Genomic DNA, 40,497 nt, shown 5'->3' with positions numbered 1-40,497 from the left:
CCTATCCCCCTTGGGGCGGCCCGCGTTTGTATGGCGGCCACACCGGGGCCCCCCCTTCCGCGTTTCCGCGGGTGGGGCGCGGGCGGGTTGACCGGCCCACCACCGAAAGGGGTGAACCGTCGTAACTTTCCCGACCTGGCAGCGTTCTGTCGCGCTATGAGAGGGGATGGTCACACAGGGTCAAGCGGCGGCCAGCTCCTTGCGCGCCGCGCGGCGCACCACCGCGAGCGCCGGATCGAGCGCGGGCACGGCCGCCAGGAGCTGCTTGGTGTACGGGTCCCGGGGGTTCCCGTACACCTCGTCCACCTCGCCCTCCTCGACGATCCGGCCCCGGCGCATCACGGCGACCCGGTCGCTGACCTGCCGTACGACGGCAAGGTCGTGCGCGATGAAGACCAGGGCGAGCCCCAGTTCCCGCTGGAGCTCCGCCAGCAGGGCGGTGACCTGGGCCTGGGTCGTCACGTCGAGTGCGGAGACCGCCTCGTCGCAGACGATCAGCTCCGGCTCGGCGGCCAGCGCGCGGGCGATCCCGACGCGTTGGCGCTGTCCCCCGCTGAACTCGTGCGGATAGCGGTCGTAGCTCTCCGGGTCGAGCCCGACCCGGGTCAGCAACTCCCGTACCCGGGCCCGGATCTGGGTCTCGTCGTGTTCCCCGGAGGCCCGCAGCGGGTCGGCGACCGACTCCCCGATCGAACGGCGCGGGTTGAGGGAGGAGACGGGGTCCTGGAAGACCATCTGCACCCGGGCCCCGCGGGTGAGCCGGCCCGAGGTGGGTTCCAGCAGCCCGACGAGCATCCGCCCGAGGGTGGTCTTGCCGCTGCCGCTCTCCCCGACGACGCCGAGGGTCTCGCCGCGCCGCACGGAGAGGGAGACCCCGTCGACGGCGGCGAGCGCGTTCCTCCCCCGGCCGAACACCTGCCGGACGTCGACGGCCTCGACGAGCGTCTCCCCGTCGTCGGCCGGTTTCGCCCCCGGGGAGGTCCGCGGCTCCGTCACCCGCGGGACCGCCGCCAGCAGCGCCCGCGTGTAGGACTCGCGCGGTGCCACCAGCACCTCGCCCACCGGCCCCCGTTCCACCGCCCGCCCCGACCGCATGACCAGCACCTCGTCGACCGACTCGGCCGCCACGCCCACGTCGTGCGTGACCAGCAGCAGCCCCATGCCCGTCTCGCGGCGCAGATCGTGCAGCAGGTCCAGGATCTGGGCCTGGACGGTGACGTCCAGGGCGGTCGTCGGCTCGTCGGCGATGAGCAGCTGGGGTTCGCAGGCCAGGGCCATCGCGATCAGCGCCCGCTGCCGCATCCCGCCGGAGAACTCGTGCGGCCTGGACCGTGAACGCCGTACCGCGTCGGGGATCCCGACCCGGTCCAGCACCTCCACCGCCCGTGCCCGCGCCGCCCGCCGGGAGGCCCGGTGGTGGACCCGGTACACCTCGGCGATCTGGTCGCCCACCGCGTAGTACGGGTCCAGCGAGGACAGCGGGTCCTGGAAGACCATCGCGGCCTTCGCGCCGCGCAGGGCCCTCAGCTCCGCGTCGTCCGCGGTGGTGACGTCGACCCCGGCGACCCGGACCGAGCCGCTCACCTTCGCGCCGGTCCCCCGGTGCAGGCCGAGCAGGGCGTACGCCGAGGCGCTCTTGCCGGAGCCGGACTCGCCGACCACGCCGAGCGCGCCGCCCGCCTCCAGCGAGAACGACAGCCCGTCCACCGCCCGCACCTCGCCGAACGAGATGGAGAGATCGGAGACTTCGACCAGGCTCATGCCAGTACCACCCGTCGGTCGGCCATCGCCTGGAGTATGTCCGCGACGGCATTGGCGAGGACCACGAAGAACCCGGTGACGAGCACCAGGCCGACGACCACCGGAAGGTCCACGTGCTTCACGGCGTCGACGAGTTCACGGCCGACCCCCGGGATCCCGAAGAGCGATTCGGTGAGGACGGCGCCGCCGAACATCGAGCCGATGTCCAGTGCGCCGAGCGCGATCACCGGCGCCAGCGCGCCGCGCAGCGCGTGCCGCCCCACGAGCGCCCGTTCGCCGACCCCGTACGCCCGGAAGGTGCGCACATGGTCCTCGGCCAGGGTCTCCAGCATCGAGGCCCGGGTCATCCGGGCGTACGGCGCGGCGGACACCAGGGCCAGCGAGATCCAGGGCAGCAGCAGGTTCCAGGCCCACTGCTCCGGGTCCTCGGTGAGCGGTACGTAGTCCGGGAACGGCAGGATCCGGAGCGCCGTCACCAGGATGATGATCAGCAGCAGTCCGATCACGAAGACCGGGGTCGCCATGCCGGCCAGGGTGATCCAGGTGAGGACGCGCTCGGTGAGCCGGCCGCGCCGCTGGACGGAGAGCAGCCCGGTGCCGACGCCGAGCAGCATCCACAGCACGAAGGCGCCGACCGCGAGCGAGGCGGTGGCCGGGAGCTTGGCCAGGATCAGCTCGGTGACCTGCTGGTCGCTCTGGTACGAGAGTCCCAGGCAGGGCGCCTGGCAGTGCAGCACCCCGGTGCCGGTCGAGTAGTCGCGGCCGGTGAAGAGCCCCTGGAGGAAGTGCCCGTACTGCGCGTACAGCGGGTCGCCCAGGTGCAGTTGTTCGCTGACCTGCGCCACCTGCGCGGGCGAGCAGCGCGGACCGCAGGCGATCTGCGCGACGTTGCCGGGCGCGACGTAGAAGGCCGCGTAGACGATGACGCTGAGGGCGAGCAGCACGAAGACCGCTCCGCCGAGGCGCCTGAGCAGGAACCACTTCACGCGGCGGCCTCCTTCTTCCGTCCGGTGCCGATCCGCAGCCGGGATTCGGCGCGCGGGTCGAGCGCGGTGCGTACGCCCTCGCCGAGGACGGTCAGCGCCAGCACGGTGACGAAGAGCAGCAGGGCGGGGATCAGCAGATAGGTGGGCGCGGCCTGGTACCAGGTGTCGGCGTCGCTGAGCATCTGTCCCCAGGAGGGCGTGGGCGGCTTGATGCCGACGCCGAGGAAGGACAGGGCCGCCTCGACGACGATGTTGGCCGGGAAGAGCAGCACCGCGTAGGTGATGACGGGGGCGGCCAGGGCGGGCAGCAGTTCGCGCCGGGCGATCTGCCAGGGGCCCCAGCCGCTGAGCCGGGCGGCCGCCACGTGGTCGCGCGATTTCAGCGAGAGGGTCTGGGCCCGCACGATCTTGGACGTTCCGGACCAGCCGACCAGGCCGATGATCACGGCGATCAGGACCGGGCGGGGGAAGCCGGTGGGGACGACGGCGAGCGCGCCGAGCGCGGTCACCATGACGGGCAGCGCGACCACGACGTCGGTGACCCGGCTGAGTGCCTGGTCGACGAAGCGGTTGCCGAGCCCGGCCGCGAGCCCGACGCCGACGCCGATGACCACCTGGAGCAGGGTGGCGGCGAGTGCGACGCCGAGCGAGACCCGGGCGCCGTACACGATGCGGGCGAACAGGTCGCGTCCGGTGAGCGGTTCGACGCCGAGCCAGTGCTCGGCGCTGATCCCGCCGAAGGAGCCGATGGGCACCCCGCCGGTGGCGGAGTCGACGAGTTCGGGGTGGTACGTGGTGGGGTCCTGGCCCTCGATGCCCGCGAGCAGCGGTGCGGCGAGTGCGGCCAGGACCAGCAGGGCGACGATCGCGGCCGCCACGAGGGCCGCGCGCCGGGCGCGCAGCCGCCGCCAGAAGGGACGGCCCCCGGAGGCGGGGGCCGCGAGGGCCCCCGCCTCCTCGGCCGGAGTTGCGAGTGCCATGGTTACTTGACCGCGACCTGCGAGATGTCGAGCACGCCGGTCCAGTCGCTGATCACGACGTTCTTGACGGCCTCGCCGTACAGGCGCTTGTAGACCGGGTGGAACAGCGGCACGGTCAGCGCCTGCTCACCGACCTTCTTGTCGAGCGCGCCCCAGCGCTTGGCAGCGGCCTCCAGATCGGTCAGCTTGTTGATCTCGTCGATCTCCTTGTTGACCGAGGGGTCGTTCAGCTGGCCGGAGTTGAAGTTGTAGCCGGACCTGACGATCTGGCGTCCGTCGAAGACCGGTGCGAAGAACGGGCCGCCGGACGGCCAGTCGGCGCCCCAGCCGCCGAGGAAGAAGCCGGGCTCGCTCTTCACGTTGTAGACCGTGTCGGAGTAGTCGTTGGACTCCAGGCCCCGCAGCTCGACGGTGATTCCGGCCTTCTTCAGCGCTTCCTGGAGCGCGGTGGCGATCTCCGGGCTGGTGGCGAAGTCCTTGTCGTTGGAGTGCGTGAGGGTGACGGTCAGCCCCTTGGGGTAACCGGCCTCCTTCAGCAGCTCCTTGGCCTTGGCGGGGTCGCCGCTCTTCCCGGCCGGGAAGTGGTCGTACGGCGTGTGGCCGAAGGCCGCCTGGTCGGGCAGGAAGGTGGTGGCGGGCTCGGCCAGCGAGGAGCCGCCGGCGGCGTTGACCACGGAGGAGCGGTCGACGGCGTACGCGATCGCCTGGCGCACCTTCGGGTTGTCGAAGGGCTTCACCTTAGGGTTGAAGGCGATGTAGTTGGTGTAGCCGAAGTGGCCGGTGCCGACGCGGGCGGCGAGCTTCTTGTCGCCGCTGACCTTGGCGAGCTCGGCCGGGCCCAGGTTGGTGTCGGTGGTGACGGCGGCGGCGTCGGCGCCCCGGGACGCGGACAGGCGCTGGTTGATGACGGCGGAGTCGAGGCCGGAGCGCACGTCGATCCGGTCGGGGTAGGCCTTGCGCTCCTCGTCGGTCTTCTCCGACCAGTGCGGATTGCGCTCCAGGATCAGCCGCTCGCCGTCGCCCTCGTTCTTGACGACCTTGTACGGGCCGGAGGAGACCGGGTGCTCCTCGTACTTGGTGCCGGTGTCCTTCGCCCTGGGCACCGGGGTGGTCTGGGTCTGCGTGGCCAGGAAGGGGAATTCGCCCTCCGGCTTGTTCAGGTGGAAGACGATCGTCCGGGCGTCGGGCGTCTCGATCGAGTCGAGGCCCTTCTTGTCCTTGTACGGGCCCTGGTAGTCGGCGCCGCCGATCAGCCAGTCGCGCAGATAGGGCGCACCGCCGGAGAGCTCGGCGGCGAAGGAACGCTCGATGCCGTACTTGATGTCGGCACTGGTGATGGCGGTGCCGTCCTCGTACTTCAGGCCCTCCTTGAGGGTGTACGTCCACACGGTGGCGTTCTTGCTCGGCGTGCCCAGGTCGGTCGCGAGGTCGGGGACGACCTTCGCACCGGCCGCGCCGTCCTCCCGGTTGCGGGTGGTGAGCGTGCGGAAGACCAGGGAGGGGACGTTGCCGCCGCCGGAGGTGTAGAGGCGCGCGGGGTCGAAGTCCTCCTGCGGCTTGCTGTTGAGGACGGTGAGGGTGCCGCCCTTCGCGGGCTTGCCCGCCGCGCCGGAGCCGCTGTCGCCGCCCTTGTTGTCCTCGGGCCCGCAGGCCGCGGCGCCCGCGGCCACGACGAGTACTGCGGTGGCCGCTGCCACGCGGCGCGATATGACGGACGGTTGACGCATCGGAAGATGACCTCTCGGATGTACTGCCTGAAAAAACGGACGGAAGGATTCCGCGCAGGCGACGACGAGAGCGGGTGCACAGGGCGGTCGGCGGGTGGGAAGGCCGACGGGACACACCGAACTGCCGCGTCTGCGGGCGAAGTGCGCCCGGCGCGGCGGTCATGCGTGGCGGACCCGGCCCCTCAGGGACCGGACCGCGGGCGGACGCGCGCTCGGGCAGGCGTCAGCAACAGTGGATGTCGGCGACACTGTGCCCGGTCACACCGATGAGCGCCAGCTCTATGACTGCGCGATCGGGGAGGACGGGGCCGTGTGACATGTCGAGAAATATGGATCACCGCCCAGGGGATGTCAACGCGAATTGAGACAGCGATCTCACCATGCGGACGACTTCTGGATACGGGTCCACCCGGCACGGGTACGTGCGGGAGGCGCGGCGCGCCCGGGAGGCGGCCCGCTCCCTCCGCGGGCCCGCCCCGTACTCCATCAACTCGGCGGGTACACCCAGGCGTTGGGCCGGCACTTGATCCCGTCGATGTTCAGCGACTTGGTCTGCTGCTGCATCACCGGGGCGAGCGTGCCGGGCGTGCGGCAACTCACATGGTTGTGCCCCAGCCGGTGACCGACCTCATGGTTGATCAGCATCTGGCGGTAGGCGAAGAGTTTGTCCGGTCCGAAGGTCGACGACCCCTGGGCCCAGCGGTAGGCGTTGATCATGACGCGCTCGGTCGCCGCGGAGTCGCAGCTGACGTTGTCCACCGTGGTGTCCAGACCCGACTTCTCGCACCACACTCCGGTGGTTCCCGGGCTGGCCAGGGTGATCACGAAGTCGGGGTCGTCGGTGGAGACCCGCTCGAACGTCATCGCCCCGTCGTGCGCCCAGCTGCGGTCGTCGTTGAGCGTCTCCTGGACGGCCCTGGCGAAGAGCGCGGCGTCGAGGCCGAGCCCCTTCTCGACGTCGATCCGGTAGCGGTACTTGTGTCCCCGGCCCGGGGCCTTCGCCGTGCCCGGAACCGGCTCGAACTTCCCGGACGCCTTCAGGTCCGCGGCGAGCGGATAGGGCTTGGCCATCTTCTGGGCGTACGAGAGCGGCTTGACCCGCACCGGCTGCGGGGTCGGCCGGTCGTCGGAGCGGGAGGCGCCGTCCGGGCCGCGTCCGTCGACGCCCGCGCCCTGCGCGGCGGTGCTGCCGCCGCCGTTGTCCTGGGTGACCTGCCCGGCCACGACCACCGCGAGCACGGTGGTCACCGCGGCGGCTGCGATCCCGGTGAAGGTACGCCCCCGGAACCCCTTGCCGTCCCGGCCGTCCTTCTCCTCCTCGGCCGCGGGGCCGTCGGCGTCACGGGGCGGGGCCTCCTCCCCGTCGGCGACGGGGGTGCGCGGACCGGCCGGGCGGGCGGGCGGTACGGAGGGCCCGCGCGGGGCGGAGGGAGCGTCGAAGGCTTCGACGAACTCGCGCCGCGGTCCCGGTATCAGCGGCCGGGTGCCGGTCTGCTCCCGCGGTCCGGGCGGTGTCTGCCGCGCCCCGGGCCCGCGGTCCTCGGCGCGCGGCTGGGGGCCGGTGCCCCAGCCGCCGCCGGGTTCACGCTGTTCGGGATGGCCGCCGCGGACGTGTCCGGCCTGCTGGAACGGGGCGTGCCCCTCGGGTCCGTCCGGTCCGCCGGGCGCGTCCGCCGCTCTCCGGCGCCGACCGGTGCCGGGGCCGGGCGACCGGGCTCCCTCGCGGTCGCCGCCCGCGGCGTCGGGCGTCTCGATGTCGGGCCCCGAAGGTTTGGGCCCCTTTCGGCTGTGTCGTCCCACGCCCCGGATCAGCTCCCGCCGCGTTCGTCGAGCAGTTCCCGGAAGGCCTGGGCGACCGCCTCCGGATACTCCATCATCGCCACGTGCCCCGCGTCGGGCAGGGTCAGCAGCCGCGCGTCGCGGAAGGCGGCGGACGCCTTGCGCGCCATACGGTACGAGACGAGCTGGTCCCGTCCCCCGTACACGAGCTGGGTCGGAGCGAGCACCCGCTCGGCCTGGCGCCACAGTCCGTGCTGACCGCCGAGCGTGTACGCATCGACAATGCCACGTGCCGAGCGCGCCATCGCATCCCAGAAGTACGGCAGCTCCATCCGGCGTTCCATTTCGGCCACCGCCGCGCGGAAGCCCGATTCGGAGACGCGCGCGGGGTCGCCGTAACAGAGCGCCATCACTCCGCGGGTGCGGTCCTCCGCCGACCAGTCCCTGGTCATCCGGGCGAACAGGCCCGCGATACCGGGCACGGCGAGCAGCCCGGTCGGCACGGCGGAGCGCTGCACCCGGATCTCGGGGAGCGCGGGCGAGACGAGGGTGAGGGTGCGCACCAGGTCGGGACGGACCGCGGCGACCCGGGTGGCGACGGCACCACCGAGCGAATTGCCGAACAGGTGTACCGGCCCCCGCTCCTCCGCGTCGAGGAACCGGATCACCGCGCGGGCGTGCCCGGTGACCGAATAGTTTCCGTCGTCCGGCGGGGGCGAGTCGCCGAAACCGGGGAGGTCGACCGCTTCGCCGTCCACCACGTCCTGGAGCAGCGGCATCAGCGCCGACCAGTTCTGCGAGGAGCCGCCGAGCCCGTGCACATAGAGGGCGGGCGGCAGCCCGGTCCGCTCCGGCGGCCGGGAGCGGACGGTCAGCGTCAGTCCGGGCAGCGCGACGGAGCGCAGCTCCTCCCCCTCCGCGGCCCCGACGGCGCTCACCGCCGGGGACACCGCGGCGGCGACGGCACGGACTCCCGGCAGTTCGGTCGAAGACATGCGGCAATGTTACGAGACGATCACACCCCGGCTCATGTGTTCGCCGTCACAGACCGCGTAGCGGCCCGCGGGCACAGCTCCTACGCTCGAAGCAAGGAAGGGAGTCACCATGACGGTCGACCCCAGTGACCCGGAGACCTTCGAGGACATCCAGCCGGACGAGCCGGACGAGGAGACGCCCCGGGCGGACGCCGCCGAGCAGCGGGCCGATCTCCAGCAGCGGCGCGACGAGCCGCTCACGGACCGCGACCAGGACAGCGCCGACGAGGCCGACGCGGCGGAACAGGCCCGCGTCGTGACACAGGATGAGGACGATTACCGCTGATACAAACTGCTTTGTCCCGATGGCCGCGGAACCTGCGGCTACCGCAGCCGTCCGGTCCATGAAATTCTGCGTCCGCGCCGCGCACTCCCGGGTTACCCAAAAGTACGATGGCTGTACGGCGCAGCGTGCACGGAAAGGCTGTGTTCGATCACAAATTTGGGAGGCGGCGTGACAGCCATCGAGCAGACCGAGGCGGCGCGCCCGCGGGGCACTCGCCTGCCTCGCCGCGCCCGACGCAATCAGCTGCTGGGCGCCGCGCAGGAAGTCTTCGTGGCGCAGGGCTACCACTCCGCCGCGATGGACGACATCGCCGAGCGGGCCGGAGTCAGCAAGCCGGTGCTCTACCAGCACTTCCCCGGCAAGCTGGAGCTCTATCTGGCCCTTCTCGACCAGCACTGCGAGTCGCTCCTCCAGGCGGTCCGCACGGCCCTGGCGTCGACCACCGACAACAAGCTCCGGGTCGCCGCGACGATGGACGCGTACTTCGCGTACGTCGAGGACGAGGGCGGCGCCTTCCGGCTGGTCTTCGAGTCCGACCTGACCAACGAACCCGCGGTGCGCGAGCGCGTCGACCGGGTGTCCCTCCAGTGCGCGGAGGCGATCTCCGACGTGATCGCCGGGGACACGGGACTGTCCAAGGACGAGTCCATGCTGCTCGCGGTCGGCCTGGGCGGCGTCTCCCAGGTGGTCGCCCGCTACTGGCTCTCCAGCCGGTCCGCCATTCCGCGCGACACGGCGGTCCAGCTCCTCACCTCCCTGGCCTGGCGCGGCATCGCGGGCTTCCCGCTGCACGGCATCGATCAGCACTGACGCGGGCCGCCCGGCGCGGCCGCCGTCCGTGTTCGCTGCGGGCGTTGCCCACCGGCCGCTGACGGCCCCCCTCAGCGGGCTAATGTGTGCTGGGTACGGCGCGGCTCACCGCGCAGGGACTGACCGTCGGAGGGACATAGCCGTGGAGGTCAAGATCGGGGTGCAGCACACGCCCCGGGAGATCGTTCTGGAGAGCGGGCTTTCCGCCGAAGAGGTCGAGAGCACGGTCGCCGAGGCTCTCGGCGGTAAGGCGCAGCTGCTCAGCCTCACGGACGAGAAGGGCCGCAAGGTCCTGGTGCCGGCCGACCGGATCGCTTACGTGGAGATCGGCGAGCCCAGCACGCGCCGCGTGGGGTTCGGCGCGCTGTAGGCAGCACGCTCCGAGCAGTGACCGCGGCAGCGGCCCGGTGGGATTCCCACCGGGCCGCTGCCCGTTTCCGCGGCCGGTACCGCCGTCGTGACGGCGCGGGACACCCGAACATGCGATTCCGGTGCAAACCCCGCCCGAAGGAGGGTTGCGTTCCGTATCCCTCGGGTAGTACCGCTATCGACCGCACCACCCGCCCCGCAACTCGCGAGGTGATCCCCTGTGATCCTGGAACCACTCGGCTCCGTCGTGCTCGGACTCGCCCTCGCCTGGATGGCGCTCCGCTCCCTGCCGGACCGGCTGCCGTCCCGCCGTGCCGTTCTGACCACCGGCGCCCTGGGAGGCCTGTTCGGCGCGTTTCTCATGCACTCGGTGCTGGGACCGGGCCATGTCGTGGCCACCCTGGTCGGCGCGGTGCTGATCGGGGCCGTGACGCTCTCCCTGCTGGTCCGCCCCCGCAGCCACCGGCTGAGCCGATCAGCGGCGGCCTGAGGCCGGCCCGGCGGCCGGCCCCGGCGAGCCGGCTACGCGGCCAGTCCGAGCGCGGCCATCCGCTTGGTGTGCGCCTCGGTGATCCGCGAGAACATCCGCCCCACCTCCGCCAGGTCGAAGCCGTCCGCCACGCCTCCGACGAGCATCGTCGACAGCGCGTCGCGGTCGGCCACCACCCGCTGCGCCTGGGAGAGCGCCTCGCCCATCAGCCGGCGCGCCCACAGCGCGAGCCGGCCGCCGACGCGCGGCTCCGCCTCGATCGCGGCGCGCACCTTCTCCACGGCGAAGTTCCCGTGCCCGGTGTCGTCGAGCACGGCGAGGACCAGCGAGCGGGTGTCCGAGTCGAGCCGGACCGCGACCTCGCGGTAGAAGTCACTGGCGATCGAGTCGCCGACGTACGCCTTGACCAGGCCCTCCAGCCAGTCCGACGGGGCGGTCTGGCGGTGGAAGTCGTCGAGCGCCCTGGCGAACGGCTCCATCGCCCCGGTGGGCTCCACCTCGATCGCGGTCAGCCGGTCGGTGAGCCGTTCGAAGTGATGGAATTCGGCGGAGGCCATCTTCGCCAGCTCCGCCTTGTCGGCCAGCGTCGGGGCGAGTTTGGCGTCCTCGGCGAGCCGCTCGAAGGCCGCCAGCTCCCCGTACGCGAGTGCTCCCAGCAGGTCCACGACCGCTGCCCGGTACTGCGGCTCCACGGACGCGGTGGCCCAGTCCTGGGCGGCGATCCCGGTGGGCGCGGGGGTTTCAGTGGCGTTGTCAGGCGTCTCCATGGAGCGCAGAATAGCCCGCCCGGCGGGGGACGGAGGGGCCCGGTCAGCCAGTGACATCACACCGTTCCGATGAATTCGCCCAACACACATGCGCGAATCCGGGGTACAGTGGTATTGCGCCTACTGAGTATTTTGGATGTGCCAGTGGCGTGAAAATGGTGAAAACGAATGAGGATGCCCGGTCGGTGGCCCGATCGGCTCCGACCCGACAGCCCTCCACGCGGGGCGTACGACACGTACGACCGCAGATGAGGGGCCCCCTCAGCGGCACGAGCGCTCGAGCGACGGCAGTGGTCCCGCGCCACCCGGCCCATCCACGGCCGGATGACCAACCCCGGCACGGTACGACCCCCAGCGTTCGCCTCGGGCCGCGTCTCACAGAAGAGGCAGCACCCTGACTACGTTTCGTGAACTCGGGATTCTTCCCGAGACGGCCGAGGCCCTTGAGGCCGTCGGCATTGTGTCCCCGTTCCCCATCCAGGAGATGACGCTCCCCGTCGCGCTCTCCGGCTCCGATGTCATCGGCCAGGCCAAGACCGGCACCGGCAAGACCCTCGGTTTCGGTCTGCCGCTGCTGGAGCGCGTCACCGTCCCCGCGGACGTCGAGGCCGGCCGGGCCGGGCCCGAGAAGCTGACCGAGGCGCCGCAGGCGCTCGTCGTCGTCCCCACCCGTGAGCTGTGCCAGCAGGTCACCAACGACCTCCTGACCGCGGGCAAGGTGCGCAATGTGCGCGTGCTCGCGATCTACGGCGGCCGGGCGTACGAGCCGCAGGTCGAGGCCCTGAAGAAGGGCGTCGACGTGATCGTCGGCACCCCGGGCCGTCTGCTCGACCTGGCCGGACAGCGCAAGCTCGACCTGTCGCACGTCCGCGCGCTGGTGCTCGACGAGGCCGACGAGATGCTCGACCTGGGCTTCCTGCCCGACGTCGAGAAGATCATCACGATGCTTCCGCCGAAGCGCCAGACGATGCTGTTCTCGGCGACCATGCCGGGCGCCGTCATCGGCCTGGCCCGCCGCTACATGTCGCAGCCGACGCACATCCGCGCCACCTCGCCCGACGGCGAGGGCGCGACCGTCGCGAACATCTCGCAGCACGTCTTCCGGGCCCACTCGATGGACAAGCCGGAGATGGTCTCCCGCATCCTCCAGGCCAACGGCCGGGGGCTGGCGATGATCTTCTGCCGCACCAAGCGCACGGCGGCCGACATCGCCGAGCAGCTGGAGAAGCGCGGCTTCGCCTCCGGCGCGGTCCACGGCGACCTCGGCCAGGGCGCCCGCGAACAGGCGCTGCGTGCCTTCCGCAACGGCAAGGTGGACGTGCTCGTCTGCACCGACGTCGCGGCCCGCGGTATCGATGTCGAGGGTGTGACCCACGTCATCAACTACCAGTCGCCGGAGGACGAGAAGACGTACCTCCACCGCATCGGCCGGACCGGCCGCGCGGGCGCCAAGGGCATCGCGATCACGCTGGTCGACTGGGACGACATCCCGCGCTGGCAGCTGATCAACAAGGCGCTCGACCTCAAGTTCAACGACCCGGTCGAGACCTACTCCACCTCGCCGCACCTCTTCGAGGAGCTCGACATCCCGGCCGGCACCAAGGGTGTCCTGCCGCGCGCCGAGCGGACCCGCGCGGGTCTGCGGGCCGAGGAGATCGAGGACCTCGGCGAGACCGGCGGCCGCGGCCGCAAGGCCGCCGCCCCGGCGCCCGCCGTCCGCGAGGAACGCGCGCCGCGCACGCCGCGTCAGCGCCGTCGCACCCGGGGCGGCTCCGCCGTCCAGGAGGCGCCCGCCGCCGCCACGGTGCCGTCCCCGGCCCTCGAGGCCACCGACGCCCCGGCGGAGCCGCGCACGCCGCGCCGTCGTCGCCGTACCCGCGTCGGCGCGCCGGAAGCCGCGGCCGAGGCCGTGCTGAACACGGTGGAGGCCGTGGTCGAGGTCACCGTCGAGCCGAAGGCCGACAAGGCCCCTGCCGAGGAGGCGCCCGCGGCCGAGACGAAGCCGCGCCGCCGCCGCGCCCGCGTGGTCAAGCCGGTCGAGGACGAGGTCGACTTCCAGATCGCGCCCATCTCCGAGCCGGTGGCCGAGACCCGGACGGTGACCAAGCCGCGTCGCCGCGCCCGCGTCGTCAAGCCGGTCGAGGACGAGGTCGACTTCCAGATCGCGCCCATCTCCGAGCCGGTGAGCGAGACCAAGCCGCGCCGTCGCACCCGTGCGGCCGCCAAGCCGAAGACGGAGGTCGCGGCCGAGGCTCCGGCCGCCGCCGAGGGCGAGGCCAAGCCGCGCAGGCGCCGTGCGCCGCGTGCGACCGCCGCCAAGACCGAAGGCTGAGCCCCACACCCACCGCTCAGCGGAACGAACGCCGGACGGGCCCGAGGAAACCCTCGGGCCCGTCCGGCGTCCGGGCGCTTCCCCCGCCGCCGTCCGGCGTCCGGGCCTTCCCCCCCCGCCGTCCGGCGTTCGGGCTCTCTCCCCGCCGACATCCGCCGTCCAGGCGCCGTACCCTCCACCCGTCCGGCCCCGCCCGCCCCTCCCGCGTCCGGGCTCTTCGTCGTTCGTCCGGCGTACGGGGGGCGCTCCCCCTGCGGTCCTCCGGCATCCAGGCCTTCCCCCCGCCGTCCTCCGGCATCCAGGCCTTCCCCCCGCCGGCCGGCGTCCGGGCACCTCCCCCACCGACATCCGGCGTCCCGCCTCTTCCACGTCGTCGCCCGGCACCCGACACCCGGCGCCCTCCCGCTCCGCCCCTCCGGGCGCCGCCCCCGCCCGTCCGGCCCCGCCCGCCCCTCCGGGGCTCCTCCCCCTCTGCCCGTCCGGGGCGCACGGCATAACCTCGTCCCATGAGCCGGCCGCACAGCTTCACCCCGCCCCCCTGCGCCCACGCCCGCCAGCTGCGCACCTCGCGCGGCGACTTCGCCGTGCTGGACGCCTCGCCGCCCGGCGCCGTGCGCGCCACCGCCCTCCTGCTGCCCGGGTACACGGGGAGCAAGGAGGACTTCATGGCGCTCCTCGAACCGCTCTCGGCCGCCGGGTACCGGACCGTCGCCGTGGACGGCCGGGGTCAGTACGAGACCGAGGGGACCGACCGCCAGGAGAGCTACGCCCAGGGTGAGTTGGCCCTCGACGTGCTCGCCCAGGCCGACGCCCTCGACGTGGGCCCCGTCCATCTGCTGGGACACTCGCTCGGCGGGCAGATCGCCCGCGCCGCCGTACTGCTCGACGCCGCGCCGTTCCGTTCGCTGACGCTCATGTCGTCGGGGCCCGCCGAGATCGTCGAGGCGCAGCAGCTCAAGGTGAAGGTGCTCAGCGACGCGCTCGCGACGCTGAGCATGGCCAGGGTCTGGGAGGCGATGCGCGCCCTCGACCCGCCCGAGGAGGCGGCGACGGACGGGGACGCGCTGCGCCGCCGCTGGCTGCGCCACCGGCCCGCCCAGCTGATCGCCACCGGCCGTCAGCTGATGACCGAGACGGACCGGGTGGCCGAGCTCGCCGCCCTGCCGCTGCCGGTCCATGTGCTCTCCGGCGAGCGCGACGACACCTGGCCGGTGCCGCTGCTCGACGAGATGGCCCAGCGGCTCGGCGCGCACCGCACCCGGATCGCCGGCGCCGAGCACTCCCCCAACACGGACCGCCCGAAGGAGACGGCGGCCGCCCTCGCCGCGTTCTGGGACGGCCTGTAGGCGGGCGCGGCCGCCAAGGGGCTCAGTACTGCGACTGGAGGTGCTGCCAGAATCCGTCGCGCAGCGCGCGGCGCAGGTGCGCGTGGCCGCGCAGCGAGTGCTGGAGCAGCCGTTCGGCCTCGACCAGCAGGTCCTGGTCGACGGAGCCCGGCAGATACGGGTGGCCGGGCAGCAGGTCGGCGAGGGACTCGCGGCCCCGGGCGGCCAGCCAGGCCGCGGCGATCTGCGCACCGACGAAGCGGACGTCCTCGCGCGCGGGCGCGGGGGTGTCGTCCTCGTAGGTGGTGACGGGGCGTCTGGTGACGTACGGGCGGCAGAAGTCCAGGTCGAAGGTGCGCTGGCTGTCGACCTCCCAGAGCAGCGGTTCGGCCTGGTTGCGCCCCTCCCCCGCCTCGATGCCCCAGAGGTGCACCCGGGCCCCGTACCCCTGCGCCGCCTCGACGGCCGACACCAGGTCCTCGTCGCCGCCCACGAGCGCGGCGTCGCTGATCGCGCGGTGCCGGGCGAGGGATTCGAGGTCGGTGCGGATGAGCGAGTCCACGCCCTTCTGCTGGTTGTTGGCGTTGAGGTTGCCGAGTCTGACCTTGACGTCGGGGAGTTCGGCGATGGACTGCTGCTCGACGGTGTGGATGCGCCGCCGGGCTCCGTCGTACCAGTACACGCGCAACAGCCTGCTGTCCGCGAAGATCGTCCGGGCCTTGTCGATGAAGGCCTCGATCAGCCCTTCCGCGTCGAGGTCGAAGGAGCGCCGGTCCTCGGTGCCGGTGACGAGCAGTCCGGCCGCGGCGTACACATAGCCCGCGTCCACGAAGATCGCGTGGGTCGAAGGGGTCTTCGACACCTCGGCGAGCATGCGCTGGAGCAGCTCATTGGTGCGGTCCAGGCGTTCGTGGATCTCTGCCTCGTTCATTCGGGCCTCGTCGTGGACCTCGTCGCCCGCGCCTGCTCGGTGACCTGCTGATACTTAGACATCCAAAAAATTTCCTTAGCGTAGGGAATGTTTGCCTGGAGCAAGCCGTTGTACCTCCTGTGGAGCACAGGACAGGGATGTCCGGTGCTCTCATCCTTGCGGACGGGTCATCCGTCCTCCCAGTAGTTCTCCAGCAGGAGGATCAGACGAAGGGAAGCCATATGCGCTTCGAGATCATGCGACTCGACGATGTCGACGGTACCGCCGTGGACAGCACCGTCGTGGACGCCGCCTCCGTCAACCGGATCGTGCAGCAGGCCGCAGCCATAGGCCAGCGCATCTATATCCGCCCGGCCGACACCTCGGCTTCGTAACGCGGTACGACGCACAAAGACGAAGCGCCCCCGTACGGAAGTTCCGTACGGGGGCGCTGTGGTGTCCGCGGGTGCCGTCAGGCGTTCTGGATGACCTGGGTGACACCGTTGATGATCTGCTGCACGGCGATGGCGGACAGCATCATCCCGGCGAGCCTGGTCACCAGCACCACGCCGCCGTCCTTGATGACCCGGATGATCAGCAGCGAGTAGCGCATGGTCAGCCACAGCACGATGTGCATGGCGATGATCGCCGACCAGACCGATATCTGGCTGCCCACGCTGTCGGCGTGCTGCACCGCCAGGATCACCGAGACGATCGCCCCGGGCCCGGCGAGCAGCGGCATGCCCAGCGGTACGAGGGCCACGTTGACGTCCTTGGTCTGCGTCGGCTCGTCGGTCTTGCCGGTCAGCAGATCGAGCGCGATCAGCAGCAGGAGCAGTCCGCCCGCGATCATCAGGGCGGGCACGGAGACATGCAGGTAGTCGAGGATCTGCTGGCCGAGCAGACCGAAGACGGCGATCACGCCGAAGGCGACGGCGACCGCCTGGAGCGCCATCCTGCGCTGCATCTTGGCGGGGCGGCCGGCGGTGAGCGCGAGGAAGATCGGGGTGATCCCGGGGGGATCCATAATCACAAAAAGCGTGAGAAAAAGGGATCCGAAGACAGCGACGTCGAACACAGTGAGCCTTGCGAGAAGAGAGAACGAGCAGAGGGGAACGGCCTGGAGGAGCGCACCCCCGAGCCATGACGGCGGGCCGGGTGCGCGGAAACGGAAGCGGAAGGCGGGCGGCGGTGGGCGTACGGGGTCCGTGCTCCGGCCCTGTCGCGCGCGTCGTTACACGGGGCGGGGTCCGCCGGCCCCCGGCACCGGGAAGGCCCCCGTGGCGCGCCGGGTGATCTCGCCGTAGATCTCGGGGTTGGTGGTCCACTCGCCGAGGCCGACGGTCTTGCGGCTGCCGTGGTAGTCGCTGGACCCGGTCGTCAGCAGGCCCAGGTCACGGGCGAGCCCGCGCAGCGCGGCCCTGGTCGGCTCGTCGTGGTCCATGTGGTCGACCTCGATGCCGTCGAGGCCGGCGGCGGCGAGCCGCGCCATCGAGGACTCGGGCACCACCTCGCCGCGCTTGGCGGCGGCCGGGTGGGCGAAGACGGTGACGCCGCCGGCGGCCTTGACCAGCCGGATCGCGTCGAAGGGGTCGAGTTCGTACTTCTCGGCGTAGGCGCGGCCGCCGTCCGCGAGCCACTGCGGCGTGAAGGCGTCGGAGACGGTCTCGACGACGCCGAGCTCGACCAGCGCGGTGGCGATGTGCGGCCTGCCGACCGATCCGTCCCCGGCGATCCTCTCGACCTGCTCCCACTCGACGGGCACGCCGAGGTCCTGGAGCTTGCGCACCATGGTCCGGGCGCGCGGCACCCGGTCGTCGCGGACGAGTTCGCGGGCGCGGGCCAGCTCGGGCTCGTCGGGGTCGAAGAGGTACGCCAGCATGTGCAGGCCCACGCCGTCGATCCGGCAGGAGAGCTCGGCGCCGGTGACGAGGGTGAGGCCCTGCGGGAGGGCGGCGATCGCCGCGGCGTGGCCGCGCACGGTGTCGTGGTCGGTGAGCGCGACGACGTCCAGGCCCGCGGCGGCGGCGTTGCGCACCAGCTCCGCGGGGGTGTCCGTGCCGTCCGACGCGGTGGAGTGGGTGTGCAGGTCGATGCGCACGACGCGTACTCCAGTGCTCGGGCCGGACAGGGGGACATCCACAGGATAACCGGCATTCGAGCGGTGCCCGGCCGGGCACGGGGGCCCCGGGGGCGGGGGCGGGCCTCAGTCGAGCAGGCGCGGTGTGAGCGCCCCGCACGGCACGAGGTCCATCTCTCCCCCGGCCTCGCGGAGATCGGCGAGCACCAGCTCGTCGTACATCAGGAGTCCGGACTGCTCGGGCCAGACGATCGCCCAGAGCCAGAGGCCGCGCGCCTCGCCCGCGAAGACCGCGCGGTCGGCGGGGACCCCCTTGACGTTCCAGAGCGGGGTGGGGCGTCCGGCGGCGAGCATCTTGACGTCCGGCGGGCCGTCGACGTCCAGGTGGGGGCCGGGGTCGGGGCCCTCGATCCCGGCGTAGCGCGCGCCGAGCCCGACGCCGAGCTCCTCGGTGACGAGCAGCAGCTCACCGATGCCGCCGACGGGGCCGGGGCCGGAGCAGGCGACGGCGGTGGCCCGGCCTCCGCTGCGGTCGTCGCCCGCGCTCACCACTCCGGTGAAGAGCCAGCCCACCGGGAGCGGCCAGGGCATCCACACCGGGACCTGGGCGCGGCTCACCACCACCCCCAGCGCTTCCACGCTGGGCGGGACCACCGGCTGAAGCGGCTGGACGCTGCCGTGCACGGCGCACTGCCAGGTGTCGGCGAACAGACCGGGCGCCCTGACCCGGCCTCCGCACTTCGGGCAACTGGGTTCGCCCCTCATAGCGACCAACGGTCCTCCAGGACCGTCGCCGCGTCAAGGAAGATCACCCGTCCGCAGCGCGGCCCTCACCAGCGGAATTAGATGTAACTTGCACTTATTAGGTTCGCTAACTTATTCTATGTATATCGCAACTATCTAGCGGAGAGCGAGAAGACCCATGCAGGGAGAGGATCCGTTCGACCAGGGCGCGGGCAGCATCCTGCGCCAGCCGAAGGCCGTCTGGGCGACGGCGGGCGCCTCGGTGGTCGCATTCATGGGAATCGGCCTGGTGGACCCGATTCTGCCGTCCATCGCCAAGGGCCTGGAGGCGACACCGAGCCAGGTGTCCCTGCTCTTCACCTCGTACTTCCTGATCACCGCCGTGGCGATGCTCGTCACCGGCTTCGTGTCCAGCCGGATCGGCGGCCGCAAGACACTGCTGGCCGGCCTCGCGCTCGTGGTGGTCTTCGCCGCGCTCTCCGGCACCTCGTCGTCGGTCGGTGAGCTCGTCGGCTTCCGGGCCGGCTGGGGACTGGGCAACGCGCTCTTCGTGTCGACCGCACTGGCCGTGATCGTCGGCGCGGCGGCCGGCGGCAGCTCGGCGGCGATCCTGCTCTACGAGTCGGCGCTCGGCCTCGGCATGGCCTGCGGGCCACTGGTCGGCGCCCTGCTCGGTGACGCCAGCTGGCGCTACCCCTTCTTCGGCACGGCCGCGCTGATGGCCATCGGCTTCATCTGCATCACGGCGTTCCTGAAGGAACAGCCCAGGCCCGCCAGGAAGACCTCGCTGCTCGACCCGATCAAGGCGCTCGGCCACGGCGGTCTGGCCTCGGTCGCGACCTCGGCGTTCTTCTACAACTACTCGTTCTTCACGATCCTGGCGTTCACCCCGTTCGTGCTGAACATGACGCCGTACAAGTCGGGCGCGGTGTTCTTCGCCTGGGGCCTGCTGCTCGCGGTCTTCTCGGTGCTGGTCGCCCCGCGGCTCCAGGAGCGCTTCGGCTCGCTGAAGGTGCTCGGCGCCTCGCTGGTGCTGCTCGCCGTCGACCTGCTGGTGCTGGGGTACGGCGACCACACCACCGCCATCGTCTGCACGATCGTCTCCGGCGCATTCATCGGCATGAACAACACCGTCTACACGGAGCTGGCGCTCGGCGTCTCGGACGCGCCGCGCCCGGTGGCGAGCGCGGGGTACAACTTCGTCCGCTGGTTCGCCGCGGCCGCCGCCCCGTACCTGGCCCCGAAGATCGAGGAGTGGAGCGACATCCACATCCCGTTCGTGGTCGCCGCGGTCACGGCCGTGGCCGGTGCCCTCGTCGTCTGGATCCGGCGCGCGGCGCTGACCCACGAGGCGCAGGAGCTGGAGCCGAGGCACGCCACCGAGGACAGCGTCGCGGTCTTCGCCGACTGACCGCCGCGCCCGCCCCGCACCGCCCCGCCCGCGGCTCCCCCTCCTGGCCGCGCGGCGGGGCTTCCCCGTGCCCGCACGCCGGAGCCGCTCCCACGTACGCCCCAGGCGTGAGGACCGCTCTCCGGCCTGCGGATCAGTCCAGCGGTACGGAGCCGCGCAGCGGGTCGCGCAGGTCCGTGCCGTGCGAGAGCCACCGCTCCTGGAGTTCCTGCGCGCCCCTGACCCGCTTCCAGGCGGTCTCGTTGTGCGTCATCGGCAGCAGCGGCAGGAACCGCACCGGGTCCATCGGCGCGTCCATCTCCAGGTCCTCCACCAGCCCGCCCGGCTCGGCGACCAGCACGGAGCTGAACGGCGCCCCCGGCCAGAGCGGTTCACCGGTCTCCAGCGAGGCGCCGGGCGCCACGATCACGCCCTCGACCTGCGGGGAGGCCGCCAGCACCGCGAGCGGGCGCAGCACCTTGTCGGTGTCGGCGAGCCCGGCGCGCACGGAGAGGACCAGCTCGGCGCGGGGGCCCTTCACCGGGTCCGCCAGGGCCGCGGTCGGATCGGCCATCGGCTGCGCCGACATGCCGAGGGTGGCGTAGCGCACCACATCGCCGTCGGTGAAGCGGAGCACCTCGATCCGGTCCGTGCCGAGGAACGTCACCGCCGCGCGTGCGTCCGGTTCACCGAGGGCCGTGAGCAGCCGGGCCTCGACCAGAGCAAGAATTTCTCCCATCCCGCGAGCATAGGGCGCGTATGGAACGGGCAAAGTAAGGGATTGGCCGTCAGTCGGCTGATAGTCTTGGCCGCTGGTCGGGGCAGCACGCAGAAGCGTCGCTCTCAGCCCCGACGACACGTCATCCCCCACGGGGGACCGGCTGGAGGAGGTGGGGCTGCCATGGATCGAAGTCGACCGTGCAGTACCAACCGCTCTTCCGCCCTCCACCGTTCCCGGTGATCTGAAGCCTTCTCGGTCAAGGCCCATGGCATTGCGCACGACGGAAGAGCACTTCCCTTTGCCTGCCCGTAGCAAAGCCTGTCTGTAGCGAACGCCGTCATCGCGCCGCCGCGGTGCCGCCCGCTTTGCGGACGTGAGCACACGTCCTCATTCCGGGCTGTTCCACGTGCCCGCCGACGGCCCTCCGTGAAGGAGCCAGCCATGTCGATGATCCGCGACCTGCGCGCCGCCGTGCGCCCGTCCCTGCGCAAGAGCAACGCCCTGCACAGCACCTACGACGCCACCCGTGACCCCTCCGCCTCCAGCGCGGTCGTCGACTGCGCGGTCTACCGCGACGGGCGCCGCCTGGAGAGTGGCACCTGCCGCACCCCGCACGAGGCGATGCTCCAGGTACGCGAGGAGGGCGGCTTCGCCTGGATCGGCCTGCACGAGCCGACCGAGGAGGAATTCGCCGGTATCGCCCGGGAGTTCGGGCTGCACCCGCTCGCCGTCGAGGACGCCGTCCACGCCCACCAGCGACCCAAGCTGGAGCGGTACGACGACACGCTCTTCACCGTCTTCAAGACCATCCACTACATCGAGCACACCGAACTCACCGCCACCAGCCAGGTCGTCGAGACCGGCGAGGTGATGTGCTTCACGGGCCGGGACTTCGTCATCACCGTGCGGCACGGCGGCCACGGCTCGCTGCGCGCGCTGCGGCACCGGCTCCAGGACGACCCCGAGCTGCTCGCCAAGGGCCCCTCCGCCGTCCTGCACTCCATCGCGGACCATGTCGTCGACGGGTACATCGCGGTGGCCGGTGCCGTCCAGGACGACATCGACGAGGTGGAGATCGAGGTCTTCTCCACCCCGGCGAAGGGCAGCCCGCGCGGCTCGGACGCGGGCCGCATCTACCAGCTGAAGCGCGAGGTCCTGGAGTTCAAGCGGGCGGTGTCGCCGCTGCTGCGGCCGATGCAGCTGCTGAGCGAACGGCCCATGCGGCTGATCGACCCGGACATCCAGAAGTACTTCCGTGACGTCGCCGACCACCTGGCACGGGTGCACGAGGAGGTCATCGGCTTCGACGAGCTGCTGAACTCGATCCTCCAGGCCAGCCTGGCGCAGGCGACCGTCGCGCAGAACGAGGACATGCGCAAGATCACGTCCTGGGCGGCCATCATCGCCGTGCCGACGATGATCTGCGGCGTCTACGGCATGAACTTCAAGCACATGCCCGAGCTGCGCTGGACCTACGGCTACCCGATGGTGCTGGGCGTCATCGGGGTGGTCTGCTTCTCCATCCACCGCACGCTCAAGCGCAACGGCTGGCTCTGACACCGCTCCCGCCCGGTCCCATTAGAGTGCGGGCATGACTGCTGCTGCCGCTGACGTGCCGCTGGGCCGGGCCCTCGTCGAGGAGGCCACGAAGAAGTCCGGCCTCATCTGGGTGCGGGGCACCGGCCCCGCGCGGGCGCTGTGGCACGTCTGGCACGAGGGCGCGGCGCATCTGGTCGGGGACGGCCCCGGCGAGCAGCCGCTCCCGGCCGGGCTCGCCGACGGCGCTTCCGCCGAGGTGACCGTGCGCAGCAAGGACAAGGGCGGCCGGCTGGTCGCCTGGACGGCCGCCGTGACGGAGCTGGCCCCGCACTCCGAGGGGTGGGAGTCCGCCGTCGCCGAGCTCAAGGGCAAGCGGCTGAACGCGCCGGACGCCGAGCTGATGACGGAGCGCTGGGCGCGCGAGTGCCGGGTGCTGCGGCTGGTGCCCGGTGAGTTCCGTACGGAGCTGCCGGACGGCTCCCTGGCCGCTGCACCGCTGCCGACCCCCGCGACCACCCGGCGACCGGTGCCCGCGGGGCTGCCGCGCCTGCTGAAGCGCGGACGCAGGGGCTGACCCGGCGAGGGCGTGCATCACAAGTGGCTCCGTCCGACCGAAGCGCGGGCCCGGCGGTGTCCGGTGCGTGCGATCGCAACGCGAAGGGCCGCCGCCCTGACACCGGATGCATCGGGGTGGCCCCGACAACGCGGCGAGCGTGCCGGACACCGCCGGACGGACGGGACTTCCGGTACACGCCCCGGGCCCCCGCCGCTGCGGGGCCCGCCGTCAGGACGCGGTCCTGGGCAGCTGCTTCCCGTAGTCGACGGTGTCCACCTGCGCCGGGGCCTCCAGCGGGAAGTTCTTGCCCCAGTCCGACAGGGTGACGGTGCCCCCGCCGCCGCCGCGCGCGAAGCGCAGCGGGTACTCCTTGCCCTCCAGCGCGACGTCGAGCAGGCCGCCCTCGCCCTTGCCGCCCATGATCTGGACGGTCCGGGTCGCGCCGACCGTCTGCCGGTCGCCCTTGTTGAGGGTGCCGTGCAGCGTCAGTATCCCGTCGAGCAGCGTCTTCTTGTCCGTGAAGCCGCGCAGCTGCTTGTACGTGGGGTCGTCCTGGGGGACCTTGACGTACTTGTTCTGGAGCTTGTCCGCCGCCGCGCCGCCCGCCCCGCCGTCGGTGCCGGGCTTCTCCTCGTGGCTCCAGAACCCGGAGTCCGCCTTCAGATAGAGCGCGTCACCGATCCGCAGCAACTCGAAGGTGCTGTCCTTCGAGACGACGGAGCCGGTGCCGCCGTCCCCCTTGAGCTGCATGTCGAGCTTGTACGTGCCGCCCTTGCTGACCAGCGTCCCGGCGAGGCGCACCGCGTCGGCGGAGTCCGCCGCCCGCTGTGTCCTCTTCTCGATCTCCGTGGCGTCCAGCTTGCCGACGCCGTTGGTCCCCTCGTCCGGATCCTCGCCGCAGGCCGTGAGGGCTGTGACCAGCCCCGCGCAGAGCAGGGCGGCGAGAGCGGTCCGGCGTCGGGCCCGGACGGGGGGAACGGAGGAGGTCACGGACGCACTGCCTCTCATCTGCATCGCGGTGGGTGGCAGACGGCAGCGTACCCGTGCCGGATCCGCCTTCCGGCAGGGAGCCGTACGGACGGCTCCACCGGACAGCCCGGAGCGGTACGGGCTAGCCTGATCCCGTCATAACGGTTGATTGACTGCCAAACGAACCAGTCGGAGAAGTCGTACACGGAAGAAGGAGGCGCACGGTGGCCACAGGCACCTCCCGGGTCTTCGTCTCGCACCTCGCCGACGTACCGGTCTTCGACCCCAACGGCGACCAGGTCGGCCGCGTCCGCGACCTGGTCGCGATGCTCCGGGTCGGCGGCAGGCCGCCCCGGCTGCTCGGCCTCGTCGTGGAGGTGCTCAGCCGCCGCCGGATCTTCCTCCCGATGACCCGGGTCACCGGGATCGAGTCCGGCCAGGTCATCACCACCGGGGTGGTCAACATGCGGCGCTTCGAGCAGCGGCCCACCGAACGCCTGGTGTTCGGCGAGTTCCTCGACCGGCGGGTCCGTCTGGTGGAGACCGGCGAGGAGGTCACCGTCCTCGACGTCTCCGTCCAGCAGCTCCCGGCCCGCCGCGACTGGGAGATCGACAAGTACTTCGTGCGCAAGGGCAAGGGCGGGGCGCTGCGCCGCAAGGGCGAGACGCTGACGGTCGAGTGGTCGGCGGTCAGCGGGTTCTCGCTGGAGGAGGAGGGGCAGGGCGCGGAGTCCCTGGTCGCCACCTTCGAGCGGCTGCGTCCCACGGACGTGGCCAACGCGCTGCACCACCTGTCGCCGAAGCGGCGGGCCGAGGTCGCCGCCGCGCTCGACGACGACCGGCTCGCCGACGTCCTGGAGGAGCTGCCCGAGGACGACCAGGTGGAGATCATCGGCAAGCTCCAGGAGGAGCGCGCCGCCGACGTCCTGGAGGCCATGGACCCGGACGACGCGGCCGACCTGCTCTCCGAGCTGCCCGAGGAGGACAAGGAGCGGCTGCTGACCCTGATGCGGCCGGACGACGCGGCCGACGTGCGCCGCCTGATGTCGTACGAGGAGCGCACGGCGGGCGGTCTGATGACCACCGAGCCGATCATTCTCCGGCCGGACGCCACGGTCGCCGACGCGCTCGCCCGGGTCCGGCAGGCCGACCTCTCCCCGGCGCTCGCCGCCCAGGTGTACGTGTGCCGGTCGCCCGACGAGACGCCGACCGGCAAGTACCTGGGCACCGTGCACTTCCAGCGGCTGCTGCGGGACCCTCCGTACGCCCTGGTCAGTTCGATCGTCGACAACGATCTCGTCCCCCTGGGACCGGACACCCCGCTGCCGGCCGTGACGAGCTATCTGGCCGCGTACAACCTGGTCTCGGTGCCCGTGGTGGACGAGGGCGGGTCGCTGCTCGGGGCGGTGACGGTCGACGACGTCCTCGACCACCTGCTGCCCCAGGACTGGCGGGAGACCGGCTTCCACAGCGCGGCGGGGGTCGCCCATGGCGGCTGAGGAGCGTTCCAAGACGCCGCCGGGGGCCTCGGGCATCACGCGCCCGCCCCGGCCCCGGCTCGACCAGCCCAAGCGCCCGCGCCGGCGGCTGCTGCCGGACTACGACCCCGAGGCGTTCGGCCGGCTCTCCGAGCGGATCGCCCGCTTCCTGGGCACCGGACGGTTCATCGTCTGGATGACACTGGTCATCGTCGTCTGGTTGCTGTGGAACGTCTTCGCCCCGGTGCACCTGCGGTTCGACCCGTATCCGTTCATCTTCCTGACGCTGATGCTGTCGCTCCAGGCCTCGTACGCGGCCCCGCTGATCCTGCTCGCGCAGAACCGGCAGGACGACCGCGACCGGGTCACCCACGAACAGGACCGCAAGCAGAACGAGCGCTCCATCGCGGACACCGAGTACCTCACCCGGGAGATCGCCTCGCTGCGGATGGGGCTCGGCGAGGTCGCCACCCGCGACTGGATCCGCTCCGAACTGGAAGATCTCGCGAAGGACCTCGACGACCGGCGCACCCCTCTCCCGGCCGAGAGCGACGAGGACCGCTGAGGGATGCTACTCACACGTAGCCGCCCCTCGGGAAGCGCCGCGCTCACCCGTACTATCGAGGTATGGCTACGGAAGACGCGGTGCTTGAGGCACTGGCGACAGTGAACGACCCGGAGATCCACCGCCCGATCACCGAACTCGGCATGGTGAAATCGGTCGCGATCGATGCCGACGGTGTGGTCGCTGTCACGGTCTACCTCACCGTCTCGGGCTGCCCGATGCGCGAGACGATCACGAAGAACGTGACGGACGCGGTCGCCCGCGTCGAAGGCGTCTCGCGGGTCGACGTCACGCTCGACGTGATGAGCGACGAACAGCGCAAGGAGCTCGCGTCCTCGCTGCGCGGCGGCACGGCGGAACGCGAGGTCCCGTTCGCCAAGCCCGGCTCGCTGACCCGGGTCTACGCGGTCGCGTCCGGCAAGGGCGGCGTCGGCAAGTCGTCGGTCACGGTGAACCTGGCGGCCGCGATGGCGGCCGACGGCCTCAAGGTCGGTGTCGTGGACGCGGACATCTACGGGCACAGCGTGCCGCGGATGCTCGGCGCGGACGGCAAGCCCACCCAGGTCGAGAACATGATCATGCCGCCGTCCTCGCACGGCGTGAAGGTCATCTCCATCGGCATGTTCACCCCGGGCAACGCCCCGGTGGTGTGGCGCGGGCCGATGCTCCACCGCGCGCTCCAGCAGTTCCTCGCCGATGTGTACTGGGGCGACCTCGACGTCCTCCTGCTCGACCTGCCGCCGGGCACCGGCGACATCGCGATCTCGGTGGCCCAGCTCGTGCCGAACGCCGAGATCCTGGTCGTCACGACCCCGCAGCAGGCGGCGGCCGAGGTCGCCGAGCGGGCCGGTTCGATCGCCGTGCAGACCCACCAGAAGATCGTCGGCGTCGTCGAGAACATGTCGGGCATGCCGTGCCCGCACTGCGACGAGATGGTCGACGTGTTCGGCTCCGGGGGCGGCGCGCGGGTCGCCGAGGGGCTGACGAAGACCGTCGGCGCGGAGGTGCCCGTGCTGGGCTCCATCCCGATCGACGTACGGCTGCGCGAGGGCGGCGACGAGGGCAAGCCGGTCGTCCTGTCCGACCCCGACTCCCCGGCCGGCAAGGCGCTGCGCACCATCGCGGACAAGCTGGGCGGCCGTCAGCGCGGTCTGTCGGGCATGTCGCTGGGCATCACCCCGCGCAACAAGTTCTGAGACGACGGGCGGTGACCGGCTCCGGCCGGTCACCGCTCCGTGCGCGTCCACCCGCCGGGCCCCGCGTTCGGATCGGGCCGGGTTCGTGTGCCCCGGCCCCCGATCCGGCCCGGCCGAAAGAAGCTAGGCGTACGTCGTGATGTCGCCGATCACCGAGAACCCGAGCCCGTAGGCGCTCATCCCGCGCCCGTACGCCCCGATGTACACCCCGCCCTGGGCCGACCCGGCCAGCACCCAGCCGTACGCGGACTCGCGGTAGTGGAACGGCACGGGGACGCCGTCCACCGGCAGCGACAGCACCGACCACGCGGGGCCGTCCAGGTCGTCGGCGAGTTCGAACGCCGTCTCCGTCTGCTGGTCCAGCCAGTCGTCGCGCAGCGCGTGGTCCATCTGCGGAGGCCAGGTGCAGGCGAGCAGACCGGACCCGGCCAGCCAGGCGGCGGAGGACACCGTGGTCGCGTCCAGCACGCCCGTGCCGTCACCGCTGCGCCGCACCGGACTGGTGCCCATCGACACGACGACGGCGAACCGTTGCTTCTCGGTGCCCGTGTCGGTCCGGATCGACGGTTCGTCACCATGGCCGATCGAACCGTGCTGCACCGTGCCGTCCGCGGCGGTGCCCACCTGCATCAGCCGGCGCGGGCCGGTGAAGGCCTCGTCCAGTCCGTACCAGGGAAACGTGGCCGCCAGATAGCCGTCGACCATACGCCGGGCCGCCGGCACCCCCTCTTCGGTGACTGTGCCCGGCGCATCTTCCGCGCCCACCCGACTCGTGGTCTCCATCTGTCCGGCCGCCTCCTCGATCCGTTGGGTCCGGAGCGGCCCGCCCCCCGACGGGCGTACTCACAACCGGACAGATGGAGAATAGCCATAGCCTCCCGACGAGCCGGGATTGGCAGGGGTCAGGTGGCGTCGGCGTCGAACGGCGGCCGGTCGTCCTTGCCGGGCTGATCACGCTTCTTGAGCAGGTCCGGGGCCCCGGGCGAGCCGTTGGCGGCGGTGATCGCCGAGCCGCTGCTCGACACGCTGCTCCGGGAGTCGGCGGACTCCACTTCCCGGCCGTTCACCGCGTCGGCGACCTCGGAGAGGTCCTTGCGGAGGTCGAAGCTCTCGCGGATCTCCTTCAGCCCCAGGTCGTCGCTGCCTTCCATGAGCTGCTTGCGGACGAACGTCTTGGGGTTGAGGTCCTCGAACTCGAAGTCCTTGAACTCCGGGCCCAGCTCCGTACGGATGTCCTCCTTGGCGCTCTCCGAGAACTCACGGATCTTGCGGATGAAGCGCGAGGCGTCCTGGATGACCTTGGGCAGCTTGTCCGGGCCGAAGATCAGCACGCCCAGGATGGCGAGCGTCGCCAGCTCGAGTACGCCTATGTCATTGAACACCCTGTTGCTCCTCGTGTTCTCCGAGACCGTGTCGGTCGAGGTCCGGACCCGGCCCACGGTACCCGCCGAAACTGCTCGCGCGGTAGCGTGCCGGGGCCGTCACGTGCCGCTTGCCGAGCCGAGCGTCAAAGAGATGGACAGGTCTTTACCACCACGGGTCAGTGCGAGGTCCAGCCGGTCGCCCGGACGGTGTGCGCGGATCTTGACGATCAGCTCCTCGCCGCTGTGCACGCGCCGGCCGTCGACCTCGGTGATGACGTCCCCGGGCCTGATCCCGGCCTTCGCCCCGGGTCCGCCCGGGGTCACCGCGGGCTTGCCGTCCGCGCCCTTCGAGCCGACCCGGGCGCCGTCCCCGGTGTACTTCATGTCGAGCGTGACGCCGATCACCGGGTGGGTGGCCTTTCCGGTGTTGATCAGTTCCTCGGCGACCCGCTTGCCCTGGTTGATCGGGATGGCGAAGCCGAGGCCGATGGAACCGGCCTGGCCGCCCTCCTCGGACGCGCCGCTGTCGGCGGCGCGGATGGCGCTGTTGATGCCTATGACGTGGGCGTCGGTGTCGACGAGCGGACCACCGGAGTTGCCCGGGTTGATCGGCGCGTCGGTCTGCAACGCGTCGACGTAGCTGATGTCGCTGCCGTCGCCCTTCTCGCCGCCCGCGGTGATCGGCCGGTCCTTGGCGCTGATGATGCCGGAGGTCACGGTGTTGGACAGGTCGAAGGGGGCGCCGATGGCCACCACGGGATCGCCGACCTGCACGTTGTCGGAGTTGCCCAGCGGCAGCGGCTTGAGGCCGGAGACGCCGGTGACCTTGACCACGGCCAGGTCGTAGCCGCTGTCCTTGCCGACGACCTCGCCGCGCGCGGTCTCCCCGCCGCTGAACGTCACGGTGATCTCACCGCCCCGGCCGGCCGGGGCGACGACGTGGTTGTTGGTGAGGATGTGTCCGGAACGGTCGAGGACGAAGCCGGTGCCGGTGCCGGACTCGGTGGTGCCGGTGACATGGAGGGTGACCACGCTGGGCAGGGCGCTGGCGGCGATGCCCGCGACGCTGTCGGGGGCACGGCCGCCGGTGCTGCGGCCGGTCTGCGGGAGCTCGACCCGGGTGAGGCCGCCGTTGCGCTCGATGTACGCCCCGATGCCGCCACCGATGCCGCCCGCCACCAGCGCGAGCAGGACCGCGCCGATGAGGAGGGAGCCGCGGCGGCTCTTCCGGCGGCCGGTGTCGGCGCCGAGCGGCGGGCCCGGGGTGGTGAGCGGCCTGCGGGGCGCGCCCCAGGGGTCGTACTGGAGCCACTGCGTCGACGGCGCCGGAGGCTGGGGCTGCTGGGACGGGGACGGGGCCTGCTGGGGCACGTGGGGCGGAGGCGCGAAGCCGGCGGGGGCCTGCGCGGGCGCGGCCTGGGACGGCCCGGGAACGGGAGCGGCGTGGGCGGGCGCGGCGTGGGCGGGCGGCGCCGGGATGCCCCCGCCGTTCGTCCCCGCGTACGGCGGGGGTACGGGGGTGCCGTGCGCCGGGGTCGGGACCGGCCGCTGCACGGGGGGCGCGGGCGCCCAGGGCCCGGGTCCGCCGTAGGGCGGGGTGCTGTACTGGTCGGGCTCGTGCAGCGGCGTCATGGGCCGGGCCGGTGCCGCGGCCTCGGCGGACCGGGGCGGGGCGTCGGCGGGCCGGGGCGGTGCGTCGGCGGGATGCCCTTCCGCTGCCGCCGAACGGCTCCCGCCGTCATCGGCGGCCGCCGGGACGGCCGTGGTGGCCGCCGGATCGGTCGCGGGAGCCGTCTCCTCGGCGGGGGAGGGCTCGTCCGGCGCTGTGCGGGGGGTGCGTCCCGGCGTGGGCCGGCTCCACCACTTCGCCTTCGGCCCGGTGGACTTCCCGTCTTCCATGCTCTCCCCGCAACTGCCGCAACTGGCCTCTGCACGCCCTGACTGGGGCGTCCCTCCCGGAACTGCTCCCGGAATTCAACCAGGTTTGCGAATACTTGCGCAGGTCCCGGTCAGCGCCGGGAGGAAAGCGGCAGCCGACGGTCGGCGGGGGTGGGAAGACCCGAGGCCGAGGAGCGTGCCCAGGGCGGCGTCGACGTCTGCGTCCCGGACGGCGGTGCGGAGGGCGTCGGGGACTGTGCGGCGAGCCGCCCGAACACCTCGGCGAAGAGCGGGGTGGTGCCGGTCGGACGTATCAGGGGCGGCGCGGACACACTGGTCAGCACCTGGGCGGCGAACGGGCTTCCCGCGAGGCTCGCGGTGGAGAGCACCGCGGGCGGGGCGGAGGGCGCCACCGGTCCGACTCCGGGCACGGCCGACGGGGTGGTGGCGATCGGGCGCTCGCCCGCTCCCCGCGCGCTGAACGTGCCGTGGCCGCCCCCGCCGCCGCGACGGCCGGCCGAGCCGCCGCTCTCACCGCGCGAGGGCGCGTCGAGCGGGGTCACCGCGTTTCCGCCGCCCGTGGCGCGGGCCGCGGAGCTGATGCCCGCGCCCGTCGGCAGGGCGCCGCCGAGCGCGATGGCCGCCAGCGAGACGGCGCTCGCCGCGGCGAAGGCGAATCTCCGGCCGCGCCAAGGCGACCGCTCCGCCTCGCGGCCCACCTCATGGATCCGGAAGCCGGACCGGGAGGGGGCGCCCGGGAGCACGGCGGTCGAGCCGTGCGGGGCCGGGAGGAAGCCGAAGCCGTCCAGCGGGCGGTCCCCCGGGGCGTCGGTGCGGCCGCTGCCGGACGGCTGCATCACGGGGAAGAACCCGTCGGCGAAGCGTCCGGAGCCGCCGAATGGTCTGTCCCGGCCGTCGTCATCACCACCCGGTCCCCCGGGAAGGCCCTGCAGCCGGGCGAGGAAGCCCTCGGACGGAGACGGCGGGGCGGACTGGGCGAAGACACTCTTCAGGCGCCGCTGAGCGGCGGCCTCGGCCTTGCACTTGGCGCAGGTCGCCAGATGGGCGAGGACCCGGTCACGGGCGTCGTGTTTCAGCTCGCCGTCGACAAGCGCGGCGAGGCGGTCCCCCAGGTGTTGTTCCGCGGGGGTCGGACCTGTGCCGCTCACGCCGTTCCGCCCTCCCCCGCCAGGACCGCGCCCGCCAGCGAGCGCTGCTCGGCACGGGCCTCGGGCGAGCGGTGCCGCAGCGCCTTGCGCAGGTGCGAGCGGCCGCGGTGGATGCGGCTGCGCACGGTGCCGAGCTTCACGCCCAGCGTCGCGGCGATCTCCTCGTACGAAAGGCCCTCGATGTCGCAGAGCACGACGGCGGCACGGAACTCGGGCGCGAGGGTGTCCAGCGCCTGCTGCACGTCCGCGTCGAAGTGGGTGTCGTTGAAGACCTGCTGCGGGGACGGCTCACGGCTGGGCAGCCGCTCGGCGGCGTCGTCGCCGAGGGAGTCGAAACGGATCCGCTGCTTACGACGGACCATGTCCAGGAACAGGTTGGTCGTGATGCGGTGCAGCCAGCCCTCGAACGTGCCCGGCGTATAGGTCGACAGCGACCTGAACACCCGGACGAAGACCTCCTGGGTGAGGTCCTCGGCGTCGTGCTGGTTGCCCGTCAGCCGGTAGGCGAGGCGGTAGACCCGGCCGCTGTGCGTGCTGACGATCTCTTCCCATGAGGGTGGCGTCCACGCCTGGGATTCCGCATCCGAGGCGAAGGTCGCGGTCGTTGCGGAGTCGTTGGAAGAACGGTCAGCAATGTTGGTCACGGATTTCGGCTCACCCGCCGACCTGAGAAAGCGCCGCAGCCGCAGCACTCCTCCCCGATCCACAGGCGCAGCCGCACCTCCCCTATCGGCTCTGGTGGTGTCCAGTGGAGCCCCTACCATAGCCACCTCGCCCGTTAGCTCCGGATAAGCCTTTTTCCTGCTGGGGCCCGGGATCGCCCCGGGAACCTCCGCCCGGTGGAATACGGGACCCGATCCGCGGGCCGCTTCCACCGGCTTTCCCCCGCCCCCTCATAACGCCCGGTCCCATCTGCGGGTTCCCGGGTGCAGCGGATACAGTCACCGTTGCGCCAACTACGGGGACAGGAGAGGGTCATTACCGCCAACCGGCAGACGAGCTGGGCGTTCGCCGACGCCTTTGTCGCCGAGGACGAAGCACTGCACTGGGCCCGGGACCGGGCCCGGGAGGCTGGGCTCCGCTCGGTGTCGCCAGGTACCGGCGCCGCGCTGCGCTTGCTCGCTGCCACGACGGACGCCAAAGCGGTGGCCGAAATCGGCACCGGGACCGGCGTGTCCGGGCTCTATCTGCTGCACGGGATGCGGCCGGACGGCGTGCTGACCACCGTCGACCCGGAGCCCGAGCGCCAGCAGTTCGCCCGCGAGGCCTTCCGGGCGGCCGGATACGCCGCCAACCGGGCCCGCTTCATTCCCGGCCGTGCCCTGGACGTGCTGCCGCGGCTCGCGGACGGCGGCTACGACCTCGTGTTCTGCGACGGCGACCGGCTGGAGAGCCTGGACTGTCTCGCTGAATCGTTGCGCCTGCTGCGCCCCGGCGGCCTGGTCTGCTTCGAGGGCGTCTTCGCGGACGGCCGTACGGTCGACTCCGCGGCGCAGCCCGCGGAGGTGCTGCGGCTGCGGGAGCTGCTGCGCGCGGTGCGCGAGAGCCAGGAGCTGATGTCGACGCTGCTGCCGGTGGGCGACGGGCTGCTGTGCGCGGTGCGCAGGGGCTGACGCCCGCGGCCCCGGGGCCGGGCATCCCGCCCGCGCCCCTGGGCGCCCTCGGCCCGACCCCCGTGAACGCATCACTGCCCCGGCACGGACAGCGTGCCGGGGCAGTGATGAAGTGTGGGCGCCTCTGCTCAGCCGACGACCTTCTTGAGGGCATCGCCGAGTGCGTCTGCCTCGTCCGGAGTCAGCTCCACGACAAGCCGACCGCCGCCTTCGAGCGGAACGCGCATGACGATGCCCCGCCCCTCCTTTGTCACCTCGAGCGGGCCGTCGCCCGTCCGCGGCTTCATGGCCGCCATGCTCGTTCCCCTTCCTGAAACCAGCTCATCGCAACCGGCGGCCCCATGACAGGCGCTGTGTCACCGGCATCGAACACATTGCTTCCAGGCCATTATCCCGCATCACAGACCCCAATGACCAACATCGGTCTGCATCGCTTGCGCAACGCGCTCTCTCAAAACCACCCAATTCGGCGATCGGGCTGCGATACTCCGCCGCCCGCGCCCCTTCGGCGGGGCCGGATTATTAGACGCAGGTCACATGCCGGCTCCCGCCGGAGTCGGCCATGCTTGCGTGGACAGGCAGGGCCCGAGGTGCGAAGGGGACAACGAGATGGCCGACCAGACGGCGGACAGCGTGCTCCACGAAGTGAGCGACGGACTCGCGACGATCACGCTCAACCGTCCCGACGCGATGAACGCCATGAACACGGCGGCCAAGGTGGCGCTCCGTGACGCGCTGGAGTCCGCGGCGGCCGACCCCGCCGTACGCGCCGTGCTGCTCACCGCGACGGGGCGGGCGTTCTGCGTCGGCCAGGACCTGAAGGAGCATGTCGCCACGCTCGAACGCATCCGCGAGTCGGGCAGCGGCAACGCGCTGAGCACGGTGCGGGAGCACTACAACCCGATCGTGCGGGCCATCACCGGGATGCCCAAGCCGGTCGTCGCCGGGGTGAACGGGGTCGCGGCCGGTGCCGGTTTCGGCTTCGCGCTCGCCTGCGACTACCGGGTGGTTGCCGACACCGCCTCGTTCAACACCTCCTTCGCCGGGGTCGCCCTCACCGCGGACTCGGGCGTCTCCTGGACGCTGCCACGCCTGATCGGGCAGAGCCGCGCCGCCGATCTGCTGCTCTTCCCGCGGTCGGTCTCCGCACGGGACGCCCATGAGCTGGGCATCGTGAACAAGCTGGTGCCCGCCGCCGACCTGGCCGCCGAGGCCGCCGCCGTGGCCCGCGCCCTGGCGGCCGGGCCCACGGTGGCGTACGCCGCGCTCAAGGAGTCCCTGGCCCACGGCGCCGGCCGGACGCTGAGCGAGGCGCTGGAGAAGGAGTACGAGCTCCAGACCAGGGCCGGCACGTCCGAGGACCACACCATTGCGGTGCGGGCGTTCCTGAACAAGGAGAAGCCGAAGTACCTCGGCCGGTAGCCGCCGGGCCCCGGTCCTGTCCTCGAAGTACCGTCGTCCGGCCGGAGACCGGACACCGCACGGCGGGCGGCGGGCGGCGGGCGGCGGGCGGCGGTCCGAAGACAGGTCCTACGCCCCGGTGCCGCGCGCCACGCAGTCGGCCAGGTGGTCGTCGACCAGACCGCAGGCCTGCATCAGGGCGTAGGCCGTCGTGGGTCCGACGAAGCGCACCCCGCGCTTCTTGAGCTCCTTGGCCAGTGCCGTGGACTCCGAGGTGACCGCCGGGACGTCGCCGAGGGTGCGCGGGACGGGGCGCTCGGCCGCGTCGGGGGCGTGGGACCAGATCAGTTCGTCCAGCTCACCGGCGCTCCAGCCGGCCAGCACCTTGGCGTTGGCGAGGGTCGCCTCGATCTTCGCGCGGTTGCGGATGATGCCGGTGTCGGCGAGGAGGCGCTCCTTGTCGGCGTCGGTGAACTCGGCCACCTCGGGAATCCTGAATCCGGCGAAGGCCGAGCGGAAGCCCTCCCGGCGGCGCAGGATCGTCAGCCAGGAGAGGCCCGACTGGAAGGCCTCCAGGCAGAGCCGTTCGAAGAGGGCGTCGTCGCCGTGGACGGGACGGCCCCATTCGGTGTCGTGGTACGTGAGGTAGTCCTCGGTGGAGAGGCCCCACGGGCAGCGCAGGCCGCCGTCCGGGGCCGCTTCCGCGCCGCCGCTCATCGCCGGGGCTCCTCTCCGGGGTGTTCCTCCACCGGCGCCCGGTCCGGCCCGGCCGCCTCCCACGGCGTCCGCGGACGGTCCTCGGGCCGCTCCCCCGCGTCCTCGACGAGGCCGGGGCCGCCGACCGCGGTCGCCTGCGCACCGGCCAGCGCCGACTCCAGCTCGGCGATCCGCGCGTCCCGCTCGGCGAGCTCGGCGCCGAGCCGGTCGAGCGCCTCGTCGACCTCCATCATGCGGTAGCCGCGCACGCCCACCGGCAGCCGCAGCGCGTCGATGTCCGCGCGGCCCACCGGCCGTGTCGCGGGCAGCGGGTCGGCCAGCTGCTCGGGCGCCACGTCCTGGAGGACGGCGCTCCTCCCCCCGCCGACCACCGCGAGGGTGACCGCGGCCACCACCACGACCATCGTCACCAGCAAGAACCAGAACACGCGCATCTCCCCGGGAGCGGAAACCTGTCCGGGTCCGATCGTGCCATGCGGCACCGACAGCCGGTGCCCGGCGGGCGACGGACCCGCGAAGGACTAGGGTCGCTGGCGGCCCACGGGCCATCCGTCCACACAGGCCATCTATCCAGAGGAGAGACACGGGATGCGAAGCGGTGCGCTCAGGCTGGGGCGGCGCGAATTCGGTGCGCACGAGCCGGTGATCATGGCGATCGTGAACCGTACCCCGGACTCCTTCTACGACCAGGGCGCGACCTTCCGGGACGAACCGGCGCTCGCCCGGGTCGAGCAGGCGATCGCGGACGGTGCGGCGATCGTCGACATCGGGGGCGTGAAGGCGGGACCCGGCGAGGAGGTGACCGCCGAGGAGGAGGCGCGGCGCACGGTGGGCTTCGTCGCGGAGGTGCGCCGCCGCCATCCGGACGTCGTGATCAGCGTCGACACCTGGCGCCACGACGTCGGCGAGGCGGTCTGCGAAGCGGGCGCGGACGTGCTGAACGACGCGTGGGGCGGCGTGGATCCGAAGCTCGCGGAGGTCGCCGCCCGGTACGGCGCCGGGCTGGTGTGCACGCACGCGGGCGGCGCCGAACCGCGCACCCGGCCGCACCGGATCGCGTACGAGGACGTGATGGCGGACATCCTGCGGGTGACGGTGGGGCTGGCCGAGCGCGCGGTCGCGCTCGGGGTGCGGCCCGACGGGATCATGATCGACCCCGGTCACGACTTCGGGAAGAACACCCGGCACTCCCTGGAGGCGACGCGCCGGCTCGGCGAGATGACGGAGACCGGCTGGCCGGTCCTGGTGTCGCTGTCCAACAAGGACTTCGTGGGCGAGACGCTCGACCGGCCGGTGAAGGAGCGGGTGATCGGGACGCTGGCGACCACGGCCGTCTCGGCGTGGCTGGGGGCACAGGTGTACCGGGTGCACGAGGTGGCCGAGACCCGTCAGGTGCTGGACATGGTGGCGTCCATCGCGGGGCACCGGGAACCGGCCGTGGCCCGGCGCGGACTGGCGTAGGACGTCCGGGGGCGGGCCGCACGAACCCGGAGCGGACCAGCACAGGACGCCTGGAGAACAGACCGCACGAACCCGACGCGGACCAGCACAGGACGCCCGGAGAACGGGCCGCGCGGGCCCGGGGAGGGCGGGGCGGGCCCGTGTCCCGGGTCCGCCCGGACGTCTCTACCGGCCGACCTCCTTCGTCACGAGGTCGACCGCCTCGTCCACGTCGTCGGTGACGTGGAAGAGGAACAGGTCGCGCTCGGACGCCTTGCCCTGCGCCACCACCGTGTCCCGCAGCCAGTCCACGAGACCGCTCCAGTAGGCGGTGCCGAACAGCACGATGGGGAAGCGGGTGACCTTGCCCGTCTGGACGAGGGTGAGGGCCTCGAAGAGCTCGTCCAGCGTGCCGAGGCCGCCGGGCAGCACGACGAAGCCCTGCGCGTACTTCACGAACATCGTCTTGCGGACGAAGAAGTAGCGGAAGTTGACGCCGATGTCGACGTGCGGGTTGAGGCCGGACTCGAAGGGCAGCTCGATGCCGAGGCCGACCGAGACGCCCTTCGCCTCCCGCGCCCCCTTGTTCGCCGCCTCCATCGCGCCCGGCCCGCCTCCGGTGATCACCGCGAAGCCGGCCTCGACCAGGGCCTTGCCGATCCGTACGCCCGCCTCGTACTCGGGTGTGCCGACCGGGGTGCGGGCGGAGCCGAAGACGCTGATCGCGCTCGGCAGTTCGGCCAGCGCGCCGAACCCCTCGACGAACTCCGACTGGATGCGCATCACCCGCCAGGGGTCGGTGTGCACCCACTCGGAGTCGCCCTCGGTGTCCAGCAGCCGCTGGTCGGTGGTGCCGGGCTGCACCTGGTCCCTGCGGCGCAGTACCGGTCCGAGCCGCTGTTCCTCAGGGGCGCGTGCTCCCTCGGGGTTGCCCATGACCTGCTCCCTCCGACGACGATCGATGACCGGGAGATCCCGGAGGACCCGTGGTCATCCGTGTCAGGCCAGGGTAGATCGACGGAGGTTACGCACAGGGGAATGCCGTGGGTCAGGCGGTGAGCCAGGAGCGGAGCCGCTCCTCGCAGTGGGTGATCCGCTCCACCACCACGTGCTCGTCGCGCTTGTGGGCGAAGAGCGGGTCGCCCGGTCCGTAGTTCACCGCCGGGACGCCGAGGGAGCCGAAGCGGGAGACGTCCGTCCAGCCGAACTTGGGCCGGGCGGTGCCGCCCACCGCCGCCATGAACGCCTGGGCCGCGGGGTGGGAGAGGCCGGGCATGGCCGCGCCCGAGTGGTCGTCGACGACGAATTCGGCGACCCCGCAGTCCGCGAAGACCTCGTGGACGTGGGCCAGGGCCTCCTCCGCGGTCCGGTCGGGCGCGTACCGGAAGTTGACCACGACGGTGCAGGCGTCCGGGATGACGTTGTTGGCGACTCCCCCCTCGATCCGTACCGCGTTCAGACCCTCGTGGTATTCGAGACCGTCGATGACCGGGCGGCGCGGTTCGTACGCGGCGAGGCGGGCGAGGATCGGGGCGGCGGCGTGGATGGCGTTGGACCCCATCCAGCCGCGCGCGGAGTGGGCCCGCTCCCCCTCGGTGCGCAGGAAGACCCGCAGGGTGCCCTGGCAGCCGCCCTCGACCTCGGCGTCGGAGCCCTCCAGCAGGACCGCGAAGTCGCCCTCCAGCCAGTCGGGGTGGGCCTCGGCGACGTGGCCGAGGCCGTTGAGGTGCGCGGCGACCTCCTCGTTGTCGTAGAAGACGAAGGTCAGGTCGCGGTTGGGCTCCGGCACGGTCGCGGCGATCCTCAGCTGGACGGCGACGCCGGACTTCATGTCCGAGGTGCCGCAGCCCCACAGCACCCCGTCGTCGTCGAGCCGGGAGGGCACGTTGTCGGCGATCGGCACGGTGTCGATGTGCCCGGCGAGTACCACCCGCTCGGCCCGGCCGAGGCCGGTCCGGGCCACGACGTTGTTGCCGTGCCGGTCGACGGTCAGGTGCGGGAGGGTGCGCAGGGCCGATTCGATCGCGTCCGCGAGCTCCTTCTCCTGACCGCTGACCGACGGGAAGTCGACGAGCCGCGCGGTGAGCGCCGGGCCGTCCAGGGTGAGGTCAAGTGTGGTTTCGGGCATGGCACCGACCCTAAGGGACCGGGCCGCGCCGCCGGGATCGGGCCGGACCGGGGCGGACCGGGGCGGGGCGGGGCGGGGCGGGGCGGTTTGGACACCGCGCCCCCGGACGATCCGGGCGAAGAGCCCCTGAGCGTTCCCTTCCGGGCCGTGCCGGGCTCTCCCGGCCCGGACGAAGGGCCCTGGGCCCTCGGCCCCGGCGGAGCACTCCAGTACGGTGGGCCCGTGCCCCGGACCGCCTCCCCCGCCCGCCGACACACCGGCCGCAGCCGCCTCCTTCGGATCGCTGTGGCCCTTGTCGTGCTCGCCGCGCTCGGCGGCTATCTGACCCTTCAGTACATCACCGGCGGCAAGGGCGTCGCGGGATGTGTCGTGGAGTCGGCCGACGGTTCGTCCGGCAAGGGCCGTACGTACTGGATGAGTCCGGAGCAGGCCGTCAACGCCGCGACGATCTCCGCGGTCGGCACCTCGCGCGGAATGCCGGAGCGGGCCGTGACGATCGCCCTGGCGACCGCACTCCAGGAGTCCGGGCTGCGCAACATCGAGCACGGCGACCGGGATTCGCTCGGGCTGTTCCAGCAGCGCCCCTCGCAGGGCTGGGGAACCGAGAAGCAGATCCTGGACCCGGTGTACTCCGCCGGGGAGTTCTACCGTCATCTGGCCGAGGTCCCCGGCTACTCGCGGCTGCCGCTGACGGTCGCCGCGCAGCGGGTCCAGCGCAGCGCCTTCCCGCAGGCGTACGCGAAGCACGAGCCGGACGCGGCGCTGCTGGCGGCGGCGCTGACCGGTCGTGCGCCCGCCTCGCTGAACTGCTCGCCGCCGCGGGTGACGGCCGCGGTCGCCGACCCCGCGAAGGTGCGGACGGAGCTGGTGCGCGCCTTCGGGAAGGACGTGCTGCCCTCGGTGGGCAGGACGCCGGGGGCCGGTGCGGCCGGTCCGGCGGCGGCGGGCACGGTCGCGGTGCCGGTGGCGAAGACCCGGGCCGCCGGGGACGGCGACGCGGCCCGGCGCGGCTGGGAGCTCGCGCACTGGGCGGTCGCGCAGTCGGAGGCACTCCGCCTGGGCGAGGTCTCGTACGCGGGCCGGGTGTGGAAGGCCGGGTCGGGCTGGCGGACGGAGCGCGGGGAAACGGGCACCACCGACGTCCGGATCCAGCTCGCGCACTAGTTCGTACGATCGCCCGCGAGCGTCATCTGGCCGCGTTCGTGCGCCCCCTTCGCACTACCCCTCCCACCGGCTTGCGCCGGACCCTCGGTTCCCTTGCGGGAAAAGAGAAGTGACGGTTCGCCCGGCCTCTTGGGAATGTCGCGTGCGCCCGCATTTCTCCCTGGTAGATCATGTGACGCATTGCCGACTCTTTACCTCGGCCCACCGCAACCTCTCCCGCCCTTTCGACGGTTGTCATTGCGTCCGATCAACGGACGGACCTCTTCCTCATACCGTCGAAATACCGTCGAAGGAGCATCATGTCCCTCCCCCTGACCCGCCGGATCGCCCGTACCGCGCTGCTGATCGCCGCGGGTGCGGCCCCCGTGGTCGGCGCGGCCGGAGTCGCGGGTGCCGCCGGGCTCCCGCAGGCCCCGGAGCTCGGCGGTCTGACCAGCGTCGACGGTGCCGGTCTCGGCAAGACGGTCGACGGCGTCTCCCAGCAGGGCAGCCGGGTCGCGGGCGAGACCGGCGGCAAGATCGTCGGTACGACCCTCCCGGCCGCGACCAAGACCGTCGGCAAGGCCGGCGCCGAGGCCACGCCCACCGTGCAGAAGACCGCGGGCGGCGTCGTCGGCAGCGCGGGCCGGACCCTCGGCGAGGCCGCCGGTTCCGCGACCAAGGGCGGCCTGCCCACCCAGGGCCTGCCGCTCGGCTGACCCGTCCGGGCAGCACCACCACACACGCGCGCGGGGCCCCGGGAGTGCGCACTCCCCCCCCCGACCCCCCGGACAGCCACCACCGGGGACAAAAAAAAAAAGACGACCCCACCCCACAGGACCACCACCCG

At 72.1% G+C, this 40,497-nt stretch carries 42 protein-coding genes; 18 read left to right on the top strand and 24 right to left on the bottom strand.

Annotated elements, in window-relative coordinates; all coding sequences use genetic code 11:
• Nucleotides 1-180 precede the first annotated feature (180 nt).
• The 7 genes from ACFVFH_RS08280 to ACFVFH_RS08250 all read right to left on the bottom strand — a co-directional run bounded on the left by ACFVFH_RS08280 (nt 181) and on the right by ACFVFH_RS08250 (nt 8,228).
• Complete coding sequence (locus ACFVFH_RS08280) at nt 181-1,761, bottom strand: dipeptide ABC transporter ATP-binding protein (protein ID WP_383765060.1); 1,581 nt, start codon at nt 1,759-1,761, stop codon at nt 181-183.
• The gene (locus ACFVFH_RS08275; RefSeq protein ID WP_383765058.1) at nt 1,758-2,747 is read right to left on the bottom strand and encodes an ABC transporter permease; all 990 of its coding nucleotides are present in this window, start codon (nt 2,745-2,747) and stop codon (nt 1,758-1,760) included. Before ACFVFH_RS08275 ends, ACFVFH_RS08280 begins: the two co-directional genes overlap by 4 nt.
• Nucleotides 2,744-3,727: an ABC transporter permease gene (locus ACFVFH_RS08270; RefSeq protein WP_383765056.1), complete on the bottom strand. Its 984-nt coding sequence runs from the start codon at nt 3,725-3,727 to the stop codon at nt 2,744-2,746. Before ACFVFH_RS08270 ends, ACFVFH_RS08275 begins: the two co-directional genes overlap by 4 nt.
• A gap of 2 nt (nt 3,728-3,729) precedes the next feature.
• Nucleotides 3,730-5,454, bottom strand: coding sequence for an ABC transporter substrate-binding protein (locus tag ACFVFH_RS08265; protein ID WP_383765054.1), 1,725 nt, complete (start codon nt 5,452-5,454; stop codon nt 3,730-3,732).
• A gap of 223 nt (nt 5,455-5,677) precedes the next feature.
• Nucleotides 5,678-5,773 (bottom strand): Ms4533A family Cys-rich leader peptide, encoded by a 96-nt coding sequence (locus tag ACFVFH_RS08260; RefSeq protein ID WP_323180069.1) that lies wholly within the window; start codon nt 5,771-5,773, stop codon nt 5,678-5,680.
• Nucleotides 5,774-5,940: 167 nt separating this feature from the next.
• The gene (locus ACFVFH_RS08255; RefSeq protein ID WP_383765053.1) at nt 5,941-7,254 is read right to left on the bottom strand and encodes a DUF3152 domain-containing protein; all 1,314 of its coding nucleotides are present in this window, start codon (nt 7,252-7,254) and stop codon (nt 5,941-5,943) included.
• 8 nt (nt 7,255-7,262) lie between these two features.
• On the bottom strand, nt 7,263-8,228 hold the full coding sequence (locus ACFVFH_RS08250) for an alpha/beta hydrolase (protein ID WP_383765051.1): 966 nt from the start codon (nt 8,226-8,228) through the stop codon (nt 7,263-7,265).
• A gap of 109 nt (nt 8,229-8,337) precedes the next feature.
• Here ACFVFH_RS08250 and ACFVFH_RS08245 point away from each other — a divergent pair, with 109 nt between their 5' ends.
• The 4 genes from ACFVFH_RS08245 (at nt 8,338) to ACFVFH_RS08230 (ending at nt 10,222) form a co-directional block, all read left to right on the top strand.
• The gene (locus tag ACFVFH_RS08245; RefSeq protein WP_383765050.1) at nt 8,338-8,553 is read left to right on the top strand and encodes a hypothetical protein; all 216 of its coding nucleotides are present in this window, start codon (nt 8,338-8,340) and stop codon (nt 8,551-8,553) included.
• 168 nt (nt 8,554-8,721) lie between these two features.
• Nucleotides 8,722-9,363, top strand: coding sequence for a TetR/AcrR family transcriptional regulator (locus ACFVFH_RS08240; protein WP_018105511.1), 642 nt, complete (start codon nt 8,722-8,724; stop codon nt 9,361-9,363).
• A 142-nt stretch (nt 9,364-9,505) separates the two neighbouring features.
• Nucleotides 9,506-9,733, top strand: coding sequence for a DUF3107 domain-containing protein (locus ACFVFH_RS08235; protein WP_161275723.1), 228 nt, complete (start codon nt 9,506-9,508; stop codon nt 9,731-9,733).
• Between the two features lie 270 nt (nt 9,734-10,003).
• Nucleotides 10,004-10,222: a hypothetical protein gene (locus ACFVFH_RS08230; RefSeq protein ID WP_383765585.1), complete on the top strand. Its 219-nt coding sequence runs from the start codon at nt 10,004-10,006 to the stop codon at nt 10,220-10,222.
• Nucleotides 10,223-10,254: 32 nt separating this feature from the next.
• Here the strand turns inward: ACFVFH_RS08230 and ACFVFH_RS08225 are convergent, their stop codons facing one another.
• Nucleotides 10,255-10,989 (bottom strand): ferritin-like fold-containing protein, encoded by a 735-nt coding sequence (locus ACFVFH_RS08225; RefSeq protein ID WP_383765048.1) that lies wholly within the window; start codon nt 10,987-10,989, stop codon nt 10,255-10,257.
• 484 nt (nt 10,990-11,473) lie between these two features.
• Here ACFVFH_RS08225 and ACFVFH_RS08220 point away from each other — a divergent pair, with 484 nt between their 5' ends.
• Both ACFVFH_RS08220 and ACFVFH_RS08215 read left to right on the top strand, forming a co-directional pair.
• Nucleotides 11,474-13,321, top strand: a complete 1,848-nt coding sequence (locus tag ACFVFH_RS08220; RefSeq protein WP_383765046.1) for a DEAD/DEAH box helicase — start codon at nt 11,474-11,476, stop codon at nt 13,319-13,321.
• 506 nt (nt 13,322-13,827) lie between these two features.
• Complete coding sequence (locus ACFVFH_RS08215) at nt 13,828-14,667, top strand: alpha/beta fold hydrolase (protein ID WP_383765044.1); 840 nt, start codon at nt 13,828-13,830, stop codon at nt 14,665-14,667.
• A 22-nt stretch (nt 14,668-14,689) separates the two neighbouring features.
• Here the strand turns inward: ACFVFH_RS08215 and ACFVFH_RS08210 are convergent, their stop codons facing one another.
• Nucleotides 14,690-15,577, bottom strand: coding sequence for an NYN domain-containing protein (locus tag ACFVFH_RS08210; protein ID WP_093549990.1), 888 nt, complete (start codon nt 15,575-15,577; stop codon nt 14,690-14,692).
• A 221-nt stretch (nt 15,578-15,798) separates the two neighbouring features.
• On the opposite strand from ACFVFH_RS08210, the gene ACFVFH_RS08205 reads away from it, so the two are divergent.
• Entirely contained in the window at nt 15,799-15,951 is a 153-nt protein-coding gene (locus ACFVFH_RS08205; protein WP_167359504.1) for a hypothetical protein, read from the top strand.
• A gap of 77 nt (nt 15,952-16,028) precedes the next feature.
• Here the strand turns inward: ACFVFH_RS08205 and ACFVFH_RS08200 are convergent, their stop codons facing one another.
• The 3 genes from ACFVFH_RS08200 to ACFVFH_RS08190 form a co-directional block, all read right to left on the bottom strand.
• On the bottom strand, nt 16,029-16,634 hold the full coding sequence (locus ACFVFH_RS08200) for a MarC family protein (protein WP_329919578.1): 606 nt from the start codon (nt 16,632-16,634) through the stop codon (nt 16,029-16,031).
• A 156-nt stretch (nt 16,635-16,790) separates the two neighbouring features.
• Nucleotides 16,791-17,657 (bottom strand): PHP domain-containing protein, encoded by an 867-nt coding sequence (locus ACFVFH_RS08195; RefSeq protein WP_383765042.1) that lies wholly within the window; start codon nt 17,655-17,657, stop codon nt 16,791-16,793.
• Nucleotides 17,658-17,762: 105 nt separating this feature from the next.
• Nucleotides 17,763-18,401 carry a DUF6758 family protein gene (locus tag ACFVFH_RS08190; RefSeq protein WP_383765040.1) on the bottom strand — a complete coding sequence of 213 codons (639 nt, stop codon included), beginning with the start codon at nt 18,399-18,401 and terminating at the stop codon, nt 17,763-17,765.
• Between the two features lie 157 nt (nt 18,402-18,558).
• On the opposite strand from ACFVFH_RS08190, the gene ACFVFH_RS08185 reads away from it, so the two are divergent.
• On the top strand, nt 18,559-19,791 hold the full coding sequence (locus tag ACFVFH_RS08185; RefSeq protein WP_383765038.1) for an MFS transporter: 1,233 nt from the start codon (nt 18,559-18,561) through the stop codon (nt 19,789-19,791).
• A gap of 133 nt (nt 19,792-19,924) precedes the next feature.
• Here the strand turns inward: ACFVFH_RS08185 and ACFVFH_RS08180 are convergent, their stop codons facing one another.
• Nucleotides 19,925-20,509, bottom strand: coding sequence for a suppressor of fused domain protein (locus tag ACFVFH_RS08180; protein ID WP_383765036.1), 585 nt, complete (start codon nt 20,507-20,509; stop codon nt 19,925-19,927).
• 423 nt (nt 20,510-20,932) lie between these two features.
• On the opposite strand from ACFVFH_RS08180, the gene ACFVFH_RS08175 reads away from it, so the two are divergent.
• Both ACFVFH_RS08175 and ACFVFH_RS08170 read left to right on the top strand, forming a co-directional pair.
• Nucleotides 20,933-22,048: a magnesium and cobalt transport protein CorA gene (locus ACFVFH_RS08175; RefSeq protein WP_383765034.1), complete on the top strand. Its 1,116-nt coding sequence runs from the start codon at nt 20,933-20,935 to the stop codon at nt 22,046-22,048.
• A gap of 34 nt (nt 22,049-22,082) precedes the next feature.
• A complete protein-coding gene (locus ACFVFH_RS08170; protein ID WP_383765032.1) occupies nt 22,083-22,604 on the top strand; it encodes a hypothetical protein in 522 nt (173 codons plus the stop codon).
• A 210-nt stretch (nt 22,605-22,814) separates the two neighbouring features.
• Here the strand turns inward: ACFVFH_RS08170 and ACFVFH_RS08165 are convergent, their stop codons facing one another.
• Nucleotides 22,815-23,576, bottom strand: a complete 762-nt coding sequence (locus ACFVFH_RS08165) for a hypothetical protein (protein ID WP_383765031.1) — start codon at nt 23,574-23,576, stop codon at nt 22,815-22,817.
• A gap of 203 nt (nt 23,577-23,779) precedes the next feature.
• Here ACFVFH_RS08165 and ACFVFH_RS08160 point away from each other — a divergent pair, with 203 nt between their 5' ends.
• From ACFVFH_RS08160 to ACFVFH_RS08150, 3 genes are all read left to right on the top strand, one after another.
• Nucleotides 23,780-25,054, top strand: a complete 1,275-nt coding sequence (locus ACFVFH_RS08160) for a magnesium transporter MgtE N-terminal domain-containing protein (protein WP_383765029.1) — start codon at nt 23,780-23,782, stop codon at nt 25,052-25,054.
• Nucleotides 25,044-25,598: a DUF1003 domain-containing protein gene (locus ACFVFH_RS08155; RefSeq protein WP_383765028.1), complete on the top strand. Its 555-nt coding sequence runs from the start codon at nt 25,044-25,046 to the stop codon at nt 25,596-25,598. The genes ACFVFH_RS08160 and ACFVFH_RS08155 overlap by 11 nt, the downstream gene beginning before the upstream one ends.
• 62 nt (nt 25,599-25,660) lie before the next feature.
• Nucleotides 25,661-26,794, top strand: a complete 1,134-nt coding sequence (locus tag ACFVFH_RS08150) for an Mrp/NBP35 family ATP-binding protein (RefSeq protein WP_383765026.1) — start codon at nt 25,661-25,663, stop codon at nt 26,792-26,794.
• Between the two features lie 123 nt (nt 26,795-26,917).
• Here ACFVFH_RS08150 and ACFVFH_RS08145 read toward each other — a convergent pair whose 3' ends face one another.
• The 5 genes from ACFVFH_RS08145 to sigE all read right to left on the bottom strand — a co-directional run bounded on the left by ACFVFH_RS08145 (nt 26,918) and on the right by sigE (nt 31,969).
• Entirely contained in the window at nt 26,918-27,577 is a 660-nt protein-coding gene (locus tag ACFVFH_RS08145; RefSeq protein ID WP_383765024.1) for a hypothetical protein, read from the bottom strand.
• 119 nt (nt 27,578-27,696) lie between these two features.
• The gene (locus ACFVFH_RS08140; RefSeq protein WP_383765022.1) at nt 27,697-28,176 is read right to left on the bottom strand and encodes a sec-independent translocase; all 480 of its coding nucleotides are present in this window, start codon (nt 28,174-28,176) and stop codon (nt 27,697-27,699) included.
• Between the two features lie 99 nt (nt 28,177-28,275).
• Nucleotides 28,276-30,057 carry a S1C family serine protease gene (locus tag ACFVFH_RS08135; protein ID WP_383765019.1) on the bottom strand — a complete coding sequence of 594 codons (1,782 nt, stop codon included), beginning with the start codon at nt 30,055-30,057 and terminating at the stop codon, nt 28,276-28,278.
• A 110-nt stretch (nt 30,058-30,167) separates the two neighbouring features.
• The gene (locus ACFVFH_RS08130) at nt 30,168-31,205 is read right to left on the bottom strand and encodes a zf-HC2 domain-containing protein (protein WP_383765016.1); all 1,038 of its coding nucleotides are present in this window, start codon (nt 31,203-31,205) and stop codon (nt 30,168-30,170) included.
• Nucleotides 31,202-31,969 carry an RNA polymerase sigma factor SigE gene (gene sigE / locus ACFVFH_RS08125; protein ID WP_383765013.1) on the bottom strand — a complete coding sequence of 256 codons (768 nt, stop codon included), beginning with the start codon at nt 31,967-31,969 and terminating at the stop codon, nt 31,202-31,204. The genes ACFVFH_RS08130 and sigE overlap by 4 nt, the downstream gene beginning before the upstream one ends.
• Before the next feature lie 183 nt (nt 31,970-32,152).
• Here sigE and ACFVFH_RS08120 point away from each other — a divergent pair, with 183 nt between their 5' ends.
• A complete protein-coding gene (locus tag ACFVFH_RS08120) occupies nt 32,153-32,818 on the top strand; it encodes an O-methyltransferase (protein ID WP_383765012.1) in 666 nt (221 codons plus the stop codon).
• Between the two features lie 128 nt (nt 32,819-32,946).
• Here the strand turns inward: ACFVFH_RS08120 and ACFVFH_RS08115 are convergent, their stop codons facing one another.
• The gene (locus ACFVFH_RS08115) at nt 32,947-33,114 is read right to left on the bottom strand and encodes a DUF3117 domain-containing protein (RefSeq protein ID WP_003966491.1); all 168 of its coding nucleotides are present in this window, start codon (nt 33,112-33,114) and stop codon (nt 32,947-32,949) included.
• A gap of 313 nt (nt 33,115-33,427) precedes the next feature.
• On the opposite strand from ACFVFH_RS08115, the gene ACFVFH_RS08110 reads away from it, so the two are divergent.
• Complete coding sequence (locus tag ACFVFH_RS08110; RefSeq protein WP_383765009.1) at nt 33,428-34,240, top strand: enoyl-CoA hydratase/isomerase family protein; 813 nt, start codon at nt 33,428-33,430, stop codon at nt 34,238-34,240.
• A gap of 108 nt (nt 34,241-34,348) precedes the next feature.
• On the opposite strand, the gene ACFVFH_RS08105 is transcribed toward ACFVFH_RS08110, so the two are convergent.
• Together ACFVFH_RS08105 and ACFVFH_RS08100 are read right to left on the bottom strand one after the other, a co-directional pair.
• Complete coding sequence (locus ACFVFH_RS08105) at nt 34,349-34,936, bottom strand: DNA-3-methyladenine glycosylase I (RefSeq protein ID WP_383765006.1); 588 nt, start codon at nt 34,934-34,936, stop codon at nt 34,349-34,351.
• Entirely contained in the window at nt 34,933-35,364 is a 432-nt protein-coding gene (locus ACFVFH_RS08100) for a DivIVA domain-containing protein (protein WP_383765003.1), read from the bottom strand. Before ACFVFH_RS08100 ends, ACFVFH_RS08105 begins: the two co-directional genes overlap by 4 nt.
• Before the next feature lie 160 nt (nt 35,365-35,524).
• Here ACFVFH_RS08100 and folP point away from each other — a divergent pair, with 160 nt between their 5' ends.
• Nucleotides 35,525-36,397, top strand: coding sequence for a dihydropteroate synthase (gene folP, locus ACFVFH_RS08095; RefSeq protein WP_383765001.1), 873 nt, complete (start codon nt 35,525-35,527; stop codon nt 36,395-36,397).
• 165 nt (nt 36,398-36,562) lie between these two features.
• Here folP and ACFVFH_RS08090 read toward each other — a convergent pair whose 3' ends face one another.
• Nucleotides 36,563-37,312, bottom strand: coding sequence for a TIGR00730 family Rossman fold protein (locus ACFVFH_RS08090; RefSeq protein ID WP_383764998.1), 750 nt, complete (start codon nt 37,310-37,312; stop codon nt 36,563-36,565).
• Between the two features lie 112 nt (nt 37,313-37,424).
• Nucleotides 37,425-38,504, bottom strand: coding sequence for a succinyl-diaminopimelate desuccinylase (dapE, locus tag ACFVFH_RS08085; protein ID WP_383764995.1), 1,080 nt, complete (start codon nt 38,502-38,504; stop codon nt 37,425-37,427).
• A 222-nt stretch (nt 38,505-38,726) separates the two neighbouring features.
• Here dapE and ACFVFH_RS08080 point away from each other — a divergent pair, with 222 nt between their 5' ends.
• Nucleotides 38,727-39,668: a hypothetical protein gene (locus ACFVFH_RS08080; protein ID WP_383764992.1), complete on the top strand. Its 942-nt coding sequence runs from the start codon at nt 38,727-38,729 to the stop codon at nt 39,666-39,668.
• A gap of 299 nt (nt 39,669-39,967) precedes the next feature.
• Nucleotides 39,968-40,366 carry an ATP-binding protein gene (locus ACFVFH_RS08075; RefSeq protein ID WP_383764989.1) on the top strand — a complete coding sequence of 133 codons (399 nt, stop codon included), beginning with the start codon at nt 39,968-39,970 and terminating at the stop codon, nt 40,364-40,366.
• The last annotated feature ends 131 nt before the right edge of the window (nt 40,367-40,497 follow it).

Source organism: Streptomyces sp. NPDC057697 (assembly GCF_042799335.1).
Classification (GTDB): Bacteria; Actinomycetota; Actinomycetes; order Streptomycetales; family Streptomycetaceae; genus Streptomyces.
Note: the sequence above shows the minus strand (reverse complement) of the source record. Positions and strands in the feature narration are given on the sequence as shown.

What these genes read in the sequence shown, in the direction of transcription:
- ACFVFH_RS08280 (WP_383765060.1), bottom strand. Translation starts at nt 1,761, where the DNA reads ATGAGCCTGGTCGAAGTCTCCGATCTCTCCATCTCGTTCGGCGAGGTG.
- ACFVFH_RS08270 (WP_383765056.1), bottom strand. Translation starts at nt 3,727, where the DNA reads ATGGCACTCGCAACTCCGGCCGAGGAGGCGGGGGCCCTCGCGGCCCCC.
- ACFVFH_RS08265 (WP_383765054.1), bottom strand. Translation starts at nt 5,454, where the DNA reads ATGCGTCAACCGTCCGTCATATCGCGCCGCGTGGCAGCGGCCACCGCA.
- ACFVFH_RS08260 (WP_323180069.1), bottom strand. Translation starts at nt 5,773, where the DNA reads ATGTCACACGGCCCCGTCCTCCCCGATCGCGCAGTCATAGAGCTGGCG.
- ACFVFH_RS08250 (WP_383765051.1), bottom strand. Translation starts at nt 8,228, where the DNA reads ATGTCTTCGACCGAACTGCCGGGAGTCCGTGCCGTCGCCGCCGCGGTG.
- ACFVFH_RS08245 (WP_383765050.1), top strand. Translation starts at nt 8,338, where the DNA reads ATGACGGTCGACCCCAGTGACCCGGAGACCTTCGAGGACATCCAGCCG.
- ACFVFH_RS08230 (WP_383765585.1), top strand. Translation starts at nt 10,004, where the DNA reads ATGGCGCTCCGCTCCCTGCCGGACCGGCTGCCGTCCCGCCGTGCCGTT.
- ACFVFH_RS08225 (WP_383765048.1), bottom strand. Translation starts at nt 10,989, where the DNA reads ATGGAGACGCCTGACAACGCCACTGAAACCCCCGCGCCCACCGGGATC.
- ACFVFH_RS08220 (WP_383765046.1), top strand. Translation starts at nt 11,474, where the DNA reads ATGACGCTCCCCGTCGCGCTCTCCGGCTCCGATGTCATCGGCCAGGCC.
- ACFVFH_RS08215 (WP_383765044.1), top strand. Translation starts at nt 13,828, where the DNA reads ATGAGCCGGCCGCACAGCTTCACCCCGCCCCCCTGCGCCCACGCCCGC.
- ACFVFH_RS08210 (WP_093549990.1), bottom strand. Translation starts at nt 15,577, where the DNA reads ATGAACGAGGCAGAGATCCACGAACGCCTGGACCGCACCAATGAGCTG.
- ACFVFH_RS08205 (WP_167359504.1), top strand. Translation starts at nt 15,799, where the DNA reads ATGCGCTTCGAGATCATGCGACTCGACGATGTCGACGGTACCGCCGTG.
- ACFVFH_RS08190 (WP_383765040.1), bottom strand. Translation starts at nt 18,401, where the DNA reads ATGAGGGGCGAACCCAGTTGCCCGAAGTGCGGAGGCCGGGTCAGGGCG.
- ACFVFH_RS08185 (WP_383765038.1), top strand. Translation starts at nt 18,559, where the DNA reads ATGCAGGGAGAGGATCCGTTCGACCAGGGCGCGGGCAGCATCCTGCGC.
- ACFVFH_RS08180 (WP_383765036.1), bottom strand. Translation starts at nt 20,509, where the DNA reads ATGGGAGAAATTCTTGCTCTGGTCGAGGCCCGGCTGCTCACGGCCCTC.
- ACFVFH_RS08175 (WP_383765034.1), top strand. Translation starts at nt 20,933, where the DNA reads ATGTCGATGATCCGCGACCTGCGCGCCGCCGTGCGCCCGTCCCTGCGC.
- ACFVFH_RS08170 (WP_383765032.1), top strand. Translation starts at nt 22,083, where the DNA reads ATGACTGCTGCTGCCGCTGACGTGCCGCTGGGCCGGGCCCTCGTCGAG.
- ACFVFH_RS08155 (WP_383765028.1), top strand. Translation starts at nt 25,044, where the DNA reads ATGGCGGCTGAGGAGCGTTCCAAGACGCCGCCGGGGGCCTCGGGCATC.
- ACFVFH_RS08150 (WP_383765026.1), top strand. Translation starts at nt 25,661, where the DNA reads ATGGCTACGGAAGACGCGGTGCTTGAGGCACTGGCGACAGTGAACGAC.
- ACFVFH_RS08145 (WP_383765024.1), bottom strand. Translation starts at nt 27,577, where the DNA reads ATGGAGACCACGAGTCGGGTGGGCGCGGAAGATGCGCCGGGCACAGTC.
- ACFVFH_RS08135 (WP_383765019.1), bottom strand. Translation starts at nt 30,057, where the DNA reads ATGGAAGACGGGAAGTCCACCGGGCCGAAGGCGAAGTGGTGGAGCCGG.
- sigE (WP_383765013.1), bottom strand. Translation starts at nt 31,969, where the DNA reads ATGGTAGGGGCTCCACTGGACACCACCAGAGCCGATAGGGGAGGTGCG.
- ACFVFH_RS08115 (WP_003966491.1), bottom strand. Translation starts at nt 33,114, where the DNA reads ATGGCGGCCATGAAGCCGCGGACGGGCGACGGCCCGCTCGAGGTGACA.
- ACFVFH_RS08110 (WP_383765009.1), top strand. Translation starts at nt 33,428, where the DNA reads ATGGCCGACCAGACGGCGGACAGCGTGCTCCACGAAGTGAGCGACGGA.
- ACFVFH_RS08105 (WP_383765006.1), bottom strand. Translation starts at nt 34,936, where the DNA reads ATGAGCGGCGGCGCGGAAGCGGCCCCGGACGGCGGCCTGCGCTGCCCG.
- folP (WP_383765001.1), top strand. Translation starts at nt 35,525, where the DNA reads ATGCGAAGCGGTGCGCTCAGGCTGGGGCGGCGCGAATTCGGTGCGCAC.
- ACFVFH_RS08090 (WP_383764998.1), bottom strand. Translation starts at nt 37,312, where the DNA reads ATGGGCAACCCCGAGGGAGCACGCGCCCCTGAGGAACAGCGGCTCGGA.
- dapE (WP_383764995.1), bottom strand. Translation starts at nt 38,504, where the DNA reads ATGCCCGAAACCACACTTGACCTCACCCTGGACGGCCCGGCGCTCACC.
- ACFVFH_RS08075 (WP_383764989.1), top strand. Translation starts at nt 39,968, where the DNA reads ATGTCCCTCCCCCTGACCCGCCGGATCGCCCGTACCGCGCTGCTGATC.